We start from the raw sequence: 52,548 nt of genomic DNA, 5'->3' as shown, positions 1-52,548 counted from the left end.
AAGCCGTTGTCCACCGTCCAGGGCGTCTTCACGAGGATCAGGCAGTCCAGCTGCTCGTGGGGGTCCAGGCGGGCATTGATGTCGTCCAGGTGCTGCGTCAGCTGGGCCATGAGCTGCTGGCGGTCGGCGTCGGTGCCGCTGCGCTGCGCGGCGTCCGGCGAGAGCATCACGATGCCCACCGGCTGGCCGAGGTTGGCGCCCGTCACGGCGCAGGCCTCGACGGCCGAATGCATGGTGAGCTTGTCCTCGATGGGCGCCGGGGCCACGTACTTGCCCTTGCTGGTCTTGAACAGGTCCTTCACGCGGCCGGTGATGCGCACGAGGCCCTGGGCGTCGATGCTGGCCTTGTCGCCGGTGTGCAGCCAGCCGTCGGCGTCGAGCACGTCGGCCGTCATGGCCGGCTCCTTGTAGTAGCCCAGCATCACGGCCGGGCTGCGCATGAGCAGCTCGCCATTGCTCGGGTCGATGCGCAGCTGCACGCCGTCATAGGCCGGGCCCACGGTGCCCGTCATGTCGACGCCCGGCTTGGTGATGTTGCTGATCGCAAGGTTCTCCGTCATGCCGTAGCCCTCGTTGACGGGCAGGCCGATGTGGCGGAACCAGTTCAGCAGGGCCACCGGCATGGGTGCGGCACCGCCCGCGGCGATGCGGCACTGGTCCAGGCCCAGCGCCTTCCTGAGCTTCTTGCGCACCAGGCCGCCGATGATCGGCAGGCTCAGCAGCAGGTCCAGCTTCTTCTGCGGCATCTTGGCCTGCACGCCCTGCTGGAACTTCACCCACAGGCGCGGCACCGAGAAGAAGATCGTCGGCCGCGCACGGCAGACGTCGGCGTTGAAGGTGTCCAGCGACTCTGCAAAGTAGACCTGCATGCCGGTGCGCAGCCAGCCGTGCTCGACCAGCACGCGCTCCACCACGTGGGCCAGCGGCAGGTAGGACAGCAGGCGGTCCGAGGCGGACATCGGGAAGCGGCCCAGCGCGGCGGTGAGCGCCCAGGCGAAGTTGCCGAAGCTGTGCATCACACCCTTGGGATGGCCGGTGGTGCCGGAGGTGTAGATCAGCGTGGCGAGATCGCCCGCGTTGCGCATGACCTGGCCCTGCAGCGGCGCCGTGCGGGCGACGATGGCATCCCAGCCCTCGTAGCTCTGGCGGGCGTCGTCGGGCGAGAGGGCATAGCTGATGCAGGGCAGGCCGGCCGGCACGCCCGGCTTCATGCCTTCCCAGCCGTCCAGCTTGCCGATGAAGCAGGCGCGGGCCTCGCTGTGGGTGAGGATCTGCTGCACGGTTTCAGCCGCCAGCGTGGGATACAGCGGGACGGAGACGTAGCCGGCCATCCAGATGGCCAGGTCGCTCATCAGCCACCAGGCGCAGTTCTTGGACAGGATCGCGACCTTGGAGCCCTCGGGCCAGCCCTGCGACTTCAGATGCGCGGCCATGCGCCGGACCTGGTCGGCCACCTCGGCCCAGGTGAAATCCTTCAGCTCGCCGCCGCCCATGGGCTGGGTCAGCGCCACCCGGGCGCCGGCTTCGCGCTCCCAGCGGTAGAGGCACTGGAGGGCCAGGGTGTCAGGGGCGATGGCGCTCATGGGGGAGTCTCCTGCTATTGATCGATGTGTCGAGCTTGATAGCAAAGACTAGCTACCAGCCCGCGATCAGCCTAGCGGGTTTGTTCGCACTTGTTGTGCGGAAATAGCTGAGCTCAGGGCCGTCCTGCAGTCTTTGTGCACACATCGTGCGTCAAAAGACGCGGCGACGCCTGATGCCAGCATCGGACCACTTCCCTGGGCCGCCCCTCTGGACAGGTCTCTCTAAAAAGACGCGTCCGGGCGTGCTCGCCGCCGCCCCCGGACCGCGGGACGCACTGCCGTTCAGGCGCTGTCGGTCAGGCGCTCTCGGCCGCCATGAGGGCGGCGAGGGCCTCGTGCAGCGCGGCCTCGGCCAGCCCTTCGGCCCGCTGCACCGGCGCCTCGGCCAGGGCGGCCACGCCCTCGCGCTTGAGCCGCGCCACCCACTGGCCGGCTTCCTTGCCTTGCGCAAAGCCCTGGCTCTGCAGCAGCAGCTGGCCGTCGGCGGCGTTGAGCTTGAAGTAGAACTGGCCGTCCGCTTCGCGGTACTGCTTGAAGACCGGCAGCGCCGACTTCGCCTTGGCCACGGGGGCGGCGGCAGTCGCCAGCGCCTGGAAGCGACGCAGGCCCACGGCCTCGCGCAGGCGCGCCAGCAGCGGCGCCGCGATGGCGCGGGCCTTGGCGGCCCCTTCCTGCAGGATGAGCTCGATGCGCTCCGGATTGGCCATCAGCTGCTCGTAGCGCTCACGCATCGGGCCGATCTCGGCATCGATCTGCGCGAAGAGGCGCTGCTTGGCCTCGCCCCAGCCCAGGCCGGCGCGCAGCTCGGCGCGGAAGGCGGCGCGCTGCTCGGGCGTGGCAAAGGCATCGAAGAGCTGGACCAGGGTCGTGCCTTCCGGCTCCTTGGGCTCGCCGGGCAGACGGGAGTCGGTGACGATGCGCGCGATGGCCTCCTTCAGGCCCTTGGCACCGCCCTCGAAGAGCGGCACGACGTTGTCGTAGCTCTTGCTCATCTTGCGGCCGTCCAGGCCGGGCAGCAGCTCCATCTCGGCGTCGACCTGCGCCTCGGGCAGCACGAAGAAGTCCTCCCCCTTGCCGAAGAGGTGGTTGAAGCGCTGCGCGACGTCACGCGCCATCTCGATGTGCTGGACCTGGTCCTTGCCGACCGGCACGCGATGCGCGTTGAACATGAGGATGTCCGCGGCCATCAGGATGGGGTAGCTGTACAGGCCCATGGTGACGCCCGCGTCCGGGTCCTCGCCGGCCGCCACGTTGGCGTCGACGGAGGCCTTGTAGGCATGGGCGCGGTTCATCTGGCCCTTGGAGGTGACGCAGGTCAGCAGCCAGGTCAGCTCGGGGATCTCGGGGACGTCGCTCTGGCGGTAGAACACCACGCGCTGGGTGTCCAGGCCGGCGGCCAGCCAGGTGGCGGCGATCTGCAGGCGCGAGCGCTCGATGCGGTCCGGCTCGTCGCACTTGATCAGCGCGTGGTAGTCGGCCATGAAGAAGAAGCTCTCGGCGCCGGGCTCGCGGCTGGCCGCGATGGCCGGGCGCACCGCACCCACGTAGTTGCCAAGGTGCAGGGTGCCGGTGGTGGTGATGCCGGTGAGAACGCGCTGGGTCATGGTGGGCGTCGGTTTGCTGTCGTGCGGGGCGCCGGGGCGCCGGGAGGGGGCTATTGTCACCGCTTGCCGCCGCGCCGGCACGACAGGTCGCGGCAGCTAGCCCCGGGCCGGGTCGTCGCGCAAGCCCCCGGACATGCGATGCCTCTCGCAAAGCAACAGTCGCCTCAATCCGCGGCAGCGAATGGCGTTACAAACGCTAGCATCCGACAAACATCCGACAGACGGTCCCTCGGAAGAAGGGCACGGGGAGCCTGCGCCCATGAGCTTGCTGGTGCTGTTGAGTTCATTTCTGGAGCTGATGCTGGGCATCACGCTGCTGGCGCTGTGGCGGCTGAACCCGCGGCACGAGCATGTGCGGCTGTGGGGACGCAGCGCCATCCTGCTGGGCATGGGCCTGGCTCTGGGCGTCGGGATGGCGCCTGTGGTGGGGCCCGGGCCGGCCTTCGATGTCCTGGCCGGCCTCGCTTCGGCGGCCGTGATGACCTCGCTGTACCAGCTGATGAAGGGCAGCGCGCTCTATCGCCGCCGCGCCTGGTCCGGACGCTTCTGGGCCGGCCTGCTGGTCGCCATGAGCGTGGCGATCGCCGGGCTGGCGCTGCAGCACAAGCCCTGGGGCGTGGCCTTCGCGGGGGCGGTGCTGTGCCTGGGCAACCTCGTCTGCGCCCGCTGGATCGGCTGGACCCCGCGCCGCGCCGAGCGCGTGATGAGCCTGCTCTTCGTGGCCTCCGCCGCGGTGCATGCCACGGGGCCCTTGCTGCATCCGCTGAGCCAGTCCTCCATCACGCACGCCAGCGGCCTGATCGTCCAGACGCTGCTGAGCCTCACCCTCATCATCGTGGCCGCGGCCGGGGCCCAGCGCGAGGCCCGCGACCAGGCGCTGCGCTTCACGCGCCTGGCCGAGCACTCGCTGCAGGGCCTCGCCGTGATGCGCGACCACCGTCTGCTCTACGCCAACCCGGCCGCCCTGCAGATGTTCGGCTTCCCCAGCCTGGCCCACGCCCGGCAGAGCGACGTGCTGCAGGAGATGGTGCTGCCCGAGCAGGCACCCACGGCGAGAGAGCGCCACGCGCGGGTGATGACCGACCCCGACGCCCGCATCGAATGGGAAGGCCCGCGCCTGACGCAGGACGGCCGCCAGCTGTACCTGCGCGGCCTCTCCAGCCAGATGATCTGGGACGGCCAGCCGGCCGAGCTGATCGTGATGCTGGACGAGACGGCCCGCCACGAGGCGCTCGAGGCCCTGACGCGCCAGGCGCTCTTCGACGAGCTGACCGGTCTGCCCAACCGCAACCACGCCGTCCAGAGCCTCGAACGCCTGACCGCGGCCGGCACGCCGCTGCTGCTGCTGTCGGCGGACGTCGACCGCTTCCAGCTGATCAATGAAACCCTCGGTCCCGAGTTCGGCGACCGACTGCTGCATGCCCTGGGCCAGCGCCTGCTGGCGCACATGCGGCACAGCCCGCATCCCTCCAGCGTCAGCCGGCTGGGCGAGGACCAGTTCCTGCTGCTCGTCGAGGGCCTGGAGGCGCCCGCGCAGGCCGAGATCCTGGCGCGCAAGCTGCTCGAGGCCACGCGCCTGCCCCTGCGCCTGGACGAGCAGGAGCTGACGGTGCACCTCTCCGTGGGCCTGGCGCTCTCCCCGCGCGACGGCCGCGACGCCGCCACGCTGCTGCGCGCCGCCGAGTCCGCCATGCATCGCGCCAAGCAGATTCCCGGCAGCGCCTTCGCGCTCTTCGATCCGCAGCTGGACCGCCGCGCCAGCTCGATGCTGCAGGCCGAGCAGCTGCTGGACAAGGCCGTGCGGGCCCGCGAGTTCCAGCTGGTCTACCAGCCCAAATTCCACTGCGGCAGCCGGCAGCTCAGCGGGTTCGAGGCCCTGGTGCGCTGGCAGCGGCCGGACGGCCAGCGCATCAGCCCGGCCGACTTCATTCCCGCGGCCGAGCGCACCGGCCAGATCCTCGCCCTGGGCGAGCTGATCATCGACATCGCCCTGCAGCAGATCCGCCAGTGGCACCAGCAGGGCCAGGTCCTGCCCGTGGCCATCAATGTCTCGCCGGTGCAGTTCACCCACCCGCGATTCGCGGACCGGCTGCTGGAGCGCCTGGCCCAGAGCGGCCTGCCGCGGGGGCTGCTGGAGATCGAGATCACCGAGTCCGCCGCGATGACGGAGCTGGACGAGGTGCTGCGCCAGCTGGAGCAGCTCGGTGCCGCGGGCGTGCCCTGCGCCATGGACGACTTCGGCACCGGGCAGTCCTCGCTCACGATGCTGCGCAAGCTGCCCATCCGCACGCTGAAGCTGGACCGCAGCATGGTGGAGCCGCTGCCGCGCCCGGAGGCGGCGGCCATCGTCGAGGCCACCTGTGCGCTGGGCCGCAGCCTGAACCTGGAGATCGTCGCGGAAGGCGTGGAAACCGAGGAGCAGGCGGCCGCGCTGGAGCGCCTGGGCGCCACCCATCTGCAGGGCTATCTGCTGGGCCGGCCGCTGGAGCCCGCCGCCGCCACGGCGCTGCTGCAGCACCGCGGCGAGGACCGGCCGCGCCAGACGCCGGCCGTCCACTGAACGCGGATCAGTCCGCCATCACCTCGCCCAGGCGCACCGGGCCCGCCGGCAGCCAGGCCGGGTTGAACTTCAGCGGCGCCTTGGGGAAGAGCATGACGACGGTCGAGCCGAGCAGGAAGCGGCCCATCTCGGCGCCCTGGGCCAGCTCGATGGCCTGGTCGTCGTAGCGCCATTCGCGCACCTCGCCGACACGGGGCGGGTTGACCACGCCATGCCAGACGGTGGCCATGGAGCCGACGATGGTCGCGCCCACCAGCACCATCACGAAGCGCTCGCCGTCGGGCCGCGCGAACTCGCACACCACGCGCTCATTGCGGGCGAAGAGGCCCGGCACGCCCCGCGCGGTCACGGGGTTCACCGAGAACAGATCCCCCGGCACGTGGATCATGCGCAGCAGCCGCCCGGCGCAGGGCATGTGGATGCGGTGGTAGTCCTTGGGGCTCAGGTAGATGTTGGCGAAGTGGCCGTCCTCGTAATAGGACGCCATCGCCGCGTCGCCGCCCACCAGCGCGGTGGTGCTGAAGTGGTGGCCCTTGGCCTGGAAGATCTGGTCACGCTCGATGCGACCGAACTGGCTGATCGCGCCGTCCACCGGGCACAGCAGGTGCGCCACCGCCAGCGGGCGGGCGCCCGGCTTCAGGGCGCGGGTGAAGAACTCGTTGAAGGTCGGGTAGGCGGCCGGGTCGGGATTGGCGGCCTCGTCCATGTTGACGCCGTAGCGCTGGATGAAGCGGCGGATCACGGCGGTCGTCACGCCGCCCCATTGTGCGGAGGCCGCCCGGCCGGCCAGGGAGGTCAGGGCCTGCTTGGGCAGCAGGTACTGGAGCAGGATGGCGAGGCGATCGGACACGGCGGATTCCGGTGAGTGGGCCAGGGAGGGAGTATGGACCGGCGGCCTTTCCCCGGGAAAGAGGCGGCCTGCACGGGGCCCGACGCGCGCCGGGCGGGGCGGATTGTAGGAGCCACCCCCGCCCGCCTCGGGCACGCGGCCGCGCTCTGGAGAGACCGCTCCACGCCCAGGCAGGGCCGGCGGCGCGGCTGACCCATGTCAAGCGGGCGGCGCTTCGCGGAGAATCAGCGACTCGTTGCCGCGCCGGCCTCCCCCGGCCCCCCGTTTCCGCCTGCAGAAGCCGCCATGGAAATCTATCTCGACGCCAATGCCACCACGCCCGTCCTCCCGCAGGCCCGTGCCGCCGCCCTGGCCGCCATGAGCGACGACTTCGGCAATCCCAGCAGCATCCACAGCACCGGGCTCAAGGCGCGCGCCCTGATGGACGCCGTGCGGGCGCGGGCGCAACGTCTGCTGGGCACCGGCGGCGGTCAGCTGCTGTTCACCAGCGGGGCGACGGAAGGCATCCAGACGGCGGTGCTCTCGGCCCTGCGGGCGCTGCGCGAGCGCCGGGATGCCGGCGAATCCATCGGCAGCCTGCTGCTGTACGGTGCCACCGAGCACAAGGCGGTGCCCGAGGCGCTCAAGCACTGGAACGAGCTGCTGGGCCTGAACCTCGAGGTGCGGGCCATCCCCGTGGGGCTCGACGGCCGCCATGACCTCGCCTGGCTGAGCCTGCAGGCGCCGCGCGCGGGCCTGGTCTGCACCATGGCCGCGAACAACGAGACCGGCGTGATCAGCGACCTCGACGGCATCGAGCAGGCCCTGTCCGGCAGCCGCGCCTTCTGGATGGTCGACGGCGTGCAGGGCCTGGGCAAGCTGGACCTGCGCCTGGCCGCGCGCCGCATCGACTACGCGCCGTTCAGCGGCCACAAGCTCTACGCACCCAAGGGCATCGGCCTGCTCTACGTGCGCGAAGGCGCGCCGGTGACGCCGCTGCTGGCCGGCGGTGGCCAGGAGGGCGCACTGCGCTCCGGGACCGAGAACATGAGCGGCATCGCCGCCCTGGGCGCCGTGCTGGCCGCGCTGGAAGACGGCCAGACCTTCCGCGAGCCCGCCACGCTGGCCCGCTGGCGCGATCGTCTGGCCGAGACCCTGCTCGCCGCCTTCCCCGGCCTCGTCTTCAACGCGCCGCTGGCCGTGAGCCTGCCCACGACGCTCAATTTCGCGGTGCCGGGCCTGAGCTCCAAGCTGCTGCTGGACCTCTTCGATGCGGCCGACGTGCGCGTGAGCGGCGGCTCCGCCTGCAGCGCCGCCAAGGCCCTGCCCAGCTTCGTGCTGCAGGCCATGGGCGTGCCCGAGTGGCAGGCCGCGTCCGCCGTGCGCCTGTCCTTCGGCCCGGCCGTCACCGAGCCGCTGATCGACGAGGCCTGCGCCCGCATCCGCGCCTGCGGCGAGGCCCTGCGCGAGAGCTGCCTCACCGGCACCGTGGCGCAGGAGGGCACGCCGCTGACGCCCATCACCCGCTACGTCGTCGATGGCGCCTGCTGCTGGCTGCTGGCGGACCCGGCGAGCCGCACCGCCGTCGTCATCGACCCGCTGCCCGAGCTGAACGAGCGCCTGGAGCGCCTGCTGCGCTGCCAGGACTACCGCCTGCTGGCCGTGCTGGACACCCACAGCCACGGTGACCATGCCTCCTCCGCCGAGGGCCTGCGGGCCGCGCTGCCGGACCGCCTGCTGCATGGCGAGGTCGATGCCCTGGGCTGGCCGATGGACACCGAGCAGCTCGTCCTGGGCGAGCAGACCCTGCGCCGCCTGCCCGTGCCCGGCCACACGGCGGACTCCACCGCCTACCTGCTCGGCAAGGGCAGCCAGGTGCGCGTGGCCTTCGTGGGCGACACCGTCATGCCCGGCGCGCTGGGCCGCACCGACTTCCCCGTGAGCGAGCCCCTGGCCCTGCGCGATTCGCTGCGCCGCCTCGCCGACGCCCTGCAGCCGGGCACGCTGCTGGCGCCGGGTCATGACTACGAGAACCGCTTCGCCACCACGCTGAGCACCGAGGCCGCCCACCAGCCACTGCTGGCCGGCGCACTCAATGGCAGTCTGGACGCGCTCGGCCTGGCCAGCGCCAAGGCGGAGTTCGAGCGCGGCCTGGGACTGACCGAGTACCAGACCATGGCCTGCGGCGCCCGCGTCTGCAGCGGCCCCGAGGCCGCGCCGGAGCTGGACGCCCGCGGCCTGCGCCTGCTGCTGCGCACGCATCCCGAGGCGCTGCTGGTCGATGTGCGCGAGCCCTACGAACAGCGCCTGAGCCTGCTGCCCGACCTGGGCGCCGTGCAGCTGCAGGCCGTGCCGCTGTCCGTCCTCATCGAGCACCTGCCCGAATGGCTGGCCCTGCCGGCGGAGACGCCCGTGGTGTTCTTCTGCCGCAGCGGCAACCGCAGCGAGCAGGCCGCCCGCGCCCTGCGTCGCCTCGGCCATGACGAGGCCTACACCCTGGCCGGGGGCCTCGCGCTGTGGCCGCAGTGCGAACCGGGGCTGGAGGCGGCGTTGTATGTCTGAGCCCGGCCCGCGAGCAGGCCGGTGCTTCAGGCAAGACCTGACCCCCGAAGGCTCCGGAATCAGCCCCGCCGGCGCGCCGCGAGCCGCCGGCCCAGCCACAGGAGCGCCGGCACCGACAGCCCGAGGGACAGCCAGCTGAGTGCCAGCGTCCAGGCCTGCGCGGCCAGATGCAGGCGGCCCTGCGACGCGGCGGCCAGCAGCCAGGCCAGCCCCAGGGGCACCACGCCCAGCCAGGCGCTGGCCGTTCCTGGCATGTAGCGTCGCTGCAGCAGGCTCAGGGCCAGATGCGGCAGCACGGCATTCACCAGCATGGCGATCACGTAGGCGGCAAACACGGCGGACAGGACCTCCTGTTCACGCCCCCAGTGCAGCTGCAGACCGGTCAGGACCAGAAGGCCCAGCGACAGCATCAGCGCCGCCCAGCGGAATTCGCCGTCGCCCACGGGCCGGTACCAGGACTGCGTGCGGGACCAGCGAGGCAGCCACCACGCTTCCTCGGCGTTGTGCAGCAGCACCGCAGCGGTGAAGGCCAGGCTCAGGCCCTCCAGGCGCACCATGGCTCGGGACGGGGGCGGCGATCAGGCTAGCGCCCGGCCGGCGGCTCCCACAACTCCAGCTTGTTCCCATCCGGGTCGATCACCCAGCCGAACTTGCCGTACTCGGATTCGTCGACCTTGTCCTCCACCTGGCAGCCCTCGGCGCGCAGGGCGGCGAGCAGGGCATGCAGATCGGCGACGCGGAAATTGACCATGAAGGGCGAGGTGCTCGGCGCGAAGTAGCCGGTGTCCGCGGCGAAGGGGCTCCAGATCGTGGTGCCGTTGGCCGCGGCCGGGTCGTCCGCCCAGCGGAAGACCACACCGCCCCATTCCTCGACCTTCATGCCGAGATGCCGCTCATACCAGGCCGCGAGGGCCTTGGGGTCGCGGGCCTTGAAGAAGAGGCCGCCGAGGCCGGTGACACGTTTCATGGGAGGCTCCTGGCTGAAAGAGACGGGGATGACGATCAGGCGGCCGTGAGCACTTCCGCGGCCAGCCGGTCAAGATTCTGCTCGTTCGCAGGCTCCACGATGGCGCGCACGGCCGCCGCGACCTGCGGATCGTCGAAGGTCTGCTGCCAGTCGACCCGCGTGCCGCCCGCGGTGGCCGTGAGGCCGATGCGCAGCTCGAAGAAGGGCGCGCAGACGTGGCGCAATCGAACGAGCGTCGGCGTGATCTCCACGAATTCCGACTCGTTCGGATAGTCCCGGCCATCGGGCCCATGCATCACGAACTGCCAGCGACCGCCCTCGCGGAAGTCGAAGTGCTGGAAGGTGTTGCGAAAGCCCGCCGGGCCCCACCAGCGCGCCAGGCGGGCGGGGTCGGCGATGGCGGCATGGATCTGTGCCGGCGTGGCCGGGATCTCGCGTTGGTGATGGAAAGACGTCATGCAACTCCCCTGGGCATTGAAGGACCGCGGTCAAGCCAGCGGCGACTCATCCAGCCGGCCAGACCGGCCAGCAGCGCCGGCATCCAGATCCAGCGCCATTCGCTCATCATCACCGCCAGACCGCGGTCCGAGAAGAAGCGGCGCAGGCTGAGGGGCGAGGCCTCGATGGGGCGCTCGGGCCACCACAGGCGATCCTCGCTGAACGGCCACCACAGCGCCACCCCATGACCGCCGTTCGTGGCCATGTCCAGCAGGCCATGCGAGGCCGCACAGACGGCCACGAAGAGGGCGGCCACGACACGGCGGCAGTGCAGCGAGGGCGCGATCAGGGCGGCCACGCCGCCCAGCGCCGCGGCGATCAGCAGGGAATGACTGGCGCCCCGATGACCCAGGCCGGATTCGTAGGGAATGCCGAGGCGAAAGCCCAGGGCGTCCGCATCCGGCAGGACCGCCGCCACGACACCCGCCAGCAGCAGGCGGCCGGGCACGCGACGCGAGCCCAGGGCCAGCGCCAAGGCCAGGGGGACGGCGGGGTGGGAAAGTGCGGAGGGCATGGGGTCTCAGAACCAGCCGGTGATCTGGGCGAACAGCCCGGTGGCATTCGCCGCCTCCAGGGCCGGTGCGCGCTCAGGGTTGCGCGCAGCACCGGGCTGATCGCTGACCGGATGCACCTCACGCCGGTGCACCCGCCATGCCAGCACCAGCCCCCAGATCAGCAGGCCCACGCCCCAAGGGAGCGAGGACTGGTAATGCAGGGCCGCAAAGCCGGACATCAGGGCCACGAACACCGTCCAGAGCAGACCTGCATCCGCCGAACCGGCACGGACGCTGCAGGCGCCCTGGCAGGCAGGGCAGAGCAGGCGCTGCCGCCCTGCTGCGCGCCACTTGTCACGCCAGGTGAAGGAGGTCCGGTGGCAGTGCGGGCAGCAAACCATGGGCCGGATGGTAGCGTCGGCGAGGATCAGGCGGCCGGGCGCGGCACCAGCTCGAAGCCCGTCTCGCCACCAAAGCAGGGGACGTCCGCCGACAGAGGCTGCCACGAGGCCTTGTGGCTGACGAAGTACTCGCCGCTGGCGGGCGGCACGTCGCCAGCGGGCATCACGCCGGCCGGCACGCCGGTGATGTGGCCATGGCGGGCATCGCGCGTCATCACGTGCGTGCCGCACTGCGAGCAGAACAGGCGTTCCAGATGGACGGTCGGCCGGTAAGCGCGGAGCTGCTCCGCCCCCTGGACATCGAGTGCCTCCACCGGCAGGCTGAGCCAGGTGGTGAAGGCCGCGCCGCTCAGGCGCCGGCACAGGCCGCAGTGGCAGTGGATGGGCGCCTGCAGCGGCTCGGCAACGCGCAGCGTCACCGCGCCGCAATGGCAGCCGCCACGGCGGGAAGAAGGGGTCAGGTCTTGCCTCATGGACGTCGTGCGCATCGTGGCCAGCGGGCCAGGCGGAAGGACTGGGCCAGGCCGATGCCCGCCAGGCCCCACACCACGGCCGCCACGATCTCGAAGGTGGACAGGAGCGCCGGCCGCCACACCCCCAGCGGAATCAGCGCCAGGGCGCGGACCAGGCAGACCGTGGCCATGGCCGCCAGCCCGAATCGCAGCAGGGGCAGTCGCCGCACCCAACCAAGGGCCGATGCGGCATAGAGCCCGCACAGGCCCATCGCGGCGGCAATCAACAGGCTGCCCACCGGTGCCAGCCAGGTGCCGGCCTCGGCCGATCGAACGATGGCGGGCGGTGCACCAAAGAAGGCAAACCACGAGGGCCCGCCCACGATCGCGAGGACGTGGATCAGCACCCCGAAGCCCGCAATCAACACCGCCAGGGCGGCGGCATGACGGCCTGGATGAGCTCCCGACTCCCCATGGATGGCGACCTCATCGGGACGCGGACGTGGGATGGAATTCTTCATGGTGCCGGCGAGTCTACTCAGACACACGGCCCCTGCCGCAAGTCAGCCGAGGCCTCGGTTCAGAAGCGGAAATCGAGCAGGCCCTTACTCAGCAGGGGCCCGACGGGCTGCGTGGGCGCCACGAGGAACACTGCCCGCGGTGGCTCGCCGGGCAAGGCCACCACCTGCACCAACGGCACGTCCTGCACCTGGCCGGTGATCGTGTGGCGCGTGGACGAGAACTGAAGGAAATGCGTCCGCATCACCGCCTGGATGAAGTCCTCCACGCTCTGCGAGGGGTCGACGTCCAGGGTCATGTCCAGCGGGCCGGCCTGGTCGTCGGCTCCGCAGCAGGCGTCGCGCAGGAGGCGGATCTTCATGGCAGCGTGGGACAGGTCAGCCGCACTTCGGCCGGGGTTCGGAGGGCACGGAGGCCGTGAAGTACTGTTCGATGAGGTGACCCTGGGGCGTACGAACGCGCCAGCGGCCCTTGAATATCGAGCCATCCACGGCAACGGTGATCCAGCTGTCTCGCAGTGCCAGGCAGTCCGTCCCATCGTCACGGCACAGCGCCGCCGACAGCCCGCCGGCTTCATCCGGGCGACCTGTCGGCCAGGTGCCCCACGCCCGGCCAGGCTCGGCCTTGAGCCACAGCACGAGGCGCCGGCCTTCGCTCGCATCAAAGCTGAGCTGCAGGGAAGGACCATCCGTGGGCGAGCAGCGTCGCTGGGCCTCTCCCACGGACGCCACGACGACCTCGGGCCGCAGATCCGGCTGAGCGGATGCCAGGAGCGGCGCCATGGCCATCGTCATTGCCAGCAGCCCTCGAGTGCCTCGTGTCGTCTTCACTTGCCGCATGGGGGCTCCTCGTCAGTGCGGTGGTGAATCAGCAGGCGAATCAAAAGGCAGATCCCGAGCCCGTTCGGCCCCGGTCAGCCGCTTGCCCAGGCACACCGCCTCCGGCCGGCCGACATAGCGACCGTAGTTCTCGATGACGGCATAGCCGTGGCGATCATAGAAGCGCACGGCCTGTTCGTTGACACGGCGCGTCTCGAGCCAGATCTGCTCGTAGCCGAAGGCCCGGGCCTGCTGCTCGAGAAAGCTCAGCAGCGCATGACCCACCCCTTGAGAGCCCGGCACGGCGAACATGCGCTTGAGTTCCGCGATGCCCGGCGCCAGCGGCCGCAGGGCGCCGCAGCCGACGGCCTCGCCCGTGCCCTGACGCGCCACGACGAAGCAGGCCCGGTCGACCTGCACATCGCTGACATCGAAGGACGCCGTGCCGCTGCTGCCGGTGATGCGCTGCAGCGTCTGCGACAGCGCCACCAGGAGCTGCCGGCTCTCGGGCGAGGTCGGGTCCGCGAGCTCGATCTTCATGAGGCACAACCTGACCCCATCACGAGCGCATAGTGCTCGACGGTGGGGAAGGGATCGTAGAAGTGATGCAGCAGCGCCCGCCAGGCCTGGTACTGCGGCGAGCCGCGGAAGCCCACCGTGTGGTCCTCCAGCGTGTCCCAGCCGACGAGCAGCACGTACTGCGAGGGCTTCTCCAGGCAGCGCTGCAGCTGGTGGAACTGGTAGCCGGGCATGGACGCGATGATGGTTTGCGCCTCGGCGAAGGCTGCCTCGAAAGCAGTCTCTTGGCTGGGGATGACCTGGAGGAGGGCGACTTCGAGGACCATGGACGTCTCAGCGTTGATGCAGCGGCCAGTCTCGCAGAGTCCCATCCGGCCATCGGCAAGTCATGCACATCAGAAGGCCCCACCCGACGGCCTGGCAGCGGCTCCGCAGAAACGGAGCGACCGTCGCCGCCAGGGACATCGTTCAGCCGGCCCAGAAATAGCGCACCAGCCCCAGGCTCAGCGCCATCAGATAGCCATGTGCGAAGCGGTCCATCCGCAACACGCGCAGGCCCTTCTTGGCGCGCCACTGGCCCATCCAGCCCATCGTCGCGCCCACGGCGAAGGGGGTGACGAGCAGATTGAGCCCCCGCAGCGCCGGCTGATGCAGGAAGGAATGCGGCATCAGCCACAGGCTCAACCCACCGAGGATCGCCCCCAGCACAAGGTAGCCCAGGCTGCTGACCCAGGGCGAGGGCTCGCCGCGGAAGGGGGCCAGCAGCACGCGGCCGCCGAACTCGAGCACCAGCGCGAGCACAAACTCGGCCAAGAGCTCGACGATCACCTCCACCAGCCATTCCATGCCACGCGCTCCGTCCGTTTGGGCTTCCAGGGGCCGCACGATGCCCGGGGCGGTACGGGCGGTCAAGGCACAAGGCTGTGGACAATTCTTGAACAAGACCCGGCTTATCCACAGGCCGGCGGCCATTCCAGAACTTGTTGTCGAAACGCGCGGTGGGATTGCCGAGTGGCGCACACAGACTTTTGGAGGATGCAAGTGCTTGTCCCAAAAGGACTTTGAGCACTTGTCCACAGAAAATGGCCCCCTCTATTACTGCTACCAGTTAAAGATCTTTAACTACTGTTGTTGAAAGACAGGACGTGAAAAAATCGGGGATTGGCCTTTTCGGGCGCCTGAATCTCCTGTGAAGGCGCTGTGGCCCGCTCTTTGCCGCCTGCCGGCACGTCCTTGAATGAACACCACCTCGCTCTTCTGCGCCTCCGCGGGCTTCGAGTCCGCCTGCCGCATTCCGGCGCTGCCGGCCTCGCACCGCGCGCATGGCCTGCATGGCCACAGCTACTTCGCCACCGTCCGTGCAGACCTGCCCGCCGGCTGGGCCCCCTTCCCCGGCGGTGAGGTGGAGGCCTTGCGAGAGCGCCTGGCCGCCTGCATCGCCCCGCTGGACCATGGCCTGCTGAACGAACAGATCGAGAACCCCACGGACGAGAACATCGCCCGCTGGATCCGCCGGCGGCTCGAGACCGAGTTCGGCGTGCCGGGCCTCCAGCAGGTCGGCATCCAGAGCACCACGCATTCCGGCGTGGACCTGGATGTCTCCGGCCGCGCGCACGTCTGGCGCCGCTACCGCTTCCAGGCCGCCCACCAGCTGCCCAACGTCCCGCTGGGCCACAAGTGCGGCCGCATGCACGGCCACGGCTTCGAGGTCATCCTGCATGCCAACCAGGACCTCGGCGAGCGGGACCTGAGCATCGACTATGACCACCTCGACGAGATCTGGGCGCCCTTCCACGCCCAGCTGAACTACCACTGCCTCAACGAGATCGAGGGCCTGCACAACCCGACCAGCGAGGTCATCTCGGCCTGGCTGTGGGAACGTATCCGCCCGCAGCTGCCCGAGCTGTCCTGGGTCACCGTCTACGAGACGGGCTCCAGCGGCGCCAACTTCGACGGCACCAGCTACCGCATCTGGAAGGAGATGACGCTGGACAGCGCCGTGCAGCTCAAGCGCGCGCCGGCGGACCACCCGCAACGCGGCATCCACGGCCACACCTTCACGCTGCGCCTGCACCTGTGCGCGCCGCTGGACGCCGTGATGGGCTGGACGGTCGACTTCGGTGACGTGAAGACGCTCTTCAACCCGCTGTTCAAGGCGCTGGACCACCACCCGCTGCATGAGATCCCCTCGCTGGCCGACAGCGACACGGCCTCGCTGGCCGCCTGGGTCCTGAAGGAGGGGGGTCAGGTCTTGCCTCAGCTCGACCGTGTCGACCTGTACGAGACACGCGGCTCCGGGGCGATCGTGAGCGCCGGCCCGGCCGATGAACTGATTCCCGTGTGAGGGCGATGCCATGACCTACGCCGTCAAGGAACGCTTCTACACGCTGCAGGGCGAGGGCGCGCAGGCCGGACGCCCGGCCGTCTTCTGCCGTTTCGCGGGCTGCAACCTCTGGAGCGGCCGCGAGCAGGACCGTGCCACGGCCGTCTGCAGTTTCTGCGACACGGATTTCGTCGGGACGGACGGCGAGGGGGGCGGCAAGTTCGCCACCGCCGCCGAGCTGGCCGATGCCATCGACAGCCTCTGGCCGCGTGATGCGCAAGGCCAGCGCCTGGGTCGCCCCTACGTCGTGTGCACCGGCGGCGAGCCGCTGCTGCAGCTGGATACGCCGCTGATCGAGGCCCTGCATGCGCGCGGCTTCGAGATCGCCGTCGAGACCAACGGCACGCAGCCCGCCCCGGAAGGCCTGGACTGGATCTGCGTGAGCCCCAAGGCCGATGCCGAGATCGTGCTCACCAAGGGGCATGAGCTGAAGCTCGTCTACCCGCAGCCGCTGGCCATGCCCGAGCGTTTCGAGCAGCTCGACTTCCAGCACTTCTTCCTGCAGCCGCTCGATTCCATCCTGCAGAAGCAGCACACGCGCGAGGCGGTGGCTTACTGCATGAGCCACCCGCAGTGGCGCTTGTCAGTCCAGATGCACAAGGTCGTCGGCATTGCCTGAAAGAAAAAACCCCGGACCGTTGGCCGGGGTTTTTTCTTTGTGCCTACGCTCGGTGCTGCATGAGCCGGGTAGAAGGCCGGTGCGATTGCGCAGGTAAAGGAGGAGCCGTCGCCTGCATGGCGGCGGGGGACACGGAGCAATCGTGCCGGCCTTCTGCCCGGCGATCGCTTGTTCTCCCCACGCTGTCATCAAGCCGACAGATGCGCCGTCTTCTGGTCCAGCACCGCTTCAGGCGCTTCGGCTTCGTGATCGGTCTCGGCATTGAGACGCGCCTGCAGCTGCGCCGTGTCCAGGTCACCCGTCCACTTGGCGACGACCACCGTGGCCACGCCGTTGCCGATCAGGTTGGTCAGCGCGCGGGCCTCGCTCATGAAGCGGTCGATCCCGAGGATCAGCGCCAGGCCGGCCACCGGCACGCCGCCCACCGCCGAGAGCGTGGCTGCCAGCACGATGAAGCCCGAGCCCGTCACGCCGGCCGCACCCTTGGAGGTCAGCAGCAGCACGGCCAGCAGCGTCAGCTGCTGCGTGAGGCTCATCGGCGTGTTGGTGGCCTGCGCGATGAAGACCGCGGCCATCGTCAGGTAGATCGAGGTGCCGTCCAGGTTGAAGGAGTAGCCCGTGGGGATCACGAGGCCGACCGTGGACTTCCTGGCACCCAGGTTCTCCATCTTGGCCATCATGCGCGGCAGCACCGATTCCGAGGACGACGTGCCCAGCACGATCAGCAGCTCTTCCTTGATGTACTTGATGAACTTCAGGATCGAGAAGCCATGCGCACGCGCGATGCTGCCCAGCACGATGAAGATGAAGAGCAGGCAGGTCAGGTAGAAGCTGCCCATCAGCTTGGCCAGCTGCACCAGCGAGCCCAGGCCGTACTTGCCGATCGTGAAGGCCATGGCACCGAAGGCGCCGATGGGGGCCAGCTTCATGATGTAGCCCACGATCACGAACAGCACGTGCGAGCTCTTCTCGATGAAGTCGAAGACCAGCGTGCCGCGGCCACCGAAGCGGTGCAGCGCGAAGCCGAACAGGACCGCCACCAGCAGCACCTGCAGCATCTCGCCCTTGGCAAAGGCGTCGAACATGCTGGTCGGGATGATGGCCAGCAGGAACTCGGTGGTGTTCTGCATCTTGCCCGGGCCCGTGTAGGCCGCGATGCCCTTGGTGTCCAGGTGGGCCGGGTCGACGTTCATGCCCACGCCCGGCTGGAACACATTCACCACCACCAGGCCGATGATCAGCGCCAGCGTCGAGACAATCTCGAAATAGAGCAGCGCCAGGCCGCCGGTCTTGCCGACCTTCTTCATGTCTTCCATGCCGGCGATGCCCACCACGACCGTGCAGAAGATGATCGGCGCGATCAGCATCTTGATCAGCTTGATGAAGCCATCGCCCAGCGGCTTCATCGCCGCGCCGGTCTCGGGCACGAAGTGGCCCAGGCCGATGCCGATGACGATGGCCAGGATCACCTGCAGGTACAGGGACTTGTAGAAGGGGGGTTTGGACACGGTCGCCATTGCAGCACCTCGTGAAGGGGGTTGATGCGCTCATGGTGCGCCTCGAAACCGCGCAAATCTGTACGTGGAATTGCACATTTTTGGGGCCTAGCGCAGCTCGCCGCCCGCTGTAAAGGCACAAGGCTGTGGACAACTTTTGAGCAAGAGGGGGCTTGTGCACAGGCCGACAGGGGGAGGCAAGACTTGTTGTCAAACCGTCCGCTTGAAATCCGGGGCTTCAACCACAAGCTTGTTTAGGCCACAAGTCCTTGAATGGCATAGAAAAAATGGACTTGTCCACAGCAAAGGCCGCCCTCTACTAAGACTACGAATTAAGGATTTCTATCTTGTGTTGTTGATATCAGCCGGGCAAAAAAACCTGGGCTGTTGCAGGCGGAGCTCCCGGGCCGGTGGCCGGGCTTGGCGCCAGGCCAGGCAGCGTGCACACTCGCGGCCCATGATGAACATTGCCGACCTCCAGGCCCGTCTGCGCGCCTTCGCCGCCGAGCGCCGATGGGAGCCCTACCAGACCCCCAAGAACCTGGCCATGGCCATGGTCGTGGAGGCTGCCGAGCTGGTGGAGATCTTCCAGTGGAAGACGCCGCAGGAGTCGCAGGCGCTGGACGAGGCCACCCGGGTGCACCTGGGCGAGGAGATTGCCGACGTCCTGCTGTACCTGCTGCAGATCGCCGATCATTGCCAGGTCGATGTGACCTCGGCCGTGGAGCGCAAGCTCGTGATGAATGCCCGCAAGCATCCGCCGCTGCCCCGGGAAGGCGAGAGCGCATGAGTGAGCGCATGAGCGAGACCCTGGCGGTGATCGACTTCGAGACCTCGGGCCTCGGCCCGGCCAACGGCGGGCGGGCGACCGAGATCGCGGCGGTGCTGGTGCGCGGGGGCGCGATCGTCGGCGAGTACCAGAGCCTGATGCACACCGGCGTGTACGTGCCGCCCTTCATCGAGCAGCTGACGGGCATCAGCAACGAGATGCTGGAGGGGGCGCCGCCGGCCGAGCAGGTGATGCGGGAGGTGGCCGAATTCACCCGCGGCTGCCCGATGATTGCGCACAACGCCGGCTTCGATCGGGGGTTCTGGCAGTTCGAGATGCGCAAGGCCGAGATCGAGCCGGATCCGGCCCATGAATTCGCCTGCACGGTGCTGCTGGCGCGGCGGCTCTACCCGGAGGCGCCGTCCTGCAAGCTGGGCCAGCTCGCTCGCTGGCACGAGCTGCCGGACATGGGCCGCGCCCACCGGGCCCTGGCCGACGCCAAGACCACGGCCCACCTGCTCATCCGCATGGAGCGCGACATCGAGCAGCAGTTCGGGCAGGAGCTGGGCGTGGCGCCGGTGCGTCACGAGCTGCTGGCGCGGCTCCAGAAGGCCAACAAGACGGCTCTCAAGCGCTGTGTGGCGGACTACGCCGCCGTGTGGCGCCGTCGGGCGCAGCAGCCGTTGCCGCTGCAGGCCTGAGGCCGGTCATGCAGGGGGAATCTGGCCGACATCGGCCTCGAAGCCCCATGGTTGCGGCCTTTGCGCCAAAACGGGTCTGAAAATATCGCCTTGTCAAGCGGCCGGATTCGCTGATTTGCCCGCCACAATCCCGCCCTTCGTCTTTCTTTTGCCGCTGGTTTCTTTGTATGTCGAGTATTCAGGTCCGTCCGGCCACGCTGCGTGACGCCAAGGCCATTGCTGAGATCCACGTCGCCGCTGCGCAGGACGCCTACAAGGAACTGCTGCCGGTGTCCGTGCTGGACAGCTGGTCCGTGCAGAAGCGCCAAGCCTTCTGGCGCGAAGCCATCGACCTGTGCGAGCCGCAGGTCCTGGTGGCGCACATCGACAATGAAATGATGGGCTTCGTCGGCTTCGACCGCTCGCGCGACAAGGGCACGCCCTCGAGCACCGGGGAGATCTGGGCGATGTACGTCGCGCCCAAGCACTGGGAGAAGGGCGTGGGCCTGGCCCTGTGGGACGCCGCTCGCGACGGTCTCCAGGAAGAAGGCTGCACCAAGGTCACCCTGTGGACCTATCTGCGCAATGAACGCGCCCTGCGCTTCTTCGAGCTGGCCGGCTTCAAGCGCGAGCTCAACACCACCAAGACCACCGAAGTGGGCTCCGTCCGCCTCGAGGAACTGCGTCTGCACCGCTCGCTGGTGTGAGACCCTGAGGCCGCTTGCGCCTCGTCGTGAGACGCGGTGCATCCGGCCGTGATGCCCTTGGGCGGGCCTTCGTGGATGAATGCCGCCCTGTCCCTGAATTGCCGGGGACCCCGCGAGAGCAGGCCCGATCCCCGCGGTATCCTGGCGAGGTGGCACATCGGCATCCGATGTGCCCTGCAGGACAGGATGGGCGTCTTCCGTGAGATCGGGTGTACTGGCCTTCATGACTTCCCTGGCCCTGGCGTGGGCCGGATCGCCCACGGTTGCCGCAGAGGCGCCCGTGAAGCTGCTCATCAGCGGCACCACTGACGGTCGCGGGCTGGCGATGCCGCTGGGCAGTGAAGTCCAGGCGCTGCTGCACTTCCTCGAGCAGGAGACCGGGCTGTCCTTCGACGTGCAGGCCTATCCCTGGCAGCGCGCGCTCCGGATGGCCTCGCAGGGCGAGGGGCTGCTCTTCGGGGCTTCGCTCACGGCGCAGCGCCAGCAGACCCTCAGCTTCAGCGAGCCGCTCTACCGGGAATCCGCCTGGCTCGTTACGCGCTGCGACCGGACCTTCGACTACCAGCACCTGTCGCAGCTGGAAGGCAAGACCCTCGGAGCCGTGCGCGGGACTGTCAACGGTCCGGACTTCGACGCGGCGGTCCGCGCCGGCCGCTTCCGCCTGGACAATGAGACGGGCGACTCCCGTGCCCGGTTCGAGAAGCTGCTGCTGGGCCGCACGGAGGCGCTGCTGGTGTACAGCCGCTGGTCGGCCCCGGAGGTCGAGCGTGCGCTGCAGGCGCGCTATGGGATGCTGGGCGCTCGCGAGCCCGAGGCCATGCGGCGCCATCCCTTCTGCGTGCTGCCCCGGCCGGTGTTCAGCGACGACGTCCACATCGCCACCGCCATCGGCCATCACACGGAGGTCCTCCAGCGTATCAACCGCGCCCTGGTTCAGGGGCGGGCGTCCGGGCGGCTGGCCCAGGTGATGCGGGACGCTGCCAAGAGCCGCCTGCTGCCCTGAAGGGCCCGCGGGACCGCCTCATTCGTCACGACGTCTCATGAATTGATGGAGGTGAGACTCTTCGTTTTGAAAGTAACGATGAAAGTCAGCGCCCTCTGAAATCAGGCCTTGAACAGGGAATAGATCGAGCGGAAGCTCGCATTCATCGGGTGTCCTGGCTTCGGTCCATCGAGCCCGGCATTCCCTTCGAGGCCCCTGATCCGAGGTAAAGTAAGGGTTCCTTACTTTCAGAATTTCCATCAAGTGCTCGCGAAGATTACCGCCAAGAATCAACTGACCTTGCCCAAGAGCGTGACCGAGCCCCTCGGGCCGGTGCAGTACTTCGACGTGCAGACCCGGGGTGGCCAAATCGTGCTGACCCCCGTGCGGATCCAGCGAGGCGATGCCCTCCGTGCGAAGCTGGCCGAATTGGCCCTGTCCCAGAAAACGCTGGATGCGGCCCTGAGCTGGGCCGAAACGCAGATGGGGGGTGTCAAAACCATCGAGACCCCCCAGAAGCCCCGGGCCGCGAAGGCGGCAAAACCATTGAGTACCCCGGCGGCGCCAAAATCGGCACCCAAGAAGGCAGCGGCCAAAACAGCGGGAAAAACGTTGAGGAAGGCGGCAGTCCGGACGCCGGCCCTCAAAACCATCGAGACCCCGAAAAAGCCGCGGGCTGACCAGCGTGCAAAACCATCGAGTGCCGTTTCCAAGCCCCGTGGGACGGCAGCCGTGACCCGCAAGAGCGCGGCAAAACCATCGAGTACCGCTGCCGTGCGCCGCAGCAAAGCGACCGCCGCGCCGGCGAGCCGCGCCGGCCGTGGCGCGACGACCTCGCGTCGCGCCGCATGAGCCCACGAGCACGATCGGCCGGCACGCCCCGGCCGGGTGGGCGTCCGCGCAAGACCCGACCCCCCACCGCCGTGCTGGACACGGCGCTGCTCCTTCAAGTGCTGCTGCACAACGACGAAGCGGGCGGGCTGCTGCGCCAGGCCTGGCAGGAGGGGCAGCTGCCCTTGCTGGTCTGTGCGGAGACCGCGCAACTGCTGATGCTGAGCCTGGCGGCACCCGCCTTGAAGCTCAAGCCTGCCCAGCAGCAGGAGCTGCTGGCCGATGTGCTGCCCTATGCCGAGGTCTGCAAGCCGCTCGCCAAGCGGGCGGCCGCGCGCTTGCCGCTGGGACCGCTGCTGGCGCTGAGCCTGGCGCAGGCCGCCGGGGCGGGGCTGCTGCTGAGCGACTCCGTCGCGCTTCGCAGCCATGTGGCGCGGCAGGCGGCGCGTTATCCGGGCCTGCGCGTGCTCACCTTGCGTGAATGGGTTGACGAATCGAGAAGCTGATCAGGCCGGCGGGCCGCGGGCGATCTGATAGATTCACGCCCGCTTATGAGCAGCTATAACTTCGGATCGAGTGGGAGCATGTGGCGCGTGGTGTTCTACGAACGCCGCGGCCACCGCATTCACATCGACCGCACGGGCCCGTGGCTGCCCGATCGCCGGCTCGCCCACAACTGGGCGATGTGGTTCAAGGAACGGGGCTACCACGTGGCGTTGCAGGACTCCGCCGGGACGGTCGAGCGCTTCAGCCAGGGTCTCCCGGCCTGAGCCCCCTCGCCACCGTCAGGCGAGGTACTGCCCACCGTTGGCGCTGATCGTGGCGCCGGTGATGAAGCTGGCCTCGTCCGCCACCAGGAAACACACGCAGCGGGCGATTTCCTCCGGCGTGCCGAGGCGCCCCACCGGGATCTGCGGCAGGATCATGCTGCTCACCACCTCCGGCTTCATGGACTTGACCATGTCCGTGGCGATGTAGCCGGGGCAGATCACGTTCACGGTGATGCCCTTGTTGGCGTTCTCCAGGGCGAGTGCCTTGCTGAAGCCGATCTCGCCGGCCTTGGCCGCCGAGTAGTTGGTCTGGCCGAGCTGGCCCTTCTGGGCATTGATGGACGAGATGTTCACGATGCGCCCGAATCCGCGCTCCCGCATGCCGTTGATCACCTGCCGGCTCATGTTGAAGACCGAATTCAGGTTGGTGTTGATCACGGCCTGCCACTGGGCGAGCGTCATCTTGTGCAGCATGCCGTCGCGGGTGATGCCGGCGTTGTTGACCAGGACGTCCACCGGCCCGAGCTGGGCCTCGACCTGGGCGACGCCGCGCTCGCAGGCCTCGTAGTCGGAGACGTCCCAGCGGAACACGGGAATGCCGCTGTGCTCGTGGAAGGCCTGGGCGGCGGTGTCGTTGTCGGCGTAGACGCTGGCCACGCGGTAGCCCGCTGCCTTGAGGCCCAGGGCGATGGCGCCGCCGATGCCGCGGGTGCCTCCCGTCACGATGGCCACTCTTTGCATGCTCGATGTCTCCTTGTGTGATGCAGGGCGCCGCAGCGCCAACGCCGCATCATTCGCGTGACGGCTCCGTGCGTCAACCGCCCGGGCCCCCCGGCATGAGGGCGGCGAGGGCATGGCGCGGGCCCAAAAAGAAGCCCCGCCGGACCGGGGCCTGGCGGGGCTGAGAAGGCAAGAGCGGATGTTTGAGCTCTGTCGCCGGCGGGCAGGGCCGGCCGATCGACGCGGCGACTGTGACACGCCGGCATGACGTGGTGATGACGCTGCGCGGGCTTCAGGCCAGCCCCCAGCCTTCGGTGGCAGCGGGGGCCTCGTGCTGCTGCACATGGACCGGGCACAGGCGCTTGGCGGCGGCGCGCTGCACCAGCTGCTCGGCCTGATCGGCGCTCAGGCGCAGGGCGAAGCGGCTCCAGCGGCGCTGCACGAGCTCATGGCTCCAGGCGTCCTCCAGGGCCCAGCGGATCTCGTGCGGCGTCTGCAGATGCTGCTGCTGCAGCACGCGGGGCACGAAGGCCAGCACGAAGCGGTTGAAGTCGACCCGCAGCTCGTCGTGCGGCAGCAGGGCCTCCAGGCGCGCCAGTCGCTGGCTCCAGCCCGGCGTGGCGAACTGGCGGGTCACGAGTGCCTGCAGCGCCTGGATGGGGTTGAAGAGGCGCAGGCGGTTCGGCGGCAGGACATGCAGCGGGAGCACGGCGGCCTCCTCGTGCGGGAGCGTCGTCACGAAGCTGGCCAGCACGGCCAGGCGCTGCCAGGCCTTTGCATCGAGGCCACCCATCTCGCGGATGGGGCCGGCCTGCAGGCTGTGCGCGGCAGCCTGCAGCTCGCTCCAGCAGCGGCTTCCCTTGGCCGTGTTGGCCTGGCGGCTCATCATGGCCAGGTGGCCCGCGGCGTAGCCCGCGTCGTCCCGCACGCGATCCAGACGGCGCTGCTGCGCATGGCCGGGCACGTCATTGAGCGGCAGGCGGCTGGCGGGGCAGTGCTCCGTGTCCAGTTGCTGCAGGTAGTTGGGCGTGAGCAGCGTGGTCTCGAAGCTGCGGCCGCGGGCCCACGCATGCGTGCGCAGTTGCAGCCAGCGTTGCGTGTGGGCGGCGGCCTTGAGCGTGCGACGCCCGAAGGTGGCCTGGCCCGCCTGCCAGCCCTGGCGCAGAGGGGAGGTGCTGAAAAGGTGCTCGACGGCCGGTGCGATGCCGTGGCGCGCATGGTCCCAGCCGAGTTCGAAGCCGACTTGCCGGCCGGCGGGCAGGGTGGGGCCGTCGTCCATGGCCAGATCGAGCTGGGCCGATGCAGGCGGAACGAATCGGGCAGTGGACGGGGTGCTGAGCTGGGCCATGGTCATCTCCGGAAGTGGGGGGAGTGGCGGGCCGCCACAAATCTGTCAGCGACCTTGTGGCACAGTGTGCGATCCAGGTAGCTCAAGGCGTGAGCTACCTGCGTCGGGTCTGGAGTCTGGGGAAAACCACGAGAGGGAGGGCCGCTGGCCATGGACCGTACCGAGCGCTTCTACAAGATCGAGATGCTGATCCGCGCCCAGGAGTGCGTCAGCTTTGCGACGCTGCTGGAGGCCCTGGAGGTGTCGCCGGCGACCCTCAAGCGCGACCTGCAGTACCTGCGCGAGCGCATGGATGCGCCCATCGAGTACGACGCCCTGGACAAGGGCTACCGCTTCAGCCAGGACTGGCGCGGGCAGAAGCACGAGCTGCCGGGGGTGTGGTTCAGCGAGAAGGAGCTGCACGCCCTGCTGACGATGAACCAGCTGCTGTCGAGCCTGGACGAGAACGGCTTGCTGACGCGTCATCTGCAGCCGATGCTGGACAAGCTCAGCGGCATGCTGGGCAGTGACGAGGCCGAGGCGCGCGAGCTGACGCGGCGGGTCAAGCTCATTTCCACGGCGCGGCGCCGCGTGCCGTCCGAGCACTTCGAGACCGTGGGCAGCGCGCTCGTGAAGCGCCAGCGTCTGCGCCTGGCCTACCGCAAGCGGGGCCGCGGCGGCCAACCTGGCTCCTGCAGTGAGCGACTGGTGTCGCCGCAGCGGCTGGTCCACTACCGCAACACCTGGTACCTCGATGCCTGGTGCCACCAGAGCGAGGGCCTGCGCCGCTTTGCGCTGGACGCCGTGGAAGCGGCCGAGGTGACCGAGGACAAGGCCCGCGCGGTGGCCGTGAAGCAGCTCGAGACCGAGCTGGACCAGGGCTACGGCATCTTCGCGGGCGGCAAACCGCAGCGGGCGCGCCTGATCTTCAGCGCCGAGGCGGCGCAGTGGGTGTCACGCGAGGAATGGCATCCGGCCCAGGAGAGCCGCTGGCTGGACGATGGCCGCTGGGAGCTGGAGGTGCCTTATGTGGACGCCACCGAGCTGCTGATGGACCTGTTGCGGCATGCCGGCGAGGTCGAGGTGCAGGCGCCGGCCGCCCTGGCCGAGGCGTACGAGGAGCGCCTGCGCGTGGCGACTCAGCGCCTGCCGCGCAGCAGGAAGTAAAGGCCCAGCAGCAGGCTCAGGACGCCCACCGGGATCTGCAGGGCCAGCAGCGCGCTCCATTGACCGCTGTGCCGCTCCGACCAGCCCATGCCGCCCAGCACCAGCGAGGCGAGGCCGACAGCCCCCAGGAAGAGCACGCGCAGGGCATGAGCAATCGGGCCGGGCTCTTCGTCCTCGTCATCGCCGAAGGGGCCCATGCCTGTGGCGGCGCACAGCAGCAGGAACAGGCCGAGCACCAGCCAGGCCGGCATCGCGTGGTGCAGGCGTTCCAGGCGCCCTTGCAGCGCGAGCAGTCCCGTGCCGCCCAGGGCGAAGATCAGGATGCGACGCATGCCCCGGCCGTGCGGCTCAGTCCTCGCCCGGCTCCGCCTGCTGACGCTTGAGGCGCTCGCTGTGCCAGTAGACGTCGTCGCCGCCCTTGCCGTCGAGATTGGCGCGGTTCAGGACCCGGGCCAGCACGAAGAGCAGGTCCGAGAGACGGTTGAGGTACTGGCGTGGCGCGGCCTCGATCTGCTCGCCCTGGTGCAGGGCATGGACCACGGCGCGTTCGGCACGGCGGGCGATGGTGCGGCACACATGGGCGATGGCGGCGCTGCGGGTGCCGGCGGGCAGGATGAACTCCTGGAGGCGCGGCAGCGCGGCGTTGTAGTGCGCCAGCGCCTCGTCCAGTCGCAGCACGGCGTCGTCCTTGAGCAGGCTGTAGCCGGGCATGCACAGCTCGCCGCCGAGGTTGAAGAGCTCGTGCTGGATCGTGATGAGCAGCTCCCGGACGTCGTCCGGCAGGGGCTCGGCAAGCAGGACGCCGATGTGGGAGTTCAGCTCGTCCACATCGCCCATGGCCTGGACGCGCAGGTGATCCTTGGGCACGCGCGTGCCGTCACCCAGGCCCGTGGTGCCGTCGTCTCCGGTGCGGGTGGCGATCTGGGAAAGTCGGTTGGCCATGGTGTCAGGGAGCGGGTCGTGGTGAAGAGGCCCGCATCTTGCCTGAACCGGGCCGGCGGCCCGTCTTAGCCCCTGCGTCCGCTGCGGTGAAAGTCGGGCCGCTGCGGGCTGGCGGGATGGGCCTGGGCGCCTTCGCCATGCGGCGTCGGGGCATGGCCGGGCGGCGCCACGGGCGGGCTGGGCGCGCGGAAGGCACTCATGATGTTCTGGAGCAGCAGGGCCACCATGTCCCGGCGCCAGAGGCCCAGCAGGGCCAGGATGACGACAGCGCTCAACAGAATCCAGGTCGACAGGCTCATGGCATCTCCTCGGGGGTGGCGGTCTTGCAGCCATGGTGGCACGGGGGCGCCGGCGCTTCAAGCCTCCCGGCTTGCGCCAGCGCAGCTTCCGGGCGATCGGCCTTGTTCAGCATCGGTTCAGGCCGGCTTCCTAGAATGGGCCACGCCTGTGCTGATGGAGCCCGCCATGTCCCACGTCTCGTTGCCCGCTGCTCTCGACAGCCCCCGCCGCGCAGTGCCCGAGACGCTGAAGCAGGCCCTTCGCGATCGATTTGGCGCCCGCTGCGCCGAGTCCCTGGCCGTGCGCGAGCAGCACGGGCGCGACGAGAGCCCCTTCGACGTCGCGCCGCCCGAGCTCGTGCTCTTTGCGGAATCGGAGGAGGAGGTGGCCTTCGTGCTGGCGCAGGCCCATGCGCACGCCGTGCCCGTGATTCCCTACGGGGCCGGCACCTCGCTGGAAGGCCATCTGCTGGCGGTGCAAGGCGGCATCAGCCTGGACCTCTCCCGCATGAACCGCCTGCTGGCCGTGCAGGCGGAGGATCTCACCGTGACCGTGCAGCCCGGGGTGACGCGCCACCAGCTCAACAACGAGCTGCGCCACCAGGGCCTGTTCTTTCCCATCGACCCGGGTGCCGATGCGTCGCTGGGCGGCATGGCGGCCACGCGGGCCAGCGGGACCAATGCGGTTCGCTACGGCACGCTGCGCGAGAACGTCCTGGCGCTGCGCGTCGTAACGCCGGGCGGCGAGGTGATCCGCACGGGCTCGCGGGCCCGCAAGAGCAGCGCGGGCTACGACCTCACGCGCCTGTTCGTGGGCAGCGAGGGCACGCTGGGCGTGATCACCGAGCTGACGCTGCGCCTGTATCCGCTGCCCGAGGCCGTGTCGGCCGCGATCTGCTTCTTCCCCAGCATCGACGCGGCCGTGCAGACCACCATGCAGATCATCCAGATGGGCGTGCCCATCGCCCGCTGCGAGTTGCTGGATGCGAACACCGTGCGGGCCGTGAACGCCCATGACCACCTCGGTCTGCGGGAGTCGGCCATGCTGCTGATGGAGTTCCATGGGTCCGAGGCCGGTGTGGCCGAGCAGGCCGCGACCGTGCAGGACATCGCCCGCGACTTCGGCGGCGAGGACTTCGAGTGGTCCCGCACACCGGAGGAGCGCACGCGGCTGTGGACGGCGCGCCACCATGCCTACCTCTCGGCCCTGCAGATGAAGCCGGGCTGCCGCTGCGTCACCACGGACACCTGCGTGCCGATCTCGCGCCTGGCGGAGAGCATCAACGAGTCGGTGGCCGAGGTGCTGGCGTCCGGTCTGCCCTACTTCATCGTGGGTCATGTGGGCGATGGCAACTTCCACATGGGCTACCTGATCGACCCGGCGCTGCCCGCCGAGCGGGAGACGGCGGAGCGGCTGTCCGCGCAGATGGTGGCCCGGGCGCTGCGCCTGGGCGGAACCTGCACGGGAGAGCACGGCATCGGGCTGCACAAGCAGGACTTCCTGCTGGACGAGGCCGGCGAGGGCGCCGTGGATCTGATGCGCACCCTCAAGCGCGCCGTGGACCCGCGGAACATCATGAACCCCGGCAAGATCTTTCGCGGCTAGCCCTTCCGTTCAGCGGTAGCGCCGCAGGATGGCCTCCAGCCGGCCTTCCGCCAGCAGTGCCTGCTGCGCCGCGGCCAGCTTGGCACGGGAGATCGGCGACTGCCGCTGGCGCAGGCAGAAGAGCGCCGTGCGCGAGACCTCCAGCGGCGAGACCACCAGCGCCCGCAGCCGCGGGTCGCGCAGGCGCGCATGCTCGAGCTGCAGCAGGCTGATGACGCTGTAGTCGGCCCGGCCCAGCTGCTGCATCTGCAGGAGGCGCATCTCGTTGTGGGCCGTGCTGCGGCGCAGCTGCCGGGCCTCGAACAGCGGGTCCAGCAAGGGGTAGCGGTAGCCGTTGACCACGCCGATGGTCCGCTCCTTGAGCTGGTCCAGCTGCCGCACCGGTGGCGTGCCGCGCATGCTCACCAGGACCTCGACGACCTCCATCAGCGGCTGGGGCAGCCAGTCGATGAAGGCCTCGTCCTCTCGGCTGTACCACTGCCGGTTCTCGAAGCACTGCACGTCGAAGCCGCCCTCGCGCAATTGCTGGCCGACCCGCCGCGCGGGCACCAGCAGGAACTGGGGTTCGCGACCCAGGCGCTCGGCCAGGGCTTGGCCCCAGTCCTGGATGATGCCGCCCAGGAGGCGCTCGTCGTTGCTGCCCTGGCTGATGTCCGCGAAGGGCGGGATCGAGCCGGTGGTGACCAGGAGGCGCAGCGGCGGGGTGGCCCGGGCCGGTGTGCCCGACCAGAGCAGGAGCCCCAGCAGGCCGAGCAGCAGGCCCACGAGGCGGGCCGCACTCACCAGCGGGTGCCACGATGCCTGCCAGGGCAGGTTCCGGAGCGGTCGGGGCCGCACGGACGCAGCGCCGCTCAATGGGCGGGTGCCGGCACGGTCCAGCGCTTGCTGACCTCGCCCTTGGCGTTGACGCTCTCCAGGTGCACGCCGAAGCCCCACAGGCGGGCGACGTGCTTGAGGACTTCCTGCGCGCTGTCGTGCAGCGGGCGGTCCAGATGCTGGGTGTGGCGCAGGGTCAGGGAGCGGTCGCCCCGCAGGTTCACGTTCCAGACCTGGATGTTGGGCTCGCGCGTGGAAAGGTCGTACTGGCGGGACAGGGCCTCGCGCACATGCTGGTAGCCGCCTTCGTCGTGGATGGCGGAGATCAGGTATTCCTTCTCCTTCTCGTCATCCAGGATGGCGAAGAGCTTGAAGTCGCGCATGAGCTTGGGGCTGAGGTACTGGCCGATGAAGCTCTCGTCCTTGAAGTTGCGCATGGCGTGGTGCAGCGTGGGCAGCCAGTCGCTGCCGGCGACGTCGGGGAACCAGCGGCGGTCCTCCTCGGTCGGGTTCTCGCAGATGCGCTTGAGGTCGGTGTACATCGCAAAGCCCAGGGCATAGGGATTCAGGTTGGCCAGGGGCTGCTGGGCGATGACGTTGGTGTGCGACTTCAGCCACTCGATCATCATGCCGTCGGTGAGGTAGCCGTCGTCGTACATCTGGTTGAGCAGGCGGTGGTGCCAGAACGTCGCCCAGCCCTCGTTCATCACCTGGGTCTGGCGCTGCGGGTAGAAGTACTGCGCGATCTTGCGCACGATGCGGACGATCTCGCGCTGCCAGGGCTCCAGCAGCGGGGCGTTCTTCTCGATGAAGTACAGCAGGTTCTCCTGCGGCTCTTCAGGGAAGCGGCGCGCGGCCTGGGCTTCGGCGTCCTTGTCCGCACGGCGGGGCAGGGTGCGCCAGAGGTCGTTGATCTGCTGCTGCGCGTAGGACTCGCGGTCCTTGAGCCGGTTGCGCTCCTCGGCCAGCGACAGCTTGGCGGGCCGGCGGTAGCGGTCCACGCCGTGGTTCATCAGGGCATGACAGGAGTCCAGCACCGCCTCGACGGCATCCAGGCCGTGGCGCTCCTCGCATTCGGCCACGTAGTTCTTGGCATAGACGAGGTAGTCGATGATGGACGAGGCGTCCGTCCACATGCGGAAGAGGTAATTGCCCTTGAAGAAGCTGTTGTGCCCGTAGCAGGCATGCGCGATCACCAGGGCCTGCATGGCCATGGTGTTCTCCTCCATCAGGTAGGCGATGCAGGGGTCGGAATTGATGACGATCTCGTAGGCCAGGCCCATCTGGCCGCGCTTGTAGTTGCGTTCGGTGGCGATGAATTCCTTGCCGTAGCTCCAGTGGCGGTAGTTCACCGGCATGCCCACGGAGGCGTAGGCGTCCATCATCTGCTCGGCGGTGATGATCTCGAGCTGGTTGGCGTAGGTGTCGAGCCCGTAGCGCTCGGCCGTCCGGCGGATGACGTCGTGGTACTCGTGGATGAGCTCGAAGGTCCAGTCGCTCGGCGCGGGCAGCGGATGGTCAGGGCGCTTCTCCAGGGGCGTCATCTCGCGCAGCGGCGGCGGAGAGCGGCGACCGCCCCATTCGTGGCGGTCGGGGGACAGGCCGGTGCGGCGGCGGTTCTCGATGTCGGTCATGTGGCGGCCCCTTCCTTCTTGAACAGGTCGCGGAAGACCGGATAGATCTGGTTCACCTCCACGGCCTTGCGCATGGCGAAGTGCGGCACCTCGTCGGCCAGCTTGACGTATTCCTCCCAGAGGTTCTGCTCCGCCTCCGCCACCTGCACATAGGCGAAGTAGCGGCACAGCGGCAGGATCTTGTCCGTGAGCAGCTCGCGGCAGCGGCCGCTGTCGTGGTGCCAGTTGTCACCGTCGCTGGCCTGGGCGCCGTAGATGTTCCACTCGGACGGCGAGTAGCGCTCGCGGATGATCTGCTCCATCAGCACGAGGGCGGAGGACACCACGGTGCCGCCGGTCTCGGTGGCGTGGAAGAAGTTCTGCTCGTCCACCTCCTGTGCCTGCGTGTGGTGGCGGATGAAGACGACGTCGATCTTCTCGTAGTGCCGCGTGAGGAAGAGGTAGAGCAGGATGAAGAAGCGCTTGGCGAGGTCCTTGCGGGACTCGTCCATGGAGCCGGAGACGTCCATCAGGCAGAACATCACGGCCCGCGTGGTCGGCACCGGCACTTTCACGCGCGAGCGAAAGCGCAGGTCGATGGGATCGAGGAAGGGAATGGCCTCGATGCGGCCCTTGAGCCGGGCGATGCGGGCCTCGGTGTCCTCGATCAGCGGCTTGTGCTCGGGGTGCTCGGGCAGCTCGCGAAGGAGCAGCGCGAGGCGCTCCTCGAGCTCGTGCAGCTCCCGCCGCTTGCCCATGCCCAGCGCGATGCGCCGGCCCAGCGCGCCGCGCATGGAGCGCACGACGTGCAGGTTGGTGGGCGTGCCGTCGCTCGTGAAGCCGGCGCGATGGCTCTTCCATTCGGGCGTCTCGGCCAGCGTGGTGCGCGCGAGGTTGGGCAGGGCCAGGTCCTCGAAGAAGACCTGCATGAACTCCTCCTTGCTGAGGTGAAAGACGAAGTCGTCCTCGCCCTCGCCGGAGTCGCTCGCCTGGCTGCCCTGACCCTGGCCTTGCCCGCCCTGCGGCTTGGGCACCCGGTCGCCCTTGACGTGGTCGCGATTGCCGGGCCGCACCACCTCGCGCGTGCCGCCCTCGCCATGCCCGAACACGGGTTCGCTGAGGTCCTTCTTGGGGATGTGGACTTCCTCGCCGCGCTCCATGTCCCGGATGCCGCGCCCGTCCACCGCCCGCCGCACCGCCTCGCGGATCTGGTCCTTGTGTCGGCGCAGAAACCGCTCGCGATTGCCGATGGACTTGTTCTTGCCCGAGAGCCGTCGATCGATGATCTGCTGCAGCATGTGCTGTCCTTCAGTAGCGGCGCTCCGCCCGGTCTTCCCGAGCGGGGCCCGAGGATCGGGCTCTGCCGGTCCTGCGGGCCCGCCCCCTCGAGGGGGCGCGCGCAGCGCGTAGGGGGTGGACCATCAGCTACTCTTGCGCACCCGCAGGTACCACTCGCAGAGCAGCCGCACCTGCTTGGCGGTGTAGCCCTTGTCGACCATGCGCTGCACGAAGTTCTCGTGCTTCTTGGCCTCCTCGGCGCTCGCCTTGGCGTTGAAGCTGATCACCGGCAGCAGCTCCTCGGTGTTGGAGAACATCTTCTTCTCGATCACCGTGCGCAGCTTCTCGTAGCTCGTCCAGGCGGGGTTCTTGCCGGCGTTGTTGGCGCGGGCCCGCAGCACGAAGTTGACGATCTCGTTGCGGAAGTCCTTGGGATTGCTGATGCCCGCCGGCTTCTCGATCTTCTCCAGCTCGGCATTGAGCGCCGAGCGATCGAAGACCTCGCCGGTGTCCGTGTCCCGGTACTCCTGGTCCTGGATCCAGTAGTCGGCATAGGTGACGTAGCGGTCGAAGATGTTCTGGCCGTACTCCGAGTAGCTTTCGAGGTAGGCCGTCTGGATCTCCTTGCCGATGAACTCGGCATAGCGCGGCGCCAGCGCCTCCTTGATGAAGCCGACGTACTTCTGCTCCAGCTCGCCCGAGAACTGCTCGCGCTCGATCTGCTGCTCCAGCACGTACATCAGGTGCACCGGATTGGCCGCGACCTCGCCGGGGTCGAAGTTGAAGACCTTCGAGAGGATCTTGTAGGCGAAGCGCGTGCTGATGCCGTTCATGCCCTCATCGACGCCCGCGTAGTCGCGGTACTCCTGCAGGCTCTTGGCCCGCGGGTCGGTGTCCTTGAGGTTGTCGCCGTCGTAGACCTGCATCTTCGAGTAGAGCGTCGAGTTCTCCGGCTCCTTCAGGCGCGTGAGCACCGCGAACTGCGCCATCATCTTCAGCGTGCCCGGGGCGCACTTGGCCTGCGCGAGCGAGGAGGTGCGGATCAGCTTGTCGTAGATCTTCACTTCCTCGCTGACGCGCAGGCAGTAAGGCACCTTGACGATGTAGATGCGGTCGAGGAAGGCCTCGTTGTTCTTGTTGTTGCGGAAGGTCTTCCACTCGCTCTCGTTGCTGTGCGCGAGCACGATGCCATCGAAGGGAATCGCGCCGAAGCCCTCGGTGCCCTTGAAGTTGCCTTCCTGCGTGGCGGTCAGCAGCGGGTGCAGCACCTTGATCGGCGCCTTGAACATCTCGACGAACTCCAGCAACCCCTGATTCGCCAGGCACAGGCCACCGCTGTAGCTGTAGGCATCGGGGTCGTCCTGCGCATAGGTCTCGAGCTTGCGGATGTCGACCTTGCCGACGAGGCTCGAGATGTCCTGGTTGTTCTCGTCCCCCGGTTCCGTCTTGGCCACACCGATCTGCTTGAGCACGCTCGGATAGCGTTTCACGACGCGGAAGCGGCGGATGTCACCGCCGAACTCGTCGAGCCGCTTGACCGCCCACGGCGAGAGGATGCGGTTCAGGTAGCGGCTCGGAATGCCGAACTCCTTCTCCAGCAGCGGGCCGTCCTCGACAGGGTCGAAGAGACCCAGCGGCGACTCGTTCACCGGCGAGTCCTTGAGCGCATAGAACGGCACCTGCTCCATCAGCTGCTTGAGGCGCTCGGCGATGGAGCTCTTGCCACCGCCCACCGGGCCCAGCAGGTAGAGGATCTGCTTCTTCTCCTCCAGCCCCTGGGCGGCGTGGCGGAAGTAGCTCACGACCTGCTCGATGGCCTCCTCCATGCCGTAGAACTCGGCGAAGGCGGGGTAGAGCTTGATCGTCTTGTTGGCAAAGATCCGCGAGAGCCTCGGGTCGTTGCGGGTGTCCACCATCTGCGGCTCGCCGATGGCCTTGAGCATGCGCTCGGCGGCCGAGGCGTAGGCGAGAGGGTTGTGCTTGCACTCGGCCAGGTATTCCTCGAGCGAGAGCTCTTCAACCCGGGTGCGTTCGTAGCGGGCGGCGTAGTTGCTGATCACGTCCATGCTGACCTCCTGATCCGGTGGGAGGCGACGTCGGGCGTGTGGCAGCCGGCGCCGTCTGGGAAGTTCTGGTGACGTCCTGGGGCAAGGCGTCATCAGAGCTTTCCGAGCATCAGCTCACGTCAACAGGATCATGCAGCAAGGGCCGGAGGCACGCAGGAATGAGGGCTATGAACACCACGCTTCTTGCGCATTCCGCGGGGTTGCCGCAGCGGCGGGCCCTGGTGTCATCCTACGCCGCTCGTGACGGCTGGGAAGGACACAAGACCTGACCCCGCATGACGTCTCTTGTAGTCCTTTCGTGATGACTTCGCAACGCCATCCTGCGGGGGCTCGTTGACAGCATAGACCTCTGCATCATGCGCGGGCAGTGCCGGTGTTGCGTCGACGCGTGAAAAAAAGCCGTGCACGGGGCACGGCTTTGGGCAGGACTTCTGCGCCTCACGGGCGCATGCGTCTCATTGCGGTCCGCGCAGTCGTTCGATCAGACCATTGAGCTCGTCCAGCGAGCTGAATTGGATGGCAATCTCGCCGGACTCGCCGCGGCGTGTCTTCTTCTTCACGCGGATCTCGACCTGGGCGGTCAGCAGATCGGAGAGCTCCTCCTCGAGGCGCAGCACGTCGCGGCTCTTGTCGCTCTTGACGCGCAGCAGCGGCGTCTGCCGGCCGGCGCCCTGGTGGCGCTGCACGAGCTTCTCGGCCTCGCGCACGCTGAGCTTCTTGGCAGCGATCTCGGTCGCACTGGTGATCTGGTGGGCGCCGTCGAGGGCCAGCAGCGCGCGGGCATGGCCCATGTCGAGGTCGCCCGCCATCAGCATGTTCTGGACCGGCTCGGCAAGGTTCAGCAGGCGCAGCAGATTGCTGGCGGCGCTGCGCGAGCGGCCCACGGCCTGTGCGGCCTGCTCGTGAGTGAGCCCAAACTCGTCCGTGAGGCGTTTCAGGCCTTGCGCCTCTTCCAGCGGGTTGAGGTCCTCGCGCTGGATGTTCTCGATCAGGGCCATGGCGGCGGCCGCCTCGTCCGGCACGGCCTTGACCAGCACCGGCACGTCGCGCAGACCCGCCAGCTTCGCGGCCCGGAAGCGGCGCTCGCCCGCGATGATCTCGTAGCGCGCCACGCCGTCCTTCGAGGCCTCGGCACCGATGGGTCGCACCAGGATGGGCTGCATGATGCCCTGGCCCTTGATGCTCTCGGCCAGTTCGTACAGCGAGCCTTCGTCCATGCGCGTGCGAGGCTGGTACTTGCCGGCCTGCATCTGTTCCAGACGCAGGGTGCTGGGCTCACCCTCGCGCGCGGGGGGTGTTTCGGAGACTTTGGGGCCGAGCAGGGCCTCCAGGCCCATGCCGAGCCCCTTGGGTTTTTTCGTGACCATGGGGCGGATTGTCGCAAAGTGCCGCTGCAACGCCGCTTTCAGGGCCGGGGGATCTTTTTTTCGCCGAGCCGCATCCGGATCGACGCCCGCTGCATCCAAGCACAGGAGGCCCTCCCTGTGGCGGGCCCTGGAGCGAGGAGCGCTTGCATGACGACACCCGAAAGACAAGGCCTGGTCCTGGCGGCCGCACTGATGTTCAGCCCCTGGGGCATGGCCGCGCCGGCGGCGCTTGCGCCCGGGCTCCTGGCGCCCGCGGAGCAGGCGGCCCTGGGCCAGCAGATTGCCCGGCGTCTGAACCAGGACTATCACGACCCGGCTCGGCTGCCTGCCGCGCTGGCAGCCCTCAAGCCGCAGGCCGAGCCCCTCCCGGGCCCGGTGCTGGCGGAGGCCTGGACCCGACAGCTGCAGAGCCAGTTGCAGGATGCCCATGCCCGGCTGGTCTACAGCCCCGAGGCGCTGCCGCCCGAGGCCGAGGACGCCAAAGACACCCCCTCCGGACCGCCGCCCGAGGTGATGCGCCACCTGAACTGCGGGGTGGAGCGCGTCGAGCACTATCCCGGCAACATCGGCTACCTGCGCGTGGACGCCATGGCGCCGCCCGAAGCCTGCGCGCCGACGCTGGCCGCGGCGCTGCAGGTCCTGGCCCAGAGTGACGCGCTCATCCTGGACCTGCGGCGAAACGGGGGGGGCAGCCCGGCGATGGTGCAGTGGCTGGCCAGCCACTTCCTGCCGCCGGGGACGCCGCTGAGCGCGATGGTCCGGGCCCGGGACACCACCCGCGAATCCTTGGCCACAATGCCGGGCCTGCCGGGCCCTGCGCTGCAGCAGCTGCCGCTGTACCTGCTGATCGGTCCCAAGACCTTCTCTGCGGGCGAGCACCTGGCCTACGACCTGCAGCAGGCCGGGCGCGCGACGGTGGTGGGCGAGGCCAGTGGCGGCGGTGCCAATCCCGGGGTGTTCCGGACGGTGCACCCGCACTTCCGGCTGTGGGTCTCGCTGGCCCGGTCGGTCAGCCCGGTGACGGGGGGGAATTGGGAGGGCCAGGGGGTGCTGCCGCAGGTCCGCGTGCCGGCGCCCGATGCCCGCCGGGCAGCCTATGGCCGGGCGCTGAAGGATCTTGTCGAGGGCCGGGTGCCCTCGGGACTGCCCGGCGAGCGCGAGGAGCTGCTGGGCGAGGTGGACGAGGTCGCTCGCCGCCTCGGGCTGTGAACGGCCCGCTGCCATGCATGGAAGAAGGATGGAACGATGGACAACGTGAATGAACTGTTCGTGGCGATCGGCGTGACCCTGGCGATCCTCGCCTCGGTGGCAGGGCCGGTGATCGTGCTGCTGCGCCTGATGCGCCACCAGACCCGCCAGAAGGAGCAGCGCTACCGCTTCCTGCTGGAGCTGGCCGACCGCCAGCAGGCCCTGCCGCCGGAGCTGCTGCTGGAGCCGACACCCACCGACGCCGATCGCCGCCGGGGCCTGGTGCTGGTCAGCGGCGGGCTCGGGCTCTTCCTGACGCTGGTGGCCCTGCCGCTGGAGTACAACGAGGGTCACCGCCTCTCCGAGCTCTGGGGCCTGGCTTGCCTGCCGCTGATGGTGGGGCTGGGGTATCTGGTGAGCTGGTGGCTCGGTGAGCGCGACGCGCGTGCAGGTGGCTGAGCCCCACGACCCCGAGGACCGGCTCGACCGGCTCCTCGTGCGTCGCGTGCTGGACACCGGCGAGGCGCAGGCCTTCGAGCAGCTGCTGCGGCGACACCAGGGCCTCGTGCGGGCCCAGCTGCGGCGCCTGCTGCACGGCGATGCCGCGCAGGCGGATGAGCTGGCGCAGGAGGTCTTCCTGCGGCTGTGGCGCAAGCTGGACCAGTACCGGGGCGAGGCCCGCTTCGCGACCTGGCTCTTCCGGCTGGCCTACACGGTGTTCCTGGAGTCCCGGCGCAAGGGCCGGCTGGACGTGCAGGAGGGCGTCGAGCCGGAGGCGCTGGACGAGGCCCTGGGGGCGGCCCCGCAGGCACCGCAGGCCCTCCGTCTGGACCTGCAGCAGGCGCTGGCGCGTCTGCCCCGGGCGGAGCGCCAGGCGCTCATGCATTGCGCCGAGCTGGGGCTGAGCCACGAGGAGGCGGCCCAGGTGATGGGGGTGCCGCTGGGGACGCTCAAGTCGCATGTGCAACGAGGCAAGCAACGCCTGCGCCACTGGCTGCAGGACTGGAAGGAGAGGACGCCATGAGCGAACAGGCGCAGGACCACGACCCGTCGATGCCCGGGAACGCCGCGCAGGACGAGGCCTGGCTGGAGGCCTGTCTCGCGCAGGCACGGCTGGACCCGGTGCCGGACGACGGCTTCACCGCCGCGGTGATGCAGCGCCTGCCGGACCCTCGGCGCTACCAGCGGCGTTCGGTGGCGCCGCTGTGCGGCGCCGCACTGGGCGGGCTGCTGCTGGCCCTGCAGCTGACCGGCGCGGGCCTGTTGCCGAGCGCCCTGTCGGGCATCCGGAGCGGGGGCGGACCGGCGCTGGGCGTGCTGCTGACGGGCCTGCTGGGGCTGGTCGCCCTGGTGTGCGGCTGGCTGTGGTCGGAACGGGAAGGCTGAGGCGTCTCAGCCCGCGGCCGAAGCCCCGCGCAGCGTCGCCAGCAGCGCTTGACCCTCCGGCCAGTCGCCGAGCCCGCTGGCGGTGTTGAGGTGCCCGAGCGGCCCGGCCAGCACGAGGCGCGCGCCCCAGTCGGCGGCCATCTCGCCGGCCCGTGCCGGATCGCAGTAGGGATCGTCGGTGGACACCACCGCGATGGCCGGGAAGGGCAGGCGGGGGCGGCGGATGGGACGCCAGTTGTGGAGCTGCGGGGGCATGTCCTCGCGCTCGGTGTCGGGCGGCGCCACGAGCAGCGCGCCACGCACGCGGGCCGTGTGCTGCGAGTGCGCCGCCCAGGCCGCCACCAGCTGGCAGCCCAGGCTGTGGGCGACCAGCACCGCCGGCGTCTGTGCCAGGCGGGCATCCGCGAGCAGCACCTCGTCCAGCCGCGCCATCCAGTCCCCGCGGCGGGGCCATTCCCAGTCGGCCTGTTCGATGCGGACATGGCCCAGCGTCCGCTCCCAGCGGCTCTGCCAGTGCTCGGCGTCGGAGTTCAGCCAGCCGGGCAGCAGATAGACGGGCGGGGCGGCAGCGGAGGAGGTCATGGGCATCATCAGGACGAAGGGAGAAGGCGCGCCGGCAGGGCGTGAGGGCCGGGTCATCCCTTATGCTGTCGGATTGTTCCCATTGATTGTGCTGGAGATCTCATGACGTACACCGTGTTTGTGGATGGACAGGAAGGCACCACGGGGCTGCGCATCCATGAGTACCTGGCTCAGCGCGGTGACATCGAGGTGCTGCGCATCGACGCTGACAAGCGCAAGGACGCCGCCGAGCGCGCCCGCCTGCTCAACGCGGCCGACGTCGCCTTCCTGTGCCTGCCGGATGCCGCCTCGCGCGAGGCCGCGGCCATGATCACCAACCCCAACACCTGCCTGATCGACGCCAGCACGGCCCACCGGACGGTGCCGGGCTGGACCTTCGGCCTGCCCGAACTGTGCAAGGGCCAGCGCGAGGCCATCCGCGGCGCCAAGCGCATCGCCAATCCCGGCTGCCATGCGAGCGCCTTCATCCTGGCGGTGCGCCCGCTGGTCGATGCCGGTCTGCTGGCGCCCGAGGCGCTGGTTTCGGCCACCTCCATCACGGGTTATTCCGGCGGCGGCAAGGGCATGATCGCGGAGTACGAGGCGGGCGGCAACGCGCTGCTGAAGTCGCCGCGCCCCTATGCCCTGGGCCTCGCCCACAAGCACCTGCCCGAGATGATGGCGCACACCGGCCTGAAGACGGCGCCTGTGTTCATGCCCATCGTGGCGGATTTCTACAAGGGCCTGGCGGTGACCGTGCCGCTGCATCTGCAGCAGCTGCGCGCGGGCACGACGCCTGACCAGGTCCGCGAGGCGCTGGCCGCCCACTACGAGGGCGAGCGCTTCATCCGCGTGATGCCACTTCGCGATGCCGACACCCTGGCCGGCGGCTTCTTCGACGTGCAGGCCTGCAATGATTCCAACCGCGTGGACCTCTTCGTCTTCGGCAGTACCGACGACAAGCCCGGGCAGATCCTCGTCATGGCCCGCCTGGACAATCTGGGCAAGGGCGCCAGCGGGGCGGCCGTGCAGAGCATGAACGTGCACCTGGGCGTGGACGAGGCCCTCGGCCTCATCTGACGCGGCCCCATGCGCTGGTGTGCCGACAACGAGGTGCCGGCTGCGGCGCTGCAAGCGATCCGCGACGCCGTCGTCCTGCATGGCCGGCAGCAGACGCAGGGCAGTGACGCGCAGGACATTGCCTGCGCCCTCTATGACGACGCCGGGGTGCTGGTGGCCGGCGGCTGCGGTCGCACGGAGTTTCAGCGCCTCTACGTCGACTACCTCTGGGTGCATCCCGAGCGCCGCGGCGAGGGCCTGGGCGGGGACGTCCTGCGCCGCCTCGAGGCCCAGGCGCTGCGCCGCGGCTGCCTCGACGCCCTGATCGAGACGCTGCTGGACGATGCCGCGGCGCTCTACGAGCACCTGGGCTACGCCTGCATCGCTCACGTCCACGACTTCGTACCCGGCTTCACGCGGCACACGCTGATGAAGGTCTGGCGGCCGCGCGACTGAACCCGGCCTCCCGGCGTCTGACGGGCCCGATCGTGACGCAATTCACGCCAACGGCTCGCATCCCCCTCAGTGCAGGGGCCGACCCTCGGTATCAGATGCGGCGCCGCTTCCCATAATCCGCCCGCCGACCCTGCCTCGATGCGGGCGACTCAAAAGACAGTGGATGTGACGGGAGAGGGCGGTCGGGAGCCGCCGGTTTGAACGGAGGAGTCGCCATGCACCCCAACCTGGGCCCAGAGCCCCTGGCTGAAGGCTTCAGCCTGCAGTTTCCGGATGATGTCTGTGCCAACTGCGGCACGCGCAGCGAGGTCTTCGTGGCCGAGCAGGACACCCGGGTGACCCGGCTGCTGCCGCTGGGCGGATCGTCGGCGGCCTTTGCCCTGCCGGTGCCGACCTGCCTGCACTGCGCGGACAGCCTGTCGCGTCCGCCGATGAGCTGGGGCGGCAAGCTCGCCATCACGGCCCTGCTCGCGGGCGCCTGCGCGGCCGTGCTGACCTTCGCCATCCCGGATGGCCCCGGCGCGGGCCTGGCGGCCCGGCATCCGTGGGTGGTGTCCTCGCTGGTGGGGCTGGTGCTCAGCTGGGTCTGGTTCCGCCGGCATCGGGCCGAGGCGCCGCAGAGCAGCTTCTACCAGCCGGTGCGCATCCGCCGGCTCCAGCGTCAGCGCCTCGGGGGGACGATCCTGGCCCTGCACTTCGGCTTCACGAACAAGGCCTATCGCCTCGCCTTCGCGCGGGCCAACCGCGAGGCCATCCGCGCCGGCCACGTGGGCGCGGCGGATGCCTGAGCGGGCTTACTGCAGCACCATCTCCACGCGGCGGTTGCGGGCCCGGCCGTCCTCGTCGGCATTCGACGCCACGGGGGCGATGCTGGCCGCGCCCTTGGCGTTCAGGCGGCCGGCCTCGACGCCGTAGGGCGACTTCGTGAGCGCCGCCACGACGGCCTGCGCGCGCGCCTGCGACAGCGCCTGGTTGGCGTCGAAGCTGCCCACGTTGTCGGTGTGCCCGACGATGTAGACGCGCAGCTTCGGATCGGCCTTGAGCACCTGGGCCATTTCCGCGAGCTGCGGCTGGGACTCCGGCTTGACCTCGCTCTTGCCGGTGTCGAAGAAGAGCCCATAGAACGCGAACTTGCCCTCCGCCTTCAGGCCCTGGCTGATGCCCTGTGCATCGACCGTGACCTGGCCGGTGGGCATGGCGCGGGGCTCGACGATCTCGATGTAGGTGGCGGCGCGGTGCGTGTGGGCGGTCTGGGCGACGGAGGTGTAGAGCAGCAGGTGCAGCTGGCGACCCCCTTTCGAGAGCTGCCCGACGAGCAGCCGGCCCTGCTCGTGGCTGATGCTCGACGCCAGGGACCAGCGGCCGCTGGAGGATGGGTCCATGCTGGGCAGATCGCCCTTGGCCCAGCCCATGCCGCGCAGCCGCTCGTTCTTGTCCAGCGCGAAGTAGGCCTTCACGCAGCCCTGGGCCTCGGTCTCGCAGGTCCAGACCGTCTTGAAGCCCGCGGCCTGGAGCGCCTGCTGGTGATTGCGGAAGACCTCCAGCGGGCCCTTGTCGAGGGGGGCCACGTAGAACAGGCGCGTCACCTTGCCTTCGAGGGTCAGCGGCTTGATGAAGCCTTCGCTGCCCTTGCCGACGCCGCCGGCATCCGGGAAGGTGCGCTGCTCCCAGTCCTGGTGGGCGTATCCCGCCAGCACGCTGCCGCTGAAACGCTGAAGCACCGGATGGTCACTGCCGCCCGGCACGTCCGCCGTGGGGACGTCCGCCCGGCAGGGCAGAGCGGTGAGGGCGCTGCCGAGCAGCAGCAGGGCGCCGAGTCGGGTGGCACGCAAGGGGGTCATGGGGGATCCTCCGCAAGACTGGGGAAGGGCGCCGCAAGGGCGGGGCCGTTGGGACGGTTGGACGAGCGGCCCCTCGAACGGCCAGGGCCGCTCAGGGGAATGGCGGCGCTGGGGGCGGCGGCTATTGCAGCACCAGCTCCACGCGGCGGTTGCGGGCGCGCCCGTCCTCGCCGGCGTTGCTGGCCAGCGGCGAGAAGTTGGCCACGCCCCGCGCCTGCAGCCGGCCGGCGGCGATGCCGCGCTGCACCAGCGCCGCCACCACGGCCTGTGCCCGGCCCTGGCTCAGGGCCAGGTTGGCCTCGACGCTGCCGACGTTGTCCGTATGGCCGACGATCAGCACCTTGAGCGCCGGCTGCGCCTTCAGGGCGCTGACCATCTGGTCCAGCTGGGCGCCGCTCTCGGACTTGATCTCCGTCTTGCCGGTGTCGAACTGCAGACCGTACAGCGCGATCCGGCCCTCGGTCGCCAGGCCCTGGCCCAGCGCCTTGGCGTCGACCGTGACCTGGCCCGTGGGCATGGCCTTGGGTTCGACGATTTCGATGTAGGTGGCCGCGCGGCCGGTGTGGGCGTTCTCGGCCGCCGAGGTGTAGAGCAGCATCTGCAAGGTGCGGCCACCTTGCGACAGCGAGCCCACCAGCATGCGACCCTGCTCGTAGCTCAGGGCCATCTCGAGGTTCCAGCTGCTGTCCCGGTACGCCGCGTCCACGCCGGGCAGATCGCCTTCGGCCCAGCGCATGCCCTTGGCGCGCTCGTAGCCGTCCAGGGCGAAGTAGGCACGCGCGCAGCCCTGGGCTTCCGTCTCGCAGGTCCAGGTCGTCTTGAAGCCGGCGGCCATCAGGGCCTGCTGATGGTTGCGGAACACCTCCAGCGGGCTCTTGCCCTGGGGGGCCAGGTAGAACAGGCGCGTGACCTTGCCCTCGATGTTCACCGGGTTCACGAAGCGGTTGTCGTCCTTGGCGGCGCCCCGTGCGTCGGGGAACTGGCGCTGGTCCCAATCCTGCTGGGCATAGCCCACCAGCACGCTGCCGGCAAAGCGCTGGAGCACCGGATGGTCCCGGCTGCCGGGGACGTCAGCCTTGGGCACAGCGGCATGCGCGGCCAGGGTGCCAAGGGCCAGGCCCACGATGCAGGCGCTGCGGGAGAGGAGGGGGTAGAACATGGCCGTTGGGTTCCGTGGCAGTGGGGATGCTGGGCGATCCTAGCGAGCACACTTCGACATGATGTAACCATGTGAGTGCGCGCCCCCCCTCAAGCCGGGGATCCCGCCCGGGCTGCCACCGGTCCTGGGCGCCTCAGCGCAGGTCGTCCGCCGGGCTGCGGAAGTGGTAGCGGTAGGCGCTGAGGAAGCCGAGACCGCGGTACAGGGCGAGCGCTGCGGCGTTGTGCTCCCCCACCTGCAGATAGGCCCGGCGGGCTCCTTGCGTGCAGGCCTGCTGGAGCAGTGCCAGGCAGAGGTTGCGGGCATGGCCCTGGCCGCGGAAGGCTTCCGGGGTGTAGATGTCGTACAGGCCCACCCACTCGCCTTCCTGGGCCAGCTGCCCGCAGGCCAGCAGCTCCCAGCCGCGGATGGTGTTGCGGCGCAGCCAGAAGCCCTGGTAGGGCACGCGGGACTGCGACTGCCGCTCCGCCTGAGCCTGGATCTCCAGGTCGCTGCTGCCCTTGAGCGCGCCCATCTGGCGGGCAAATTCGAGGGCGTCGACGGCGTGCAAGACCTGACCCCCGGGCAGGGGCCACCCCATCACGTCGTCCAGCTGGGGACGCACCAGGACTTCGGCGGCGTCGTAGCGGGGCCAGCCCTTGGCGGCGAGCCGGGCATCCAGGTCGGGCGGCTGGGTGAAGGGGGTGATGCGGACCACCAGCGGCAGGCCGGCGGCATGGAAGCTCCGGGCGCTGCGGGCGAGCAGCTCCTCCACGGGCAGGGTGCCGGCCTCGAGGGCATTGATGCAGCGGGCCCGCTTGGCCTGGCCGGGGGAGAGGCGGATCAGCCAGCCCTCGATGCGCGATTCCTGAGGCGGCGAGGTGGCGTTCAGGCCGGCCGCTTCGGCCTGTCGCCCGAGTTCAGCCAGCTCCTCTGCCGTCATGTCACATCGCCGCGATGCGGCGCACCATTTCTTTGGCGAACTCCACGAAGGACTGCGCGCCCTTGGAGGAGGGGTCGAACACCACGCCTGGCAAGCCGTAGCTGGGGGCCTCGGCCAGGCGGACGTTGCGGGGAATCACGGTGTCGAAGACCTTCTCGCCGAAGTGAGCCTTGAGCTGCTCGCTGACCTGGTTCTGGAGCGTGATGCGGGGGTCGAACATGACACGCAGCAGGCCGATGATCTGGAGGTCCGGGTTGAGGTTGGCGTGCACCTGCTTGATGGTGTTGACCAGGTCCGAGAGGCCTTCCAGTGCAAAGTACTCGCACTGCATGGGGACGATGACGCCATGGGCCGAGCACAGGCCGTTCAGCGTGAGCATGGACAGCGAGGGCGGGCAGTCGATCAGCACGAAGTCGTACTCGGCTTCGGCAGCCTTGAGCGCGGCCTTGAGGCGACGCTCCCGGCGCTCCAGCTCCACCAGCTCCACCTCGGCACCCGCCAGCTCGCGGTTGGCACCCAGCACGTCGTAGCCGACCTGCTCGTTGCGCTGGCGGGCTTCCGCGATGGTGGAGGACTCCAGCAGCACGTCATAGACGCTCAGCTCCAGCGCGCGCTTGTCCACGCCCGATCCCATGGTCGCATTGCCCTGGGGATCCAGGTCCACCACCAGCACGCGCTGGCCGACCTTGGCCAGGCCTGCGGCGAGGTTGACGGTCGTGGTGGTCTTGCCGACCCCACCCTTTTGATTGGCAACGCAGAAAATCTTCATGAGGGCTCCCCCCTGTGCGCCGGCCCTGACAAGGGGCTCTTCCCGGCCGATCGGCGGGGCCGGATCGGCCCGTCCGCTGGGATGGCGGTGCGCAATGCAGGGCTTGTGTGCTTGGTGGGCTATCGTACTTGGGAAGGCCGGGTCGCCTCGGACTCAAGCGCGGGTTTTGATCCAGATGAGACAGCGTTGGGCGTCCAGACCGGGCACCTGGAGCTGTTCCACGTGAAACACATCCAGGTCCGCCGGCAGGGCGGCCAGCTCGTCCTGCGGGTGCTGACCCTTCATGGCCATCCAGATGGCGCCCGGCTTGAGGTGCTGGCGCGTGAGGGTGGTGAAGTCCAGCAGCGAGGCAAAGGCGCGTGAGGTGATGACGTCGAAGGGCGCCACCTGAAGCTCCTCCACACGCGAGTGGACGCCGTGGAGGTTGCCCAGGCGCAGTTCCGCCGCGACCTGCTGGATGAAGCTGGCCTTCTTGGCGACCGCGTCCACGCAGCTCACATCCAGTGTGGGCTCGCAAATGGCCACGACCACGCCCGGCAGACCGCCCCCGCTGCCGACGTCCATCAGCCGTTGCCCCGGCGTCGCGGCCAGGTGGCGGCGCAGGGCAGGGATCAGGCTGAGGCTGTCCACCAGGTGCTGCACCAGCATGGCCTGCGGGTCGCGCACAGCCGTCAGGTTGTAGACCTTGTTCCACTTCTGAATCAGGCCCAGGTAGTCCAGGAGCTGCTGGAGTTGAACATCGCTGAGATCCAGCCCCAGGGTCTGGGCGGCATCGCGCAAGGGGGCGAAAAGGTCGGAAGAGCTCATGCGAGGGTCATCTCTCAGATGCTGACGAGGGTGTGGAGGGAAATGAGGGTGGCACCGGCCTGGGCCAGTTCTGCGGAGATCTGGTCCCGAAGGGCTTCGGCACTCAGGCCACGATCCGGCCACGTGTGGTGAGCGTCGCGCACGACCCAGGGCTGCAGGCCCAGCGCCAAGGCGCCTTGAGCGGTGCCTTCGATACAGCAGTCCGATTGCAGGCCGATCAGAATGGGTTGGCTGACACCGCCTTGGCTCAGCGCCTGGACCAGCGCCGCCACTTCCAGCGCATTGGGCACCGTCTTCGTGAAACGGGCTTCGTCGGCTCTTGGTGCCAGGCGAGGGTCGATGTCGAATCCGGGCCCATCCATCGGGCCGCCCGGCTCGCTGTGCTGGATCCACAGCACGGGCATGCCCCGCTGCCGTGCCCAGTCCACCGCGTCCCGGCAGGCTTGCACCAGAGCATCGCCGTCCGGCATCGGTGGGCACAGGCGCCCGTCGAAGGCGCCGCATTGAACGTCAATGACCAGCAGCGCCGCCTGCCGGAGGTCCGGAGCACCGAGGGGCGGGTGGGCTGCTGTCATGCACAGGCCTTGGCGTCGTCCGTGAACCCCTTGAAGCGCCCCTTCTTCAGGTGCACCAGGAGCAAGGAGATCGCCGCCGGGGTCACCCCGGAGATGCGCGACGCCTGCCCCAGCGTTTCCGGGCGGTGCTTGTTGAGCTTCTGCCGTACTTCGAAGGAGAGGGCGGTCACCTGGGCGTAGTCGAGCTCCTCGGGCAGCTTGAGATGCTCGAAATGCGCGGCGCGGGCAACGTCCTCCGTCTGCTTGCTGATGTAGCCGGCGTACTTGACGCTGGTCTCCACCTGCTCGATGACGGCATCGGCCAGGGCGCTGCCCAGATCGGCCGTCAGTGTTTCACGTGAAACACCGGCTTCGGGCCTTGCAATGGCGGCAACCTCGGCCACGGTGTCATAGGCCACGCCGGGGCGACGGAGCAGGTCAACGAGGTTGTATTCGCGTTCGAGCGCTTTCCCGACCAACCGCTCGGCGTCCGCCGCCTGCAGGATGCCGGGGTGCACCCAGGTGCTCTTCAGCTTCTCTGTTTCACGTGAAACAGCGTCGCGCTTGCGATTGAAGGCCGTCCAACGGGCATCGTCGACCAGCCCCAGCTCGCGGCCCTTCTCGGTCAGGCGCATGTCGGCGTTGTCCTCGCGCAGCTGCAGCCGGAACTCGGCGCGACTGGTGAACATGCGATAGGGCTCGGTGACGCCCTTGGTGATGAGGTCGTCGACCAGCACCCCCAGGTAAGCCTGCTCGCGACCCGGCAACCAGGGGTCGCGCCCCTGCGTCTGCAGCGCGGCGTTCATGCCGGCGAACAGGCCTTGGGCGGCGGCCTCTTCATAGCCCGTCGTGCCATTGATCTGGCCGGCGAAGAAGAGACCCTGGATGGAGCGGGTCTCGAAGCTGGACTTCAGCTCGCGCGGATCGAAGTAGTCGTACTCGATGGCATAGCCCGGGCGCAGGATGTGCGCAGCCTCCAGCCCCGGGATCGAGCGCACGGCGGCGAGCTGGATGTCGAAGGGCAGGGAAGTCGAGATGCCGTTCGGGTAGAACTCGTGCGTGGTGAGCCCCTCGGGCTCGAGGAAGATCTGGTGCGAGTCCTTGTCGGCGAAGCGGTTGATCTTGTCCTCGATGGAGGGGCAGTAACGCGGCCCCACGCCTTCGATCACGCCCGTGAACATCGGACTGCGGTCAAAGCCGGAGCGGATGATGGCGTGTGTGCGTTCATTGGTGTGCGTGATCCAGCAAGGCAGCTGACGCGGGTGCTGGTCCGCCGAGCCCATGAAGCTGAAGACCGGCACCGGGTCGAGGTCACCCGGCTGCTCGGTGCACTTCGCGAAGTCGATGCTGCGGCCGTCGATGCGGGGCGGCGTGCCGGTCTTCAGACGGCCCTGGGGCAGCTTCAGTTCCTTCAGGCGGCCCGACAGGCTCACGGCGGGCGGGTCACCGGCGCGTCCGGCGCTGAAATTCTCCAGGCCGATGTGGATGCGGCCATCCAGGAAGGTGCCCGCCGTCAGGACCACGGCCCGCCCGCGGAACTGCAGACCGGATTGCGTGACGGCACCCACCACGCGATCGCCCTCGACCATCAGGTCATCCACGGCCTGCTGGAACAGCCATAGATTCGGCTGGTTCTCCAGGCGGTGGCGGATGGCGGCCTTGTACAGCACGCGGTCGGCCTGGGCACGGGTGGCGCGCACGGCCGGTCCCTTCGAGCCGTTGAGGATGCGGAACTGAATGCCGGATTCGTCCGTCGCGGCGGCCATGGCGCCGCCGAGGGCATCGACCTCCTTGACGAGGTGGCCCTTGCCGATGCCGCCAATCGACGGATTGCAGCTCATCTGGCCGAGCGTCTCGATGTTGTGGGTCAGCAGCAGGGTGCGCACACCCATGCGCGCCGCGGCCAGGGCGGCCTCGGTACCGGCATGACCGCCACCAACCACGATGACGTCGAACTCTTGGGGATACAGCATGGCAAAGGCACGGGCCCCCAGCCGCGGCAGCAGCCTTGAGCCCGAGATCAGCAGCGGGGAAGGGGGGCGATTTTACCGGGGCCTGTGGATAAGTGCGAGCCCAACACCTTGCCGCCAGCGGGCTGTTGATCAGGCCAACGCCTCCTGCCGGACAAAGCGGGCGGTGGCGGTCAGGGCCGCATCCAGGGGGGCGGCTTGCAGCTGCCAGCGCCGGGCCAGGGCCTCGGCGGCGGCAGTGTCGAATCGGGGGGCCTCGAGGAGAAAGTCCAGGCCTTCCGCGGAGGCACCGCTCCAGGCCGCCATCCCCGGCAGACGCAGGACGGCGCGCATCAGCGGCAGGGGCAGCGCGAGACGCGGCGCCCGCACGCCCAGGGCGTTTGCCAGCTGATGCACCAGGTCATGGAAGCTGGGGCTGCCGTGGTCCAGCAGGAGGTAGTCGCCCGTGACGATGTCGCCGTCCAGCGCCAGATGGGCGAGGAAGTCCGCCAGGTGATCCGCGCTGACGAGGGGCAGCTGATGGCGGTGAGAGCCGGGCAGGGCGCTGAGACGGCCCCGCAGCAGCTGACGGCACAGGGCATGCAGCGCCGCATGGCGGGGCAGCTCCCCTTCGCGGGAATGCCCGCAGACGGTGGCCGGATGGACGCACAGCCAAGGCCGGCCCAGCCGCGTGGCCCGTGCGCTCATGTGGGCCTGGGTCTCCAGCTTGCTGGCTTCGTAGCCGCCGATCCGTCGGTAGAGGCGGGCCCAGTCGGTGTTGCCTGCGTCGGAAATGCCCAGGCGCTCGAGGTGCGGGCGGTGCTGCGTCATGTAGCCCCCCAGGGCAATGAATCGCCCGGCGTGGCCGCAGGGATCGGTCTGGGCGTCCCACAGGGCCTCCGTGGCTTGCACCTGGGCACGGCGGGCGTCGGCGCGACGCAGCCCCCACTCGAAGCGTGCGGCCAGATGGAGAACGACCCCGGGGCGCAGCCGGCCGACGAGGGCCTGCGCCGCCACCGTGTCCTCCAGCCGATAGGGGACGGCCTGCAGCTGCGCCAGCACGAGGCCCGGGATGCCACGTGCCGCCAGCCAGCTCCGCAGGGCGGCCTGCTGGGCTTGGGGGTCGCGCAGGGCGAGCACAAGGGGCGTCTCGGGCGCCAGGCACAGCAGGCGATGCAGCAGCCAACGCCCGATCTGGCCGGTCGCACCGGTGATCAGGATCGTGGCCGCGCCAGGGGAGGCCGCGGGTGCGAGGGGGTGTTCGAGGGTCATGGGAGGCCTTCCTGAAAGAGCGGGGACGATCGGAATGCTCGGGCCTTGACTACACTCCAGGGTCAAGCCCCTGCGCTTCTTTTCCTGGCTGCCGCCACGCGTGGTGCGGCGCAAGGAACGGCAGGGGTGTCACCCGTCCACCGTTCGCGCCCCATGCGATGGGCCAGGACGTCAGGAGTCACGCATGCTCATTGGTGAGCTGGTCGCCGTCAGCGGCCTCAGTCACGACACCCTTCGCTTCTATGAGCGCCAGGGCCTGCTGTCGGCCCTGCGCACGGACAAGGGCTACCGCCGGTACGGCCCCGAGGCGGCTGCGCGCCTGACGCTCATCCGGCTGGCACAGGGTCTCGGTTTCAGCCTCGCGGAGATTCGTGAGGTGCTGCAGCAGATGGACGCCCTGCAGTCCGGGTCCCTGGAGGCAGGGCAGGTGCAGGCCCTGTTGCAGGGCAAGCTGGCCCAGATCGATCATCGGTTGGCGGAGCTGCAGACCCTGCGGACCAGCCTGTCGGAGCAGCTCATGCGGGCGTGCCCCTTGCGGCTGCAGGCGGAGCAGCCCTGATGGAATGCCGCCCACGCTGCGCCGCCTGCTGCATCGCGCCCTCGATCAGCTCACCCATTCCCGGCATGCCGCTGATCAACGGCATCAGCAAGCCGGCTGGCGTGCGCTGCATCCAGCTGGACGACGAGGATCGCTGCCGGATCTTCGGGCACCCCGATCGACCGGCGGTCTGCGGGTCCTTGCAGCCGTCCGAGCTCATGTGCGGCGAGAGCCGGGAGCAGGCCATGCGCTGGCTGGGCTGGATGGAGGAGCAGACCGCACCGGATCTGCCGGGCTGACACCGGCTGACGGCTCAAGTCAGCGTGCGGGCCGAAACTCGAGGGCCAGGCCGCTGAACTCCATGGCCAGGGCATCCACCGCCAGGCGCAGGCGCCCCTGCGCCGGATGATGAAGCGTCACGTGGCCGTCGTGGACGGCGACCAGCGGCGTCCAGCCCAGCTGGCGGTGCAGCAGCAGGCAGGGCAATTGCAGGTGATCGAGGGACGCCGCTTCCAGCCGCACCGCGCGGCTGCGAAGGCCGGCACTCAGCGCGCGGAAGCCGAGTTGCTCCAGCCCGGCGGGGTCCTGGCGATCGGTGCGGGGCGTGAGGGCCGGCGCAGGCAGACCATGGTGCCGCGCGATGTAGGCCAGCGCGTCGGCGTCACCGGTCGCGCCCGGGGCCGCGCCATGCACGCTGTCATGCGGGGCCCGGGGAGTCCACCGCACCGCCATCCTGTGCACGAGCCCCCTCAAGCGGCCATTGGCACCGGGCATGCGTCAGGGGGCGGGCACAAAGACAAGAGGCTGGCGGATGCCAGCCTCGGACGGTACTTCATGAGCGCGAATTACCAGGTGCCCTTGGGCGACGGCTCTTCACCGGTCGTTTGCCAGGTGCCCTTGGGGGACGGGTCGTTCTCAGCCACGAGCCAGGTACCCTTGGGAGAGGGATCCTGCCCGGGGCTCCAGGTGCCCTTGGGGCTTTCGCTACCGTCGCCACCGACGATCCATTCAAGATCGCTTGCGCTGAGTTGCTCGAAAGTGTTCATAAGTGATCTCCAGTTTGCTTCAAAGCGAAGCTAGCTCTGGCGATTGGATCACCGGACGCCCGCAGCGGCCACTGTCACACATTACACCCTAGGGATCATCCTTACCGGATCAACCCGAGTCGCAGCGCCTTCAGTACCGCCTGGTGCTTGTTGTTGCAGTCCATCTTGTGCATGGCGTTGTTCAGATGCAGCACGGCCGTGCGCTCGCTGATGCCCAGGATGCCGCCGACTTCCCATGCCGTCTTGCCTTCCATGGTCCAACGCAGGCATTCGAGCTCACGCGGGGTCAGGCTCGGCAGGGGCTGCTCCAGGGACGCCCCTTCGGGGAGAAACACATTCCAGGCGGCCTCTTGCGCGTGGACCGCGAAGAGCTGGAGGTCGGCCACGACCCGCGTCAGCTGCTGGTGATCCGAGGGCAGGGCCTCGCGCCGGTCCACACCCATGATGAAGTGGCGGCCTTCCGGCAGATGCAGCGCCAGGCAGATGCCACTGCAGTATCCGAACCGTGCCTGCTCTTCCCAGAGATCGGCACGGCCGTTCTGAACGTAGGTGAACTGGCTCCAGATGATCGGTACGCTGTGCCGCTTCACGTGCTGCATCACGGGATCCAGCTTGCCCAGGGACGGGTCGTAGGCGATTTCGTTGAACCCGACCGGCGCATTGTCCACGGACAGGAACTCGGCATTGCCGGGCCCGCGGTCCAGCACCACGGTCGCCGTGACGGTCTCGAATCCCAGATCCTGCGCAAACCGCACGATCTCCTCGCGGAACTCGTCGCGATTCTTGGCTTCAAGCACCGATTGAAAACTGCCTTGCAG

60 protein-coding genes (2 of these 60 running past the window's edge) are annotated in these 52,548 nt (G+C 69.0%); 22 read left to right on the top strand and 38 right to left on the bottom strand.

Features of this window, described 5'->3' with window-relative positions; all coding sequences use genetic code 11:
• On the bottom strand, nt 1–1,583 hold the 5' portion of the coding sequence (locus QRD43_RS02575; RefSeq protein ID WP_285980905.1) for an AMP-binding protein. It extends 106 nt beyond the left edge of the window; 1,583 of the gene's 1,689 nt are visible here — the first part of the coding sequence; the start codon lies at nt 1,581–1,583; the stop codon falls past the left edge of the window.
• A gap of 296 nt (nt 1,584–1,879) precedes the next feature.
• Nucleotides 1,880–3,187: a tryptophan--tRNA ligase gene (locus tag QRD43_RS02570; RefSeq protein ID WP_285980904.1), complete on the bottom strand. Its 1,308-nt coding sequence runs from the start codon at nt 3,185–3,187 to the stop codon at nt 1,880–1,882.
• Between the two features lie 259 nt (nt 3,188–3,446).
• Between QRD43_RS02570 and QRD43_RS02565 the strand changes: the two genes are divergently transcribed.
• Entirely contained in the window at nt 3,447–5,747 is a 2,301-nt protein-coding gene (locus QRD43_RS02565; RefSeq protein WP_285980903.1) for a putative bifunctional diguanylate cyclase/phosphodiesterase, read from the top strand.
• Nucleotides 5,748–5,754: 7 nt separating this feature from the next.
• On the opposite strand, the gene asd is transcribed toward QRD43_RS02565, so the two are convergent.
• Nucleotides 5,755–6,597, bottom strand: coding sequence for an archaetidylserine decarboxylase (asd, locus tag QRD43_RS02560; RefSeq protein ID WP_285980902.1), 843 nt, complete (start codon nt 6,595–6,597; stop codon nt 5,755–5,757).
• A gap of 285 nt (nt 6,598–6,882) precedes the next feature.
• Here asd and QRD43_RS02555 point away from each other — a divergent pair, with 285 nt between their 5' ends.
• Nucleotides 6,883–9,138 carry an aminotransferase class V-fold PLP-dependent enzyme gene (locus QRD43_RS02555; protein WP_285980901.1) on the top strand — a complete coding sequence of 752 codons (2,256 nt, stop codon included), beginning with the start codon at nt 6,883–6,885 and terminating at the stop codon, nt 9,136–9,138.
• Between the two features lie 59 nt (nt 9,139–9,197).
• Here QRD43_RS02555 and QRD43_RS02550 read toward each other — a convergent pair whose 3' ends face one another.
• From QRD43_RS02550 to QRD43_RS02495, 12 genes are all read right to left on the bottom strand, one after another.
• Nucleotides 9,198–9,695 carry an HXXEE domain-containing protein gene (locus QRD43_RS02550; protein WP_285980900.1) on the bottom strand — a complete coding sequence of 166 codons (498 nt, stop codon included), beginning with the start codon at nt 9,693–9,695 and terminating at the stop codon, nt 9,198–9,200.
• A 26-nt stretch (nt 9,696–9,721) separates the two neighbouring features.
• Nucleotides 9,722–10,105 carry a VOC family protein gene (locus QRD43_RS02545; RefSeq protein WP_285980899.1) on the bottom strand — a complete coding sequence of 128 codons (384 nt, stop codon included), beginning with the start codon at nt 10,103–10,105 and terminating at the stop codon, nt 9,722–9,724.
• 35 nt (nt 10,106–10,140) lie between these two features.
• On the bottom strand, nt 10,141–10,563 hold the full coding sequence (locus QRD43_RS02540; RefSeq protein WP_285980898.1) for an SRPBCC domain-containing protein: 423 nt from the start codon (nt 10,561–10,563) through the stop codon (nt 10,141–10,143).
• Nucleotides 10,560–11,117 (bottom strand): metal-dependent hydrolase, encoded by a 558-nt coding sequence (locus QRD43_RS02535; protein ID WP_285980897.1) that lies wholly within the window; start codon nt 11,115–11,117, stop codon nt 10,560–10,562. The genes QRD43_RS02540 and QRD43_RS02535 overlap by 4 nt, the downstream gene beginning before the upstream one ends.
• A 6-nt stretch (nt 11,118–11,123) precedes the next feature.
• Nucleotides 11,124–11,498, bottom strand: coding sequence for a hypothetical protein (locus tag QRD43_RS02530; RefSeq protein ID WP_285980896.1), 375 nt, complete (start codon nt 11,496–11,498; stop codon nt 11,124–11,126).
• 26 nt (nt 11,499–11,524) lie between these two features.
• Nucleotides 11,525–11,971, bottom strand: coding sequence for a GFA family protein (locus QRD43_RS02525; protein WP_285980895.1), 447 nt, complete (start codon nt 11,969–11,971; stop codon nt 11,525–11,527).
• Entirely contained in the window at nt 11,968–12,471 is a 504-nt protein-coding gene (locus QRD43_RS02520; RefSeq protein WP_285980894.1) for a hypothetical protein, read from the bottom strand. Before QRD43_RS02520 ends, QRD43_RS02525 begins: the two co-directional genes overlap by 4 nt.
• Before the next feature lie 59 nt (nt 12,472–12,530).
• Complete coding sequence (locus tag QRD43_RS02515) at nt 12,531–12,830, bottom strand: hypothetical protein (RefSeq protein ID WP_285980893.1); 300 nt, start codon at nt 12,828–12,830, stop codon at nt 12,531–12,533.
• Nucleotides 12,831–12,846: 16 nt separating this feature from the next.
• On the bottom strand, nt 12,847–13,251 hold the full coding sequence (locus QRD43_RS02510; protein WP_285980892.1) for a hypothetical protein: 405 nt from the start codon (nt 13,249–13,251) through the stop codon (nt 12,847–12,849).
• 69 nt (nt 13,252–13,320) lie between these two features.
• Nucleotides 13,321–13,827: a GNAT family N-acetyltransferase gene (locus QRD43_RS02505; RefSeq protein ID WP_285980891.1), complete on the bottom strand. Its 507-nt coding sequence runs from the start codon at nt 13,825–13,827 to the stop codon at nt 13,321–13,323.
• A complete protein-coding gene (locus QRD43_RS02500; protein WP_285980890.1) occupies nt 13,824–14,132 on the bottom strand; it encodes an antibiotic biosynthesis monooxygenase family protein in 309 nt (102 codons plus the stop codon). Before QRD43_RS02500 ends, QRD43_RS02505 begins: the two co-directional genes overlap by 4 nt.
• A 142-nt stretch (nt 14,133–14,274) precedes the next feature.
• Complete coding sequence (locus QRD43_RS02495) at nt 14,275–14,652, bottom strand: hypothetical protein (RefSeq protein ID WP_285980889.1); 378 nt, start codon at nt 14,650–14,652, stop codon at nt 14,275–14,277.
• Between the two features lie 391 nt (nt 14,653–15,043).
• Here QRD43_RS02495 and QRD43_RS02490 point away from each other — a divergent pair, with 391 nt between their 5' ends.
• Together QRD43_RS02490 and queE are read left to right on the top strand one after the other, a co-directional pair.
• On the top strand, nt 15,044–16,150 hold the full coding sequence (locus tag QRD43_RS02490; RefSeq protein WP_285980888.1) for a 6-carboxytetrahydropterin synthase: 1,107 nt from the start codon (nt 15,044–15,046) through the stop codon (nt 16,148–16,150).
• A gap of 10 nt (nt 16,151–16,160) precedes the next feature.
• Nucleotides 16,161–16,808 carry a 7-carboxy-7-deazaguanine synthase gene (gene queE / locus QRD43_RS02485; RefSeq protein WP_285980887.1) on the top strand — a complete coding sequence of 216 codons (648 nt, stop codon included), beginning with the start codon at nt 16,161–16,163 and terminating at the stop codon, nt 16,806–16,808.
• Between the two features lie 188 nt (nt 16,809–16,996).
• Here the strand turns inward: queE and QRD43_RS02480 are convergent, their stop codons facing one another.
• A complete protein-coding gene (locus tag QRD43_RS02480; RefSeq protein WP_285980886.1) occupies nt 16,997–18,325 on the bottom strand; it encodes a dicarboxylate/amino acid:cation symporter in 1,329 nt (442 codons plus the stop codon).
• A gap of 439 nt (nt 18,326–18,764) precedes the next feature.
• Here QRD43_RS02480 and QRD43_RS02475 point away from each other — a divergent pair, with 439 nt between their 5' ends.
• The 7 genes from QRD43_RS02475 (at nt 18,765) to QRD43_RS02445 (ending at nt 23,043) form a co-directional block, all read left to right on the top strand.
• Complete coding sequence (locus QRD43_RS02475) at nt 18,765–19,094, top strand: nucleotide pyrophosphohydrolase (RefSeq protein ID WP_285981529.1); 330 nt, start codon at nt 18,765–18,767, stop codon at nt 19,092–19,094.
• 8 nt (nt 19,095–19,102) lie between these two features.
• Nucleotides 19,103–19,774, top strand: coding sequence for a 3'-5' exonuclease (locus QRD43_RS02470; protein WP_285980885.1), 672 nt, complete (start codon nt 19,103–19,105; stop codon nt 19,772–19,774).
• Between the two features lie 167 nt (nt 19,775–19,941).
• Entirely contained in the window at nt 19,942–20,460 is a 519-nt protein-coding gene (locus tag QRD43_RS02465; protein ID WP_285980884.1) for a GNAT family N-acetyltransferase, read from the top strand.
• Nucleotides 20,461–20,740: 280 nt separating this feature from the next.
• Complete coding sequence (locus QRD43_RS02460) at nt 20,741–21,463, top strand: substrate-binding periplasmic protein (RefSeq protein WP_285980883.1); 723 nt, start codon at nt 20,741–20,743, stop codon at nt 21,461–21,463.
• A gap of 243 nt (nt 21,464–21,706) precedes the next feature.
• On the top strand, nt 21,707–22,294 hold the full coding sequence (locus QRD43_RS02455) for an AbrB/MazE/SpoVT family DNA-binding domain-containing protein (RefSeq protein ID WP_285980882.1): 588 nt from the start codon (nt 21,707–21,709) through the stop codon (nt 22,292–22,294).
• Nucleotides 22,291–22,779 (top strand): hypothetical protein, encoded by a 489-nt coding sequence (locus QRD43_RS02450; protein WP_285980881.1) that lies wholly within the window; start codon nt 22,291–22,293, stop codon nt 22,777–22,779. The genes QRD43_RS02455 and QRD43_RS02450 overlap by 4 nt, the downstream gene beginning before the upstream one ends.
• A 45-nt stretch (nt 22,780–22,824) precedes the next feature.
• Entirely contained in the window at nt 22,825–23,043 is a 219-nt protein-coding gene (locus QRD43_RS02445) for a hypothetical protein (RefSeq protein WP_285980880.1), read from the top strand.
• Nucleotides 23,044–23,058: 15 nt separating this feature from the next.
• Here QRD43_RS02445 and phbB read toward each other — a convergent pair whose 3' ends face one another.
• The gene (phbB, locus tag QRD43_RS02440) at nt 23,059–23,784 is read right to left on the bottom strand and encodes an acetoacetyl-CoA reductase (protein WP_285980879.1); all 726 of its coding nucleotides are present in this window, start codon (nt 23,782–23,784) and stop codon (nt 23,059–23,061) included.
• A 271-nt stretch (nt 23,785–24,055) separates the two neighbouring features.
• Nucleotides 24,056–25,111 carry a hypothetical protein gene (locus tag QRD43_RS02435; protein ID WP_285980878.1) on the bottom strand — a complete coding sequence of 352 codons (1,056 nt, stop codon included), beginning with the start codon at nt 25,109–25,111 and terminating at the stop codon, nt 24,056–24,058.
• 150 nt (nt 25,112–25,261) lie between these two features.
• Here QRD43_RS02435 and QRD43_RS02430 point away from each other — a divergent pair, with 150 nt between their 5' ends.
• Entirely contained in the window at nt 25,262–26,257 is a 996-nt protein-coding gene (locus tag QRD43_RS02430) for a helix-turn-helix transcriptional regulator (RefSeq protein WP_285980877.1), read from the top strand.
• Here QRD43_RS02430 and QRD43_RS02425 read toward each other — a convergent pair.
• The 3 genes from QRD43_RS02425 to QRD43_RS02415 form a co-directional block, all read right to left on the bottom strand.
• The gene (locus tag QRD43_RS02425) at nt 26,230–26,589 is read right to left on the bottom strand and encodes a hypothetical protein (RefSeq protein ID WP_285980876.1); all 360 of its coding nucleotides are present in this window, start codon (nt 26,587–26,589) and stop codon (nt 26,230–26,232) included. The genes QRD43_RS02430 and QRD43_RS02425 overlap by 28 nt on opposite strands.
• A 16-nt stretch (nt 26,590–26,605) precedes the next feature.
• A complete protein-coding gene (locus QRD43_RS02420) occupies nt 26,606–27,199 on the bottom strand; it encodes a cob(I)yrinic acid a,c-diamide adenosyltransferase (RefSeq protein ID WP_285980875.1) in 594 nt (197 codons plus the stop codon).
• Between the two features lie 65 nt (nt 27,200–27,264).
• A complete protein-coding gene (locus QRD43_RS02415; RefSeq protein ID WP_285980874.1) occupies nt 27,265–27,498 on the bottom strand; it encodes a hypothetical protein in 234 nt (77 codons plus the stop codon).
• Between the two features lie 166 nt (nt 27,499–27,664).
• Between QRD43_RS02415 and QRD43_RS02410 the strand changes: the two genes are divergently transcribed.
• On the top strand, nt 27,665–29,083 hold the full coding sequence (locus QRD43_RS02410) for an FAD-binding oxidoreductase (RefSeq protein WP_285980873.1): 1,419 nt from the start codon (nt 27,665–27,667) through the stop codon (nt 29,081–29,083).
• A 9-nt stretch (nt 29,084–29,092) separates the two neighbouring features.
• On the opposite strand, the gene QRD43_RS02405 is transcribed toward QRD43_RS02410, so the two are convergent.
• The 5 genes from QRD43_RS02405 to QRD43_RS02385 form a co-directional block, all read right to left on the bottom strand.
• Entirely contained in the window at nt 29,093–29,866 is a 774-nt protein-coding gene (locus QRD43_RS02405; RefSeq protein ID WP_285980872.1) for a substrate-binding periplasmic protein, read from the bottom strand.
• A gap of 68 nt (nt 29,867–29,934) precedes the next feature.
• Entirely contained in the window at nt 29,935–31,443 is a 1,509-nt protein-coding gene (locus QRD43_RS02400; RefSeq protein ID WP_285981528.1) for a SpoVR family protein, read from the bottom strand.
• Nucleotides 31,444–31,529: 86 nt separating this feature from the next.
• Nucleotides 31,530–32,810 (bottom strand): YeaH/YhbH family protein, encoded by a 1,281-nt coding sequence (locus tag QRD43_RS02395; protein WP_285980871.1) that lies wholly within the window; start codon nt 32,808–32,810, stop codon nt 31,530–31,532.
• A 123-nt stretch (nt 32,811–32,933) separates the two neighbouring features.
• Nucleotides 32,934–34,856 (bottom strand): PrkA family serine protein kinase, encoded by a 1,923-nt coding sequence (locus tag QRD43_RS02390; RefSeq protein ID WP_285980870.1) that lies wholly within the window; start codon nt 34,854–34,856, stop codon nt 32,934–32,936.
• 455 nt (nt 34,857–35,311) lie between these two features.
• Entirely contained in the window at nt 35,312–36,223 is a 912-nt protein-coding gene (locus QRD43_RS02385; protein WP_285980869.1) for a ParB/RepB/Spo0J family partition protein, read from the bottom strand.
• Between the two features lie 147 nt (nt 36,224–36,370).
• On the opposite strand from QRD43_RS02385, the gene QRD43_RS02380 reads away from it, so the two are divergent.
• From QRD43_RS02380 to QRD43_RS02365, 4 genes are read left to right on the top strand one after another with little or no spacing between them, the layout of a single operon-like run.
• A complete protein-coding gene (locus tag QRD43_RS02380) occupies nt 36,371–37,432 on the top strand; it encodes a S41 family peptidase (protein ID WP_285980868.1) in 1,062 nt (353 codons plus the stop codon).
• A gap of 36 nt (nt 37,433–37,468) precedes the next feature.
• Complete coding sequence (locus tag QRD43_RS02375; protein ID WP_285980867.1) at nt 37,469–37,870, top strand: DUF6249 domain-containing protein; 402 nt, start codon at nt 37,469–37,471, stop codon at nt 37,868–37,870.
• Entirely contained in the window at nt 37,863–38,435 is a 573-nt protein-coding gene (locus QRD43_RS02370; RefSeq protein ID WP_285980866.1) for an RNA polymerase sigma factor, read from the top strand. The genes QRD43_RS02375 and QRD43_RS02370 overlap by 8 nt, the downstream gene beginning before the upstream one ends.
• On the top strand, nt 38,432–38,797 hold the full coding sequence (locus tag QRD43_RS02365; protein ID WP_285980865.1) for a hypothetical protein: 366 nt from the start codon (nt 38,432–38,434) through the stop codon (nt 38,795–38,797). Before QRD43_RS02370 ends, QRD43_RS02365 begins: the two co-directional genes overlap by 4 nt.
• A 6-nt stretch (nt 38,798–38,803) precedes the next feature.
• Here the strand turns inward: QRD43_RS02365 and QRD43_RS02360 are convergent, their stop codons facing one another.
• Nucleotides 38,804–39,385, bottom strand: coding sequence for an RBBP9/YdeN family alpha/beta hydrolase (locus QRD43_RS02360; protein WP_285981527.1), 582 nt, complete (start codon nt 39,383–39,385; stop codon nt 38,804–38,806).
• A 96-nt stretch (nt 39,386–39,481) separates the two neighbouring features.
• Here QRD43_RS02360 and argC point away from each other — a divergent pair, with 96 nt between their 5' ends.
• The 3 genes from argC (at nt 39,482) to QRD43_RS02345 (ending at nt 41,661) form a co-directional block, all read left to right on the top strand.
• Nucleotides 39,482–40,438, top strand: coding sequence for an N-acetyl-gamma-glutamyl-phosphate reductase (gene argC / locus QRD43_RS02355; RefSeq protein WP_285980864.1), 957 nt, complete (start codon nt 39,482–39,484; stop codon nt 40,436–40,438).
• A gap of 9 nt (nt 40,439–40,447) precedes the next feature.
• Entirely contained in the window at nt 40,448–40,873 is a 426-nt protein-coding gene (locus QRD43_RS02350; protein ID WP_285980863.1) for a GNAT family N-acetyltransferase, read from the top strand.
• Between the two features lie 215 nt (nt 40,874–41,088).
• Nucleotides 41,089–41,661 (top strand): hypothetical protein, encoded by a 573-nt coding sequence (locus QRD43_RS02345; RefSeq protein WP_285980862.1) that lies wholly within the window; start codon nt 41,089–41,091, stop codon nt 41,659–41,661.
• A gap of 6 nt (nt 41,662–41,667) precedes the next feature.
• On the opposite strand, the gene QRD43_RS02340 is transcribed toward QRD43_RS02345, so the two are convergent.
• From QRD43_RS02340 to QRD43_RS02305, 8 genes are all read right to left on the bottom strand, one after another.
• Nucleotides 41,668–42,714, bottom strand: a complete 1,047-nt coding sequence (locus tag QRD43_RS02340) for an OmpA family protein (RefSeq protein ID WP_285980861.1) — start codon at nt 42,712–42,714, stop codon at nt 41,668–41,670.
• Nucleotides 42,715–42,835: 121 nt separating this feature from the next.
• On the bottom strand, nt 42,836–43,873 hold the full coding sequence (locus QRD43_RS02335; protein ID WP_285980860.1) for an OmpA family protein: 1,038 nt from the start codon (nt 43,871–43,873) through the stop codon (nt 42,836–42,838).
• Nucleotides 43,874–44,006: 133 nt separating this feature from the next.
• Entirely contained in the window at nt 44,007–44,795 is a 789-nt protein-coding gene (locus tag QRD43_RS02330) for a GNAT family N-acetyltransferase (RefSeq protein ID WP_285980859.1), read from the bottom strand.
• A gap of 1 nt (nt 44,796) precedes the next feature.
• Nucleotides 44,797–45,564 (bottom strand): ParA family protein, encoded by a 768-nt coding sequence (locus QRD43_RS02325; RefSeq protein WP_285980858.1) that lies wholly within the window; start codon nt 45,562–45,564, stop codon nt 44,797–44,799.
• A gap of 153 nt (nt 45,565–45,717) precedes the next feature.
• Entirely contained in the window at nt 45,718–46,371 is a 654-nt protein-coding gene (gene rsmG / locus QRD43_RS02320; RefSeq protein ID WP_285980857.1) for a 16S rRNA (guanine(527)-N(7))-methyltransferase RsmG, read from the bottom strand.
• A gap of 14 nt (nt 46,372–46,385) precedes the next feature.
• Nucleotides 46,386–46,946: a cysteine hydrolase family protein gene (locus QRD43_RS02315; RefSeq protein WP_285980856.1), complete on the bottom strand. Its 561-nt coding sequence runs from the start codon at nt 46,944–46,946 to the stop codon at nt 46,386–46,388.
• Nucleotides 46,943–48,898, bottom strand: coding sequence for a tRNA uridine-5-carboxymethylaminomethyl(34) synthesis enzyme MnmG (gene mnmG, locus QRD43_RS02310; RefSeq protein ID WP_285980855.1), 1,956 nt, complete (start codon nt 48,896–48,898; stop codon nt 46,943–46,945). The genes QRD43_RS02315 and mnmG overlap by 4 nt, the downstream gene beginning before the upstream one ends.
• 129 nt (nt 48,899–49,027) lie before the next feature.
• Nucleotides 49,028–50,146, bottom strand: coding sequence for an NAD-dependent epimerase/dehydratase family protein (locus QRD43_RS02305; protein WP_285980854.1), 1,119 nt, complete (start codon nt 50,144–50,146; stop codon nt 49,028–49,030).
• Between the two features lie 184 nt (nt 50,147–50,330).
• Between QRD43_RS02305 and QRD43_RS02300 the strand changes: the two genes are divergently transcribed.
• Nucleotides 50,331–50,705 carry a MerR family transcriptional regulator gene (locus tag QRD43_RS02300; protein WP_285980853.1) on the top strand — a complete coding sequence of 125 codons (375 nt, stop codon included), beginning with the start codon at nt 50,331–50,333 and terminating at the stop codon, nt 50,703–50,705.
• On the top strand, nt 50,705–50,983 hold the full coding sequence (locus tag QRD43_RS02295; RefSeq protein WP_285980852.1) for a YkgJ family cysteine cluster protein: 279 nt from the start codon (nt 50,705–50,707) through the stop codon (nt 50,981–50,983). Before QRD43_RS02300 ends, QRD43_RS02295 begins: the two co-directional genes overlap by 1 nt.
• Nucleotides 50,984–51,002: 19 nt before the next feature.
• Here the strand turns inward: QRD43_RS02295 and QRD43_RS02290 are convergent, their stop codons facing one another.
• The 3 genes from QRD43_RS02290 to QRD43_RS02280 all read right to left on the bottom strand — a co-directional run.
• Nucleotides 51,003–51,410, bottom strand: coding sequence for a cysteine peptidase family C39 domain-containing protein (locus QRD43_RS02290; RefSeq protein WP_285980851.1), 408 nt, complete (start codon nt 51,408–51,410; stop codon nt 51,003–51,005).
• A 119-nt stretch (nt 51,411–51,529) separates the two neighbouring features.
• Nucleotides 51,530–51,730, bottom strand: coding sequence for a hypothetical protein (locus tag QRD43_RS02285; protein ID WP_285980850.1), 201 nt, complete (start codon nt 51,728–51,730; stop codon nt 51,530–51,532).
• A gap of 101 nt (nt 51,731–51,831) precedes the next feature.
• Nucleotides 51,832–52,548, bottom strand: partial view of a helix-turn-helix transcriptional regulator gene (locus tag QRD43_RS02280; RefSeq protein WP_285980849.1) — the 3' portion only. 3 nt of this gene lie beyond the right edge of the window; only the last 717 of its 720 coding nucleotides appear in the window; its start codon lies off the right edge, out of view; its stop codon occupies nt 51,832–51,834.

It is taken from the genome of Roseateles subflavus, from assembly GCF_030285365.1.
In the GTDB taxonomy this organism is placed as follows: Bacteria; Pseudomonadota; Gammaproteobacteria; order Burkholderiales; family Burkholderiaceae_C; genus Roseateles_B; species Roseateles_B subflavus.
The sequence above is the reverse complement of the archived record's forward strand: the minus strand, read 5'-3'. Positions and strand labels throughout refer to the sequence as shown.

Bases quoted from the DNA above. Each gene is read 5' to 3' on its own strand.
- QRD43_RS02545 (WP_285980899.1), bottom strand. From the start codon at position 10,105: ATGAAACGTGTCACCGGCCTCGGCGGCCTCTTCTTCAAGGCCCGCGAC.
- QRD43_RS02300 (WP_285980853.1), top strand. From the start codon at position 50,331: ATGCTCATTGGTGAGCTGGTCGCCGTCAGCGGCCTCAGTCACGACACC.
- rsmG (WP_285980857.1), bottom strand. From the start codon at position 46,371: ATGAGCTCTTCCGACCTTTTCGCCCCCTTGCGCGATGCCGCCCAGACC.
- QRD43_RS02450 (WP_285980881.1), top strand. From the start codon at position 22,291: ATGAGCCCACGAGCACGATCGGCCGGCACGCCCCGGCCGGGTGGGCGT.
- QRD43_RS02425 (WP_285980876.1), bottom strand. From the start codon at position 26,589: ATGCGTCGCATCCTGATCTTCGCCCTGGGCGGCACGGGACTGCTCGCG.
- QRD43_RS02555 (WP_285980901.1), top strand. From the start codon at position 6,883: ATGGAAATCTATCTCGACGCCAATGCCACCACGCCCGTCCTCCCGCAG.
- QRD43_RS02530 (WP_285980896.1), bottom strand. From the start codon at position 11,498: ATGGTTTGCTGCCCGCACTGCCACCGGACCTCCTTCACCTGGCGTGAC.
- QRD43_RS02365 (WP_285980865.1), top strand. From the start codon at position 38,432: ATGAGCGAACAGGCGCAGGACCACGACCCGTCGATGCCCGGGAACGCC.
- QRD43_RS02400 (WP_285981528.1), bottom strand. From the start codon at position 31,443: ATGACGCCCCTGGAGAAGCGCCCTGACCATCCGCTGCCCGCGCCGAGC.
- QRD43_RS02420 (WP_285980875.1), bottom strand. From the start codon at position 27,199: ATGGCCAACCGACTTTCCCAGATCGCCACCCGCACCGGAGACGACGGC.
- QRD43_RS02500 (WP_285980890.1), bottom strand. From the start codon at position 14,132: ATGGTCCTCGAAGTCGCCCTCCTCCAGGTCATCCCCAGCCAAGAGACT.
- QRD43_RS02350 (WP_285980863.1), top strand. From the start codon at position 40,448: ATGCGCTGGTGTGCCGACAACGAGGTGCCGGCTGCGGCGCTGCAAGCG.
- argC (WP_285980864.1), top strand. From the start codon at position 39,482: ATGACGTACACCGTGTTTGTGGATGGACAGGAAGGCACCACGGGGCTG.
- QRD43_RS02305 (WP_285980854.1), bottom strand. From the start codon at position 50,146: ATGACCCTCGAACACCCCCTCGCACCCGCGGCCTCCCCTGGCGCGGCC.
- QRD43_RS02285 (WP_285980850.1), bottom strand. From the start codon at position 51,730: ATGAACACTTTCGAGCAACTCAGCGCAAGCGATCTTGAATGGATCGTC.
- QRD43_RS02430 (WP_285980877.1), top strand. From the start codon at position 25,262: ATGGACCGTACCGAGCGCTTCTACAAGATCGAGATGCTGATCCGCGCC.
- QRD43_RS02395 (WP_285980871.1), bottom strand. From the start codon at position 32,810: ATGCTGCAGCAGATCATCGATCGACGGCTCTCGGGCAAGAACAAGTCC.
- QRD43_RS02490 (WP_285980888.1), top strand. From the start codon at position 15,044: ATGAACACCACCTCGCTCTTCTGCGCCTCCGCGGGCTTCGAGTCCGCC.
- QRD43_RS02570 (WP_285980904.1), bottom strand. From the start codon at position 3,187: ATGACCCAGCGCGTTCTCACCGGCATCACCACCACCGGCACCCTGCAC.
- mnmG (WP_285980855.1), bottom strand. From the start codon at position 48,898: ATGCTGTATCCCCAAGAGTTCGACGTCATCGTGGTTGGTGGCGGTCAT.
- QRD43_RS02550 (WP_285980900.1), bottom strand. From the start codon at position 9,695: ATGGTGCGCCTGGAGGGCCTGAGCCTGGCCTTCACCGCTGCGGTGCTG.
- QRD43_RS02390 (WP_285980870.1), bottom strand. From the start codon at position 34,856: ATGGACGTGATCAGCAACTACGCCGCCCGCTACGAACGCACCCGGGTT.
- QRD43_RS02410 (WP_285980873.1), top strand. From the start codon at position 27,665: ATGTCCCACGTCTCGTTGCCCGCTGCTCTCGACAGCCCCCGCCGCGCA.
- QRD43_RS02315 (WP_285980856.1), bottom strand. From the start codon at position 46,946: ATGACAGCAGCCCACCCGCCCCTCGGTGCTCCGGACCTCCGGCAGGCG.
- QRD43_RS02525 (WP_285980895.1), bottom strand. From the start codon at position 11,971: ATGAGGCAAGACCTGACCCCTTCTTCCCGCCGTGGCGGCTGCCATTGC.
- QRD43_RS02505 (WP_285980891.1), bottom strand. From the start codon at position 13,827: ATGAAGATCGAGCTCGCGGACCCGACCTCGCCCGAGAGCCGGCAGCTC.
- QRD43_RS02330 (WP_285980859.1), bottom strand. From the start codon at position 44,795: ATGACGGCAGAGGAGCTGGCTGAACTCGGGCGACAGGCCGAAGCGGCC.
- QRD43_RS02345 (WP_285980862.1), top strand. From the start codon at position 41,089: ATGCACCCCAACCTGGGCCCAGAGCCCCTGGCTGAAGGCTTCAGCCTG.
- QRD43_RS02335 (WP_285980860.1), bottom strand. From the start codon at position 43,873: ATGTTCTACCCCCTCCTCTCCCGCAGCGCCTGCATCGTGGGCCTGGCC.
- QRD43_RS02520 (WP_285980894.1), bottom strand. From the start codon at position 12,471: ATGAAGAATTCCATCCCACGTCCGCGTCCCGATGAGGTCGCCATCCAT.
- QRD43_RS02475 (WP_285981529.1), top strand. From the start codon at position 18,765: ATGAACATTGCCGACCTCCAGGCCCGTCTGCGCGCCTTCGCCGCCGAG.
- QRD43_RS02510 (WP_285980892.1), bottom strand. From the start codon at position 13,251: ATGGCGCCGCTCCTGGCATCCGCTCAGCCGGATCTGCGGCCCGAGGTC.
- QRD43_RS02565 (WP_285980903.1), top strand. From the start codon at position 3,447: ATGAGCTTGCTGGTGCTGTTGAGTTCATTTCTGGAGCTGATGCTGGGC.
- QRD43_RS02385 (WP_285980869.1), bottom strand. From the start codon at position 36,223: ATGGTCACGAAAAAACCCAAGGGGCTCGGCATGGGCCTGGAGGCCCTG.
- QRD43_RS02325 (WP_285980858.1), bottom strand. From the start codon at position 45,564: ATGAAGATTTTCTGCGTTGCCAATCAAAAGGGTGGGGTCGGCAAGACC.
- QRD43_RS02360 (WP_285981527.1), bottom strand. From the start codon at position 39,385: ATGCCCATGACCTCCTCCGCTGCCGCCCCGCCCGTCTATCTGCTGCCC.
- QRD43_RS02535 (WP_285980897.1), bottom strand. From the start codon at position 11,117: ATGCCCTCCGCACTTTCCCACCCCGCCGTCCCCCTGGCCTTGGCGCTG.
- QRD43_RS02375 (WP_285980867.1), top strand. From the start codon at position 37,469: ATGGACAACGTGAATGAACTGTTCGTGGCGATCGGCGTGACCCTGGCG.
- QRD43_RS02380 (WP_285980868.1), top strand. From the start codon at position 36,371: ATGACGACACCCGAAAGACAAGGCCTGGTCCTGGCGGCCGCACTGATG.
- phbB (WP_285980879.1), bottom strand. From the start codon at position 23,784: ATGCAAAGAGTGGCCATCGTGACGGGAGGCACCCGCGGCATCGGCGGC.
- QRD43_RS02340 (WP_285980861.1), bottom strand. From the start codon at position 42,714: ATGACCCCCTTGCGTGCCACCCGACTCGGCGCCCTGCTGCTGCTCGGC.
- QRD43_RS02495 (WP_285980889.1), bottom strand. From the start codon at position 14,652: ATGGAATGGCTGGTGGAGGTGATCGTCGAGCTCTTGGCCGAGTTTGTG.
- QRD43_RS02445 (WP_285980880.1), top strand. From the start codon at position 22,825: ATGAGCAGCTATAACTTCGGATCGAGTGGGAGCATGTGGCGCGTGGTG.
- QRD43_RS02480 (WP_285980886.1), bottom strand. From the start codon at position 18,325: ATGGCGACCGTGTCCAAACCCCCCTTCTACAAGTCCCTGTACCTGCAG.
- QRD43_RS02540 (WP_285980898.1), bottom strand. From the start codon at position 10,563: ATGACGTCTTTCCATCACCAACGCGAGATCCCGGCCACGCCGGCACAG.
- QRD43_RS02465 (WP_285980884.1), top strand. From the start codon at position 19,942: ATGTCGAGTATTCAGGTCCGTCCGGCCACGCTGCGTGACGCCAAGGCC.
- QRD43_RS02515 (WP_285980893.1), bottom strand. From the start codon at position 12,830: ATGAAGATCCGCCTCCTGCGCGACGCCTGCTGCGGAGCCGACGACCAG.
- QRD43_RS02470 (WP_285980885.1), top strand. From the start codon at position 19,103: ATGAGCGAGACCCTGGCGGTGATCGACTTCGAGACCTCGGGCCTCGGC.
- queE (WP_285980887.1), top strand. From the start codon at position 16,161: ATGACCTACGCCGTCAAGGAACGCTTCTACACGCTGCAGGGCGAGGGC.
- QRD43_RS02415 (WP_285980874.1), bottom strand. From the start codon at position 27,498: ATGAGCCTGTCGACCTGGATTCTGTTGAGCGCTGTCGTCATCCTGGCC.
- QRD43_RS02435 (WP_285980878.1), bottom strand. From the start codon at position 25,111: ATGGCCCAGCTCAGCACCCCGTCCACTGCCCGATTCGTTCCGCCTGCA.
- QRD43_RS02295 (WP_285980852.1), top strand. From the start codon at position 50,705: ATGGAATGCCGCCCACGCTGCGCCGCCTGCTGCATCGCGCCCTCGATC.